This is a genomic window from Flavobacterium rakeshii, from assembly GCF_009741375.1.
In the GTDB taxonomy this organism is placed as follows: domain Bacteria; phylum Bacteroidota; class Bacteroidia; order Flavobacteriales; family Flavobacteriaceae; genus Flavobacterium; species Flavobacterium rakeshii.
The window spans coordinates 1-52,596 of record NZ_WOWP01000017.1 but is presented as its reverse complement, the minus strand read 5'-3'; the positions used below and the strand labels follow the sequence as shown (position 1 = coordinate 52,596).

At 36.0% G+C, this 52,596-nt stretch carries 40 protein-coding genes; 21 read left to right on the top strand and 19 right to left on the bottom strand.

What is annotated here, in order from left to right; genetic code table 11:
- The 6 genes from GN157_RS06435 to GN157_RS06410 form a co-directional block, all read right to left on the bottom strand.
- A partial coding sequence (locus GN157_RS06435) for a PKD domain-containing protein (RefSeq protein WP_157482275.1) occupies positions 1–4,779 on the bottom strand: 4,779 nt, incomplete at its 3' end.
- A 264-nt stretch (positions 4,780–5,043) separates the two neighbouring features.
- Positions 5,044–5,670: a response regulator gene (locus GN157_RS06430; protein WP_157482274.1), complete on the bottom strand. Its 627-nt coding sequence runs from the start codon at positions 5,668–5,670 to the stop codon at positions 5,044–5,046.
- Between the two features lie 4 nt (positions 5,671–5,674).
- A complete protein-coding gene (locus GN157_RS06425; protein ID WP_157482272.1) occupies positions 5,675–7,615 on the bottom strand; it encodes a sensor histidine kinase in 1,941 nt (646 codons plus the stop codon).
- Between the two features lie 153 nt (positions 7,616–7,768).
- Positions 7,769–8,236 carry a hypothetical protein gene (locus GN157_RS06420; protein WP_157482270.1) on the bottom strand — a complete coding sequence of 156 codons (468 nt, stop codon included), beginning with the start codon at positions 8,234–8,236 and terminating at the stop codon, positions 7,769–7,771.
- Between the two features lie 284 nt (positions 8,237–8,520).
- A complete protein-coding gene (locus GN157_RS06415) occupies positions 8,521–10,950 on the bottom strand; it encodes a DUF4114 domain-containing protein (protein ID WP_197429410.1) in 2,430 nt (809 codons plus the stop codon).
- 123 nt (positions 10,951–11,073) lie between these two features.
- On the bottom strand, positions 11,074–13,149 hold the full coding sequence (locus GN157_RS06410; RefSeq protein WP_231749066.1) for a tetratricopeptide repeat protein: 2,076 nt from the start codon (positions 13,147–13,149) through the stop codon (positions 11,074–11,076).
- A 368-nt stretch (positions 13,150–13,517) separates the two neighbouring features.
- Here GN157_RS06410 and GN157_RS06405 point away from each other — a divergent pair, with 368 nt between their 5' ends.
- A complete protein-coding gene (locus GN157_RS06405) occupies positions 13,518–14,720 on the top strand; it encodes a glycosyltransferase (protein ID WP_157482266.1) in 1,203 nt (400 codons plus the stop codon).
- Here GN157_RS06405 and GN157_RS06400 read toward each other — a convergent pair.
- Genes GN157_RS06400 through GN157_RS06390 form a run of 3 tightly spaced genes read right to left on the bottom strand, consistent with a single transcriptional unit; the run spans position 14,703 to position 20,558 of the window.
- Entirely contained in the window at positions 14,703–16,253 is a 1,551-nt protein-coding gene (locus GN157_RS06400; protein WP_157482265.1) for a glycoside hydrolase family 2 TIM barrel-domain containing protein, read from the bottom strand. The genes GN157_RS06405 and GN157_RS06400 overlap by 18 nt on opposite strands.
- A complete protein-coding gene (locus GN157_RS06395) occupies positions 16,240–17,472 on the bottom strand; it encodes an Ig-like domain-containing protein (RefSeq protein ID WP_157482264.1) in 1,233 nt (410 codons plus the stop codon). The genes GN157_RS06400 and GN157_RS06395 overlap by 14 nt, the downstream gene beginning before the upstream one ends.
- Positions 17,469–20,558 (bottom strand): hypothetical protein, encoded by a 3,090-nt coding sequence (locus GN157_RS06390; RefSeq protein ID WP_317163509.1) that lies wholly within the window; start codon positions 20,556–20,558, stop codon positions 17,469–17,471. Before GN157_RS06390 ends, GN157_RS06395 begins: the two co-directional genes overlap by 4 nt.
- A 185-nt stretch (positions 20,559–20,743) precedes the next feature.
- Between GN157_RS06390 and GN157_RS06385 the strand changes: the two genes are divergently transcribed.
- From GN157_RS06385 to GN157_RS06360, 6 genes are all read left to right on the top strand, one after another.
- Positions 20,744–21,931, top strand: a complete 1,188-nt coding sequence (locus tag GN157_RS06385; RefSeq protein WP_157482263.1) for a glycosyltransferase — start codon at positions 20,744–20,746, stop codon at positions 21,929–21,931.
- 194 nt (positions 21,932–22,125) lie between these two features.
- Positions 22,126–22,800 (top strand): response regulator transcription factor, encoded by a 675-nt coding sequence (locus GN157_RS06380; RefSeq protein WP_157482262.1) that lies wholly within the window; start codon positions 22,126–22,128, stop codon positions 22,798–22,800.
- The gene (locus GN157_RS06375) at positions 22,801–24,159 is read left to right on the top strand and encodes a sensor histidine kinase (RefSeq protein ID WP_157482261.1); all 1,359 of its coding nucleotides are present in this window, start codon (positions 22,801–22,803) and stop codon (positions 24,157–24,159) included. It begins immediately after the preceding gene.
- Positions 24,160–24,254: 95 nt separating this feature from the next.
- Positions 24,255–25,538, top strand: coding sequence for a TolC family protein (locus GN157_RS06370; RefSeq protein WP_157482260.1), 1,284 nt, complete (start codon positions 24,255–24,257; stop codon positions 25,536–25,538).
- A 5-nt stretch (positions 25,539–25,543) separates the two neighbouring features.
- The gene (locus GN157_RS06365; protein ID WP_157482259.1) at positions 25,544–26,638 is read left to right on the top strand and encodes an efflux RND transporter periplasmic adaptor subunit; all 1,095 of its coding nucleotides are present in this window, start codon (positions 25,544–25,546) and stop codon (positions 26,636–26,638) included.
- Between the two features lie 24 nt (positions 26,639–26,662).
- Positions 26,663–29,752 carry an efflux RND transporter permease subunit gene (locus GN157_RS06360; RefSeq protein ID WP_157482258.1) on the top strand — a complete coding sequence of 1,030 codons (3,090 nt, stop codon included), beginning with the start codon at positions 26,663–26,665 and terminating at the stop codon, positions 29,750–29,752.
- Between the two features lie 77 nt (positions 29,753–29,829).
- On the opposite strand, the gene GN157_RS06355 is transcribed toward GN157_RS06360, so the two are convergent.
- Positions 29,830–30,096 carry a hypothetical protein gene (locus GN157_RS06355; RefSeq protein WP_157482257.1) on the bottom strand — a complete coding sequence of 89 codons (267 nt, stop codon included), beginning with the start codon at positions 30,094–30,096 and terminating at the stop codon, positions 29,830–29,832.
- Positions 30,097–30,273: 177 nt separating this feature from the next.
- On the opposite strand from GN157_RS06355, the gene GN157_RS06350 reads away from it, so the two are divergent.
- The 7 genes from GN157_RS06350 to GN157_RS06320 all read left to right on the top strand — a co-directional run bounded on the left by GN157_RS06350 (position 30,274) and on the right by GN157_RS06320 (position 41,195).
- Entirely contained in the window at positions 30,274–30,951 is a 678-nt protein-coding gene (locus tag GN157_RS06350) for a response regulator transcription factor (RefSeq protein WP_157482256.1), read from the top strand.
- Positions 30,944–32,215 (top strand): sensor histidine kinase, encoded by a 1,272-nt coding sequence (locus tag GN157_RS06345; RefSeq protein ID WP_157482255.1) that lies wholly within the window; start codon positions 30,944–30,946, stop codon positions 32,213–32,215. Before GN157_RS06350 ends, GN157_RS06345 begins: the two co-directional genes overlap by 8 nt.
- Positions 32,216–32,274: 59 nt before the next feature.
- Positions 32,275–34,698, top strand: a complete 2,424-nt coding sequence (locus tag GN157_RS06340; protein ID WP_317163508.1) for a TonB-dependent receptor domain-containing protein — start codon at positions 32,275–32,277, stop codon at positions 34,696–34,698.
- Between the two features lie 68 nt (positions 34,699–34,766).
- Positions 34,767–36,725 (top strand): LTA synthase family protein, encoded by a 1,959-nt coding sequence (locus GN157_RS06335; protein ID WP_157482254.1) that lies wholly within the window; start codon positions 34,767–34,769, stop codon positions 36,723–36,725.
- A 3-nt stretch (positions 36,726–36,728) separates the two neighbouring features.
- Entirely contained in the window at positions 36,729–37,607 is an 879-nt protein-coding gene (locus GN157_RS06330) for a diacylglycerol/lipid kinase family protein (RefSeq protein WP_157482253.1), read from the top strand.
- A gap of 11 nt (positions 37,608–37,618) precedes the next feature.
- A complete protein-coding gene (locus tag GN157_RS06325) occupies positions 37,619–38,059 on the top strand; it encodes a hypothetical protein (RefSeq protein WP_157482252.1) in 441 nt (146 codons plus the stop codon).
- 442 nt (positions 38,060–38,501) lie between these two features.
- Positions 38,502–41,195 carry an Ig-like domain-containing protein gene (locus GN157_RS06320; RefSeq protein WP_157482251.1) on the top strand — a complete coding sequence of 898 codons (2,694 nt, stop codon included), beginning with the start codon at positions 38,502–38,504 and terminating at the stop codon, positions 41,193–41,195.
- 183 nt (positions 41,196–41,378) lie between these two features.
- Here the strand turns inward: GN157_RS06320 and GN157_RS06315 are convergent, their stop codons facing one another.
- The 7 genes from GN157_RS06315 to GN157_RS06285 all read right to left on the bottom strand — a co-directional run bounded on the left by GN157_RS06315 (position 41,379) and on the right by GN157_RS06285 (position 45,314).
- Positions 41,379–41,975: a hypothetical protein gene (locus GN157_RS06315; RefSeq protein WP_157482250.1), complete on the bottom strand. Its 597-nt coding sequence runs from the start codon at positions 41,973–41,975 to the stop codon at positions 41,379–41,381.
- 32 nt (positions 41,976–42,007) lie between these two features.
- The gene (locus GN157_RS06310) at positions 42,008–42,373 is read right to left on the bottom strand and encodes a hypothetical protein (protein ID WP_157482249.1); all 366 of its coding nucleotides are present in this window, start codon (positions 42,371–42,373) and stop codon (positions 42,008–42,010) included.
- Between the two features lie 49 nt (positions 42,374–42,422).
- A complete protein-coding gene (locus GN157_RS06305; RefSeq protein WP_157482248.1) occupies positions 42,423–42,692 on the bottom strand; it encodes a hypothetical protein in 270 nt (89 codons plus the stop codon).
- 152 nt (positions 42,693–42,844) lie between these two features.
- Positions 42,845–43,114 (bottom strand): hypothetical protein, encoded by a 270-nt coding sequence (locus tag GN157_RS06300; RefSeq protein WP_157482247.1) that lies wholly within the window; start codon positions 43,112–43,114, stop codon positions 42,845–42,847.
- Between the two features lie 349 nt (positions 43,115–43,463).
- Entirely contained in the window at positions 43,464–43,742 is a 279-nt protein-coding gene (locus GN157_RS06295) for a hypothetical protein (RefSeq protein ID WP_157482246.1), read from the bottom strand.
- A gap of 352 nt (positions 43,743–44,094) precedes the next feature.
- Entirely contained in the window at positions 44,095–44,340 is a 246-nt protein-coding gene (locus GN157_RS06290) for a hypothetical protein (protein WP_157482245.1), read from the bottom strand.
- Complete coding sequence (locus tag GN157_RS06285; RefSeq protein WP_157482244.1) at positions 44,337–45,314, bottom strand: IS1595 family transposase; 978 nt, start codon at positions 45,312–45,314, stop codon at positions 44,337–44,339. The genes GN157_RS06290 and GN157_RS06285 overlap by 4 nt, the downstream gene beginning before the upstream one ends.
- A 399-nt stretch (positions 45,315–45,713) precedes the next feature.
- Here GN157_RS06285 and GN157_RS06280 point away from each other — a divergent pair, with 399 nt between their 5' ends.
- From GN157_RS06280 to GN157_RS06270, 3 genes are read left to right on the top strand one after another with little or no spacing between them, the layout of a single operon-like run.
- Complete coding sequence (locus GN157_RS06280) at positions 45,714–46,454, top strand: hypothetical protein (RefSeq protein WP_157482243.1); 741 nt, start codon at positions 45,714–45,716, stop codon at positions 46,452–46,454.
- Complete coding sequence (locus GN157_RS17820; protein ID WP_197429409.1) at positions 46,451–46,768, top strand: HNH endonuclease signature motif containing protein; 318 nt, start codon at positions 46,451–46,453, stop codon at positions 46,766–46,768. Before GN157_RS06280 ends, GN157_RS17820 begins: the two co-directional genes overlap by 4 nt.
- Positions 46,769–46,772: 4 nt before the next feature.
- Positions 46,773–47,069, top strand: a complete 297-nt coding sequence (locus GN157_RS06270; RefSeq protein ID WP_157482242.1) for a hypothetical protein — start codon at positions 46,773–46,775, stop codon at positions 47,067–47,069.
- Here the strand turns inward: GN157_RS06270 and GN157_RS06265 are convergent.
- Positions 47,050–47,214, bottom strand: coding sequence for a hypothetical protein (locus tag GN157_RS06265; RefSeq protein WP_157482241.1), 165 nt, complete (start codon positions 47,212–47,214; stop codon positions 47,050–47,052). The two genes, GN157_RS06270 and GN157_RS06265, sit on opposite strands and share 20 nt — an antisense overlap.
- A gap of 166 nt (positions 47,215–47,380) precedes the next feature.
- Between GN157_RS06265 and GN157_RS06260 the strand changes: the two genes are divergently transcribed.
- Positions 47,381–47,551: a hypothetical protein gene (locus GN157_RS06260; RefSeq protein ID WP_157482240.1), complete on the top strand. Its 171-nt coding sequence runs from the start codon at positions 47,381–47,383 to the stop codon at positions 47,549–47,551.
- Here GN157_RS06260 and GN157_RS17990 read toward each other — a convergent pair.
- Positions 47,538–47,672: a hypothetical protein gene (locus GN157_RS17990; RefSeq protein ID WP_262884912.1), complete on the bottom strand. Its 135-nt coding sequence runs from the start codon at positions 47,670–47,672 to the stop codon at positions 47,538–47,540. The genes GN157_RS06260 and GN157_RS17990 overlap by 14 nt on opposite strands.
- Before the next feature lie 585 nt (positions 47,673–48,257).
- Between GN157_RS17990 and GN157_RS06255 the strand changes: the two genes are divergently transcribed.
- The 3 genes from GN157_RS06255 to GN157_RS06245 form a co-directional block, all read left to right on the top strand.
- The gene (locus GN157_RS06255; protein WP_157482239.1) at positions 48,258–49,448 is read left to right on the top strand and encodes a PAS domain-containing sensor histidine kinase; all 1,191 of its coding nucleotides are present in this window, start codon (positions 48,258–48,260) and stop codon (positions 49,446–49,448) included.
- Positions 49,445–50,494 carry a response regulator gene (locus GN157_RS06250; protein WP_157482238.1) on the top strand — a complete coding sequence of 350 codons (1,050 nt, stop codon included), beginning with the start codon at positions 49,445–49,447 and terminating at the stop codon, positions 50,492–50,494. The genes GN157_RS06255 and GN157_RS06250 overlap by 4 nt, the downstream gene beginning before the upstream one ends.
- 582 nt (positions 50,495–51,076) lie before the next feature.
- Positions 51,077–52,596: PKD domain-containing protein (locus GN157_RS06245; protein WP_197429408.1), on the top strand; the 1,520-nt coding region annotated here is incomplete at its 3' end.

Sequence of the window (52,596 nt, the reverse complement as noted above, 5' to 3'; positions counted from 1 at the left end):
TACATTTTGCGTTTGAGTGGACTCATTTCCATTTTCATCAGTATACGTCCATGTGATTACTGTTGTTCCCTGTGCTGTGATTGGGAAAACGGCATCATTGGTTACCATTACTACTCCGTCACAGTTATCGGTTGCTGTTGGCGCGGTTACATCACTTTCAAGTACCTCACATTGTGCTGTGATATCGGCTAAAGTCGCTACATCTACCACTGGTACTGTAGTATCTTCAATTACTACATTTTGTATTTGTGTGCTGTAGTTGCCGTTTTCATCGGTATACGTCCATGTGATTATTGTTGTTCCCTGTGTTGTGATTGGGAAAACAGCATCATTGGTTACTGTTACCTCTCCGCCACAGTTATCGGTTGCTGTTGGTGCAGTTACTTCACTTTCAAGCACTTCACATTGTGCCGTGATATCAGCTAAAGTAGCTACATCTGCTACTGGTACTGTAGTATCTTCAATCACTACATTTTGTGTTTGTGTGCTGTAGTTGCCATTTTCATCGGTATACGTCCATGTGATTACTGTTGTACCCTGTGTAGTGATTGGGAAAACAGCATCATTGGTTACTGTTACCTCTCCGCCACAGTTGTCGGTTGCTGTTGGTACCGTTATATCGGTAGTAAGTACTTCACACTGCGCTGTAATATCGGCTAAAGTTGTTACATCTGCTACTGGTGCGATGGTATCTTCAATTACTACATTTTGTGTTTGTGTGCTGTAGTTGCCGTTTTCATCGGTATACGTCCAAGTGATTACCGTTGTACCCTGTGTTGTGATTGGGAAGGTTGCATCGTTTGTCACGGTTACCAATCCACCGCAATTGTCTGTCGCTGTTGGTTGGGTTACGTCACTTTCAAGCACCTCACATTGTGCTGTAATATCGGCTAAAGTCGCTACACCTGCCACTGGTGCTGTGGTATCTTCAATTACTACATTTTGCGTTTGTGTGCTGTAGTTACCATTTTCATCGGTATAAGTCCATGTGATTACTGTTGTGCCCTGTGTTGTGATTGGGAAAACAGCATCATTGGTTACTGTTACCAATCCACCGCAATTGTCTGTCGCTGTTGGTGCAGTTACATCACTTTCTAAAACCTCACATTGTGCTGTGATGTCGGCTAAAGTCGCTACATCTGCTACTGGTGCTGTGGTATCTCCATTAATAATTTCAGCAGAAGTAGTTGTAGTACAACCATTATCATCTGTAATTGTTACTGAATAAGTTCCTACCGAAAGGTTACTTATATCTTCGGTAGTTGCAGAATTACTCCATTCAAATGTGTAAGGCGCTGCACCTCCGGTAACAGTTAAATTTATTACACCATCGCTACTGCCACTACAAGATGTATTAGTAACTGTAGTACTCCCTGAAAGAGGATTGTTTACCGTAACCGAGCTTGTTTTTGTAAATGTACAACCAGTATTTGTAGTTACTTTTAGTGTAACCGTATACGTTCCTGATGTACTGTAAGTATGCTCAGGATTTTGTACTACAGATGTAGTACCATCACCAAAGTTCCACTCCCAAGCTGTAATACTGCCATCTCCACTAAAAGCAGTAGCATCTGTAAAAGCTAGGGTATAATCAGTACAGTTTGAAGGTACACCTGTTGTAAAATCAACTGTTGGCAGTTGTATTGTAACTACATCTGTATGGATATCAAAAGTATTAAAAATTGTATCGGTTACTTTTAATGTTACTGTATATTCTCCTTGTGATGCATAGGTATGAATAGGGTTTTGTGCTATTGAAGTACTTCCGTCGCCAAAATCCCATTCCCAAGTATCCGGTTGTTCAGACTGATCTGTAAAAAATACTGTGTGTGGCAAACTACATCCTGCAGAAGGGCTAATGCTAAAATCAGCTTCATAAACAGGCAGGTCGCTACTATACTCATAGGCTCCCATATCTATTATATCCAATTCAAAGAAGCTGTCATCATATACCCTTGCATTTCCGGCTACGTCAGTATCATTCAATAAACTTCCCCCGGCATTAGTATAGGTTGTATTGCTACCTGTATTAATAGCAGGGCTACCCAGTTTTAAACTATAATCTCCGTTAGCTGGGTCGGTAAAAATGTCTTCAGTTGCAAGCCCTGTAGCATCGATGTTGCCGTTAGAAGAGTTGCTACTTCCTTGTATAAGACTATGGGTATACGTTGCGTAAGAAGAAAAATCATTAATAATTTCTCCCCAAACAATACTGTTATTTATCGTTGGCGAAGAACCCCCAAAATTACACATCCCGCTGCCAAAATCCGCTGTATTTTCACTAATCGTCACATTGGTTAAGCTCGGAGTGCAATTATTATTATAGATCCCGCCGCCATTACCCGCTGTATTTTTACTGAACATCACATTGGTTAAGCTAGGAGAGGAATGATCACTATTACTCATCCCGCCTCCTAAAATTGCTGTATTTTCGCTGATCTTTACATTGGTTAAGCTTAGAGAGGAAGCCCTAAGGAAAATTCCGCCGCCATTCCTATGAGTTATAAGTTGGCCATTAATGGTCAAGTTAGCATTGCTATCGGCGTTGCCCCCGTTGATTTGAAAACCGTTTAATAGGGCCGTCCCCACATTACCGGCACTCACTACCACGTGATATACATTATCACTAAGATCATTAAGAGCCCCTATATCGCCGCTTAAAACTGTAGCATTGCCGGCAAGACTAAGGTCACGATCGCTAAGATTGGCTTCACTCCCGGCAAAACCTCCATACAATTGTACATTATTCACCAGCAAAAAACTGTTTGCCCTACCTTGATCGCTACCAAAGTTTAAACCGTCCTGTGGGCTGTATAAAGGTGTGTATGTACCTCCCGCTACCCAAATTTGTAAGGGTGGTGTTACCCAAGCCGAATCTTCATTATATTTTGCCCATTTCAAAGCATCAGCAAGTTGTGGTATTGCATTTTCCCAACTAGAGCCATCTCCATTACCGCCACTTACATTACTGTTTACATATAAAACATTATTAGCATCGGGGTATAAATCAATTCCTTGATTTTCATAAGCACCTATGTCAATTATACCATCTAAAACTCTTTGGTTACCAGCCAAATCTGTATCATTTGTTAAGCTACCTCCGGCATCTGTATATAATGTATTGCTACCTGCATCAATAGCAGGGCTACCCAGTTTTAAACTATAATCTCCGTTAGCAGGATCAGTAAAAATGTCTTCGGCTGTAAGTCCTGTAGCATCAATATTACCGTTAGCCGTGTTACTTGCATTTTGTATAAGGGAATTACTATTTATTGTAAATGAAACAGTAACACTATTATTTGTTACCTGCCCCCATATAATACTGTTAGTTATATTATAAGAAGAAGAATATGTATTATATATTTCATTACCACTATCATAACCACCGGCACTATTACCAATCATAGTTACGTTAGTTAAATTAGGTGAAGAAGCAGAACAGCACATACCACCTCCGTAATTAGCCTCATTTCCGGTAATTATTATATTTTTTAAAATTGGAGAGGAAGAGTCAATAATTGGGGAGGAAGAGTCAAGAATGTAGAGTCCTCCACCTTTATAATTACAATTGTTTTCTACAATAGTTAAATGCATCAAACCTGGGGAAGAATTATTAATATATATACCCCCTCCTGAATTATTAATAATAGATTGTCCGTTAACAATTATTTGGTTATTTATACTGGCATATCCACCTGTAACAGTAAAACCATTAAGCACTGCCGAACCCACATCTTCTGTACTTACTACTACGTGACAAGTATTATCACTACTATTATTAGGTATACCTATATCACCACTTAAAACAGAAGCGTTTGTAGTTATACTTAAATCTCTTTGTGATAAAGTGGTTTCTGTACCTGCAAAACCTCCATACAGCTGTACATCTTTTACAAGTAAAAAACTATTATATCTATCTTGATTAGTGCCAAAGTTTCCTCCATCCTGTGGGCTGTATAAGGGGTTATAAGTCCCTCCCGCTACCCAAATTTGTAAAGGTGTTGTTGCCCAAGCCGGGTCTTGATTACCATTTGCCCATCGCAAAGCGTCGGCAACTTCGGGCAGGGCATTTTCCCATGAGTCACCGCTTTTGTTTCCGCCAACAACATTTTTATTCACATACAAAACGTTTTCTGTACTTGGCGTTATAGGCAGTTCTTCTACTATTACATCATCTATAAATAATAAAAACATATCTATACTATTGTTCCTAAAGCCTATATATACGGTTTGCCCGGTATAGCTGTTTAAGCTGACTGTTCTTGTTGTCCAATCGGAGTTTTCGGCTTCTGTTGAAAATAACACATCCGAATTTGTAAGCATATTACCCATAACGCCTAAACTACCTGTTGGGGGAGTTGTCATAATACGTACTTCATACCCGTCAGGAAATTCAGGATCCGGAGCTTGAGCTCCCCACGATAACTGAAGGTTATAGTAGCTTGCTGATGCTAAATTTATAGCAGGTGTCCACATCCAGTCATCTGAAGCATTAACCGGTTCATACCATGATGTAGATACTGCTACTGAATCTTGTACGTTAAAAAAGTCTTCTCTACGAATCCAGGAAGCATTATTAAAGTAACTTACGCTAGGGTCTGGAGTGAAACCATCAACATTAGCGAGCGTCCACCCCGAAGGAAAACTGTATGTTCCCAGTCCACCTGCAGTACTTCCCGGTATGTTATCGAAATCTTCCTGGAAAATTACCTGAGATACTGCATTTGTACCACTTACTAAAAACAGGCTTATAAATATAAAATGTAATAGTGCTCTCATAAATATTATTTTTTATTAGTATTACAATATTTATGAATTAGCTGTATGTGTTTAGTACACGCCAATGTATTAACGGCTTGTAATAAACTTCCCCTTGTATCGGGTTGTAATTGGGCATTGCTATGCCTTAATATTCCAAAAATTAACGGAATAAATAGGTGTAGTTGGTATTTCATAATTAGGACGATAATATTATCCTACAAAACTACCGTGGGTACTTAACTTAAACCATACGTACACCTACGTATAAAATTTAATAATTAATTATGATAAAAAGTCGGGGTTTTGTTTTAACCAAAGTATTAAAGCATTTGACCCCGAAGGCAAGTCCAGCTTCTCTATAATATTACTACGGTGCTTCTCTACCGTTCGTTTTGAGATAAATAGCTCTTCGGCTATTTGAGCACTGGTGTATCCCTGCTCCAAATACCTTAAAATTTTCACTTCGGTAACGGTTAGTTTATCTACAGCACGTTCTTTATAATCAAAGTGTATAGACTGTGTTAGGTTAGTACTTATGTATTCTTTATCATCCATAACCTTAAGCAAGCACTCTTCAAGTTCATTAAGAGCAGTATCTTTAGTTAAATATCCTGCAATACTCTCCCCTACTTCCTGAAGTATAGCTTCTTGCTTGTGCAGGGTTAGTATAATAACTTTAGTAGGTATTTTATTCTGCTTTATCTGCTTTGCTATTTCCAGTCCGTTTAGTTTAGGCATATCAAAATCTAATATGGCTACATCGGGCTGGTGTTTTAAAATTTTATTGTACGCATCATTACCGTCTTCGGCAGTAGCAACAACATCATATAGCTTTTCTTTTAAAAAGCTTTTTGTGCCATTTAATAATAATGGGTGATCATCTGCCAAAAAAACACGTACGGGTATCATTATCTTAATTTTTGCGTATTTTAATAGTTATAGTAGTGCCTTTGCCTTTTACTGAGTTAATATCGACTAAAGAGCCTAAAAAGGCAGCACGCTCTTTAAGGTTTTTAAGTCCTAAACTATTAATGGTTTCCATTTTCTCACTTACATCAAAACCAATTCCGTTATCTTTTATTTCAAATTTAATATAAGTATCTGTTTCGGTAACCTCAACTCTGCATGCTTTTGCCTGCGAATGTTTCTCTACATTAGCCAAACACTCCTGAACCATTCTGTAAATAAAAATCTCTTTCTCTTTTTCTATTTTCAGATTGTCAACCTGTATATCTTCTGAATAAAAGATAGTTGAGTTTCTTTGAAAATTTTGAATAGTATGCTCAATAGAAGTAAGCAGTCCTAATTTTTCAAACTGAAAAGGATGCAAGCTCTGAGACATATTCCTTACCTCATTTATAGTTTGTTCAACAAGCCCGGTATCTTTTTCCTTATGAAGCATAAGGTTATTTTTAATTAACAGGAGATTTTGGCCAATACTATCGTGCAGTTCTCCCGCTATACGCTTTCGTTCTTGTTCTAAATGCTTAATGAGGTTTCGGGCAAATTCTTTTTGAAGCTTCGCCTTTTTTATTGCATATAACCGTAAACGCCATATGTAAATTAGAATAAATAGACTCACAATGAGGATTCCTCCAAATATATAACGTTGATTAACAATGCGGTTTTTTGCCTGAAGCAGTTTTATATCCTGATTGTTTCTTATAATCTCAAGGTCTTTTTTTTCTGTTTCAAACTGCGTTTGTACATAGGCAAACTTTTTACGCGATGCTGCCTTATTTACTGAGTCTTTAAGGCTTACATACTCTTTAAAGTAATGAAGGGCTTTGAGATTGTTTTTTTGCTGTTCATTAATTTCTGCCAACAGCAAATACGCTCTTGCCAGCGCCTGCCAGTCGTTAACCTTATTTAAATTGACCAATAGTTGTTGGGCATATTTCTCTGCATCTTTAAAACGTGTGTTTAACAATGCATTTTGACTTTGTGCTAACTTGTAATAGCTATTTATAAACGGAATTTGGTTATCCTTGTGTTCTAGCTTTTGGTTTAACTGTTTAAAATAATAGTTAGATTTTTCTTCATCATTATGTCTTGCGTATGTAGTAGAGGCGTAAGCCAGCGTTATTATATTTACTATTTCACTTATATCCGAATGTTTACTGTTTGCTTTTAATGCCTGATTTATATGATACAACTCTTCATCAGATTGGTTTTGAAAAAAGGCATCTGAAGCTGCTCCCAGATGAGCTATTGCCAAAACCTGTGCGTACTTGTCTTTATTACCCAGTTTAAATATCAGCTCTCTTTCTTCTGCTGCTTTATCATAAATGGCATAGTTACTAAACAAAGTACTTAAACCACTTTTTGTCCACAACAGCATTAAGGTATCTTTTTGATGCGTAAACAATGTCTCTGCCTTTTGAAAATAAAGAGAGCTTTCTGAAAACATATTAAGTTTATTAGTGTTTTCGGCAGCTTTTAAATAAACATATCCGTATTCATAAAGGCTGGAGTCCTTAACTTGCTCCATAAACAAAGTACCTTCTTTTAAAATTTTTAAAGAGCCTTTATAGTCCTGCGCATAAGTTGCAGCTTCGGCATAATTTATATAAAACCTAGCCCGTTCTTCAATATCTGTACATTTAGCTAAATAAGGTTTAAAACCACTAAATAAAATGTAACTATCCTTATGTTTAATTTCATTAAATATAAGATGATTGCCAAGTTTATTTAAAGCTTTTAAAGCTTTGTTATATGATTGATTTGCCAGAGCCTCCTGATATGTTAATCTTAATTTTTGGGGAGAAACAGTATCCTGAGTTTGATTTGCCTGAGCAGAGAAAGAAACCAAAAACATTAACAACAAATAAACTCTTAGATAAAGCAACTTCATAAAATTAGGGTGGTTAGCCTACAAAATTAAGATTTATATTTTTTATTAAGAGTAAGGTAGCATTTCATATTAAATATTTTTACAAAACTGTTTTTCAAATGATTATACTGTATTTATATCAAAACACTTAATCTGATAAATCACCCTTTATTGTTATTTCAATATAGCTATCATATTTGTCTTTAACTTCTCAATATCTGTATCAAGCTTTTCTTTAATGATTACTTTTTCTAAAACATCAAGTTTTTGTATAAAACATTTTTCTAAAAACTCATTTCTTTCATTTTCGCTTTTATTGAAAAAATTTAATCTATTAATAATCACTGGGATTCCGATTGACTTTTCTCTTTTCCTATATTTTTCAATATTTGGCAAACTTTGCATTTCAATCACATCAGGATTAACATAAAATTGAAAAAGAATAAGTTTTAAATCATTACCATAGTCTTCAAAATTTAATTGTTCAATTTTATTACTAATCCCTTTTTCTCCCCAAATATAGCTCCTAAATTCTCTACCTTGTTCAGTTGCTAAATCTATCTGTTCTTGAGTATCATTATAATTACCTACAGTAACAGAAACAAAACATTTTAAAATACTATTTTCTTTTTTATTTTCCATTAATGATTATTTTTATTTAAAGGACCTTTTTGTTTGAGAAATTGAAAAAACCCTTAATACTTTGCCTCCTGAGTCGTTATAAGTATACTTAATATTAATTATCGAACCATTGACTTTATATTGGAATATTGCTTCAGCAAAGTTAGGATTTTGTCTATTCACGTTTAGACCATTTTCCGAAATTCTCTCGCTTCCATTTACTCTGTCCTCAAAACGGGATGCTTAAATAAAAAACTCCGTTCCCTTATAAGAAAACGGAGTTCAATTACAGTTTAAAGGGACTCTTACCTTATCATACAACGTGTTTGGTAAACCTTACCATCCACAGTTGCCACATTCATCATGTAAATCCCTTCGGGAAGATTAATGTTAGCTAAAAGCAGTTCTTTTCCGGAAGTTTGTTTTTTATACCCGCTGCTTACTATAGTTCTTCCTAACATGTCTGTAAATGTTACGTGTTTCACCTCAGTATCTTCCGGCAATACTACAGTGGTGGATCCTTTAAAAGGATTGGGATAATTAAATATATTTGTGTGTAGTGTTTCAAATTCGGGAACCGATAGAGTTTGAGCTCCAAAACTCATGTCGCTCACGGTTATGTCAAAATCTTCAGTAGCCATGTACCCGCTTATTACAGAGAATACAATGCTCCTTACCCTCGCCCCGTTAAACGACTCTCCCTGTAAATTTTGAAAAGCCGATAAAGGTATACTAACTCCTGTCCCCTCACTGTGAGCTGGCAACTGATAGGTTAATCTGTTTTCCCAATCAGTTAGGTTTTCTGTAACCAAAACCACCTCAACAGTATGAGAGTTTTGCAGGGTAAAATTAAGGGCTTCATAATCACTTACATCAAGTGTAAGCTCTCCCGCCAATATATTCCTGAAAAGATTTACAGTACCGCTGGTCTGTCCGGTTAAGGAAGCATTTCTTTCTATATTATAACCTTCCTGCCCATCTTGCTCATAAGGTTGTACAGTGAAGGAAGTAATACCGGTAACCTGAGCATCATAATCAATTCCCCACGGGCCATCTGCCAGATACAACGCATCTGTTCTAACCGATTCGGGTGTGTTAACCGAAAAACCAATATCAAATAAGCTTTCTGTTTGTACCACAAGACTTTGATTATAATCTCCAGTAAGTATACTTCCTTCGGTAATATTCTCTACATCTGCCTGTTCTGTTATTCTTTTATTACCTTCAAAATTCAGATTTAACGATGCTGTTTTGTTTACTATTTCAAGATTAAGGCTACCATTCTTATAAATACCGTTTTTTACAAACACCTGTGGTATCCTGTTTTCAACCTCAACATCGGTTACTGTATTATCTTCGGCTAACTGAGTTAAAATATAGTTGGTTATACTGCTTACCTGCCCCATATTACTACCCCATACCTGAAAGTTAAGATAATCTCCTACCGGATACTGACCTATATTCCAGTAACTGTGTAAATAGCTTATCGTTTCGGTTTGCTGTATTGAAAAAGTAAGGGCATATTCGGTTATTCCGTTAGATCGTTTTATTTTAGACATAATCAGTTCATGCCCCTGAAGTTTAATAGTGCGGACATCCTCCAGAGACGAACCGTTAAGCCTGTCGCATATTGCTTTAGAGTGGTCGTAAACACCTCCTGTAGTTTGTGTTGCCAGTGCTGCAGCTACCCTTTCTGAACCCGAATAATAATCTACCGAAAACACCTGCTCTGCATTAGTGATTTGGGTTAAATCTTCAGGGCTTGATACATAAGGTGTTTCTGTACCAAACATCCCTGTTGTTGGCAACAGTGCCGAAAAGTTTACTGTTTGACCGTTTTTTAAAATACTGTTAGATGACACATAGGGGTTTTGTAATTGTTTCCTGTTAAGGAAACTATTGTTTTTAGCCCTTGTAAAGTTCCTGTTAGCAATAAGCCCTGCCAGGCTACCGTTGCTTTCCAGTCCGCCATCATTGGCAGAAGAAACGTCGTTAGCGCTATCCACATCGGCTACATTAACCAGTTTCATAGCCGTGTAAGGATTGCTGGTTACATAAAAAACCACATCATTAAAATCGTTATCACAGCTTTGGTAATCCCTTCTTATATCTTCAAAGCTTAAAAGTACCCTTTCATTTTCAGGGTCAGAAAGCAATACATTGTGATGACGTAATTCGGGATCTGCTTCAGGGTTAAAATCAGGGTTAGAAAACAACTGCCATGCACCTCCGGTTACGGCGCTTCCGTTCCATCCGTTAGCAAGCAGTACCCAGCCTATACCTGTACCCGCAGGGAAGGTTCCTATTTTAACCTTATTCCCGGCAGATAATCCGCCACCATATCCTCCTTCGGAGGCATTAGGGAAAATAATGGTAATGTCTTCCGGTTGCGGAGCCGATGTATATGGATTGTTTATATCATAAGTATAAAACCCCAATACGTTTTTATAACCGGCGCCTTCCTTTACAAAGGTTACCCACACATCGGCAGCTTCCAGCAGCTCAATATCAGTATCATATCCTGCCGATATATATTGCGGGTTGTATATTGGTACCGGATAGCTTTCCGGCAATGAATTGTTTACTAAATCGTGAGTTGCCTGTGTTACCACATCACCCGGTGACTCCAGGTATAAGGGAACTCCTAACGAGTCATACTCTCCTAAAAACTGGTAGTTTTGCCCAAAAGCAAAAGAACAGCACATCATTATAGATAATAGTAGTAATCTTTTCATAATCATATACTTTTGAGTTTGTTTGTTATAACAAATTTATATAGCTAAAGTACTGACAGTATGATTATTCGATTATACAAAAGCTGTTAAAGACGAAAGGCTTTTATCTTTCGTTTAACGGACTTATTCAGCTTCCCCCCTGATAAACAATGGCTTGGAAGTAAGATACCATTTTAAACGGAAACCAAGCTCTGTATATGTAAAACCGGCTGCCGTGGTAGAAGCAATGTTACTGTGTAGTCCGTACAGGTTTATAAGCAAACGATGAGTGAATTTATAGCCTATTTTTCCCTGCAGCCTGTAAGTAGCCTGTTTTTGGTCGCTTTCTATAAACTGATACCCTACAGCCCCATTAAGGTTATAAAACAGGCTTTTAGGTTCGGCTACCTGTTCATCCTTTAGGAAATCTACAAAAACCTCCCCTACGTTAAATCGTTTTGGACTAAAGTATACCTCCGGTCTGCGTTCCTGAAAACTAATATACTGGTAATTTATACCTGCCTTTAAAACAGGAGCATACATAAAGTTATAGTACAGCGAAGTAAATAACAAGTTACGGTCGTTACCGTCACTTTGGGAAGTGTAATAGTATTGTGTAAACCACCCCAGGTTAAAGTTTGTACCTACGTTGTAGTTTAAATACATATTATCGGCAGTAATTTCACTATCAATCAGGTTGGCATTAAAGTTTTGTATATCGCGTTTATATCCTATTTCGGCATCGTGCATTTTAAAAGGCTTTACTTTAAAAAACACATCGGCAAGAAACTGACTGTAGCTGTTATTAAACGAACTCGCATTACTGCTACCCAAAGCAAGATTAAAGCTAAGTTTTGGCAGTGCCTGAAACTGCATTCCTATTTTAAAATCGTTAGTTTCGGCCTCAACATTCGTATTATCGTTTTTTGTTTTCCTGTACTGATAAAAACCGTTAAATGTAATTTTTGTACTCACAGGGACTGACAATGAAGTATTAGTATAATAAGCCCTGTTCTTACCATTATCAAAAGAATACCCCAACTTCTCTTCCACAAAAGGAGAGTAAGTTGTATTGAGCTTTTGAAGAAAAGCTTCGGCATCTTTTTGATTCTTAAATATACTCAGGGTTTTATTAGCAGCCGAATAAGCCTCTACAGGTTTACCATCGGCAAAATAAGCATTAGCTATACCGAGGTTACCATCAAACGAAAGTGAATCCTGAACCAGTATGTTCTCATAATCAGTAATACTTTGCCTGTAATCGCTTTTATACATACCTAAAGTGGCCGAAGCAGCCAGTACATAACCTTCATTTGGGTTTATAGCCCTTTCCTCATCAATGGCTGCTTCTGCCTCTTTAAATTTACGGTTCCAGATAAGCGCCTGTATGTGCCTTTCTTTAGCTAGTTTTATGACCATCTCATCATTAACATTTTCAGCTTTCTCTAAAGCCTTGTTTGCCCATATCAGCGCTTTTTTATCTTTACCGTTTATATGATCTGCCAGAGAATATCCTGCCATAGCCACAATACTGTCGTTAGCATTTACGGCTATTTTAGAATAGGCATCTTTGGCCTCATCTGTTTGTTTGGTAATCAAATATATGTTTGCTTTATTTAGCAGTGTATCCTTATCATTTGGAAAATCTTTAAGGTTATCATCCAGTATAAGCTGTGCTTCCTCATATTGTTTTTCCTGAACCAGCATAGCCGAATATCCCAAACGGATGTACTTCCTGGAAACCATAGCATTTGCATTGCCCGGTGAGACCTCAAGAGCCTTATTTACATAGCTTAATGCTTCGGGATATTCTTTCAGGTTGGAAAGTGTATTAGCATAGCCTAAAAGTGCCGGAAAGCTTTGTAGTTGTTTTTCTATAAGCCCCGCGTAAAAAACTTTGGCTTCACTGTATTTTTTATTCCATAGCAGTGATTCGGCATAATTAAGTTCTATTTCAAAATCACCCGGATACTGCTCCAGCATTGTAGTAAAAATAACATTGGCTTTAGCAGGATTACCATTTAAGCCCACTGCCCTGCCGTAACAAAGGTTGGCAGTTTTATTATCGGGGTAATTCTTCAAAACATTTTCAAAGAAACTTTCGGCCTGTGCAAACCTGCCCGTTTCAAGATGAGTAAAGCCTTCCTGCATATTTTGTGACCATGCAGTTAAACAAAACAGGTATGACAATACATAAGTAAGGTGTTTAAAATACTTCATAATACTGTTTTTATTTTGGTTTGATAACTGCAAGTTACTCACTAAGACTAAAAAAATAATCCATAGTAACTTACCACTCATCGGGTCTAAAAAGCATTTTACAGAAAGGTAAGCAATTATAACTGCTTATAATACAGCTTCCCTCTTTAATTTTCGATAAAAATTCATATAAATAACTGATATACAAACTAAATATCACCTTATTTATAGAGCCTTAATGATTATTACTTAGCTCTTTAGCCAAACTTATTCTTTTATCATTACTCAGGTTACATTCATCTAAAGTAAACTTCCGCTAAACGAAAACCCTTTACAAAACCTTTTTTGCAACAGTAATTTTATGCTACTAACCTTAAAAACATTTACTTATGAGAATTGCAGTTGTAACTTCGTTCCCTCCCAGTAAGGTAACTTTAAATGAATACGGATATCATTTAGTAAAAAATTTTGTGAATAAAAGTGATATCAGTGAGTTACTATTATTAACTGATAAAACCAAAGCTCCCAAACAGCTTGACTTTGATAACAACGACAAGGTTAAGGTAAGGGAATGCTGGGAGTTTGACAGCTATTTAAGTTTTTTTAATATACTTAAAACCGTACTTAGTGAAAAACCCGATGCCGTGCTGTTTAACCTACAGTTTTTAAAATTTGGAAGTAAAAAAGTACCCGCAGCTATGGGACTAATGTTACCTATGGTGCTAAAAGCAATGGGAATCCCCACTATAGTATTACTCCACAATATTATGGAGGAAGTAGATTTGTCTCAGGCTGGTTTTTCTAAAAGTAACCTTCTCAAAAAAGTATACTCTTTTATAGGTACTAATCTTACCAAATGTTTACTTAGAGCCAATACCGTAGCTGTTACCATACAAAAATATGTAGACGTACTTAATGCTAAATACAAAACCGATAATGTAACTCTTATACCTCACGGTTCGTTTGAAACGGTTAAATACCCCGACTTTGAACCAAAAGTAGGCCCGAAAAAAATTATGGCTTTCGGTAAGTTTGGCACATACAAGAAAGTTGAAATAATGATAGAAGCCGCACAACAACTTCGTGAAAGGATAAATGAAGAAATTGAAGTTGTTATTGCAGGAACCGATAGCCCTAACACACCGGGATATCTTGACGCGGTACAAAAGAAATACAGCCATGTAAGAGGTATCACTTTCACCGGGTATGTGGAAGAGCATGATGTAGAGCGTATTTTTACAGAAAGTACTGTAGTTGTATTCCCTTATACTGCCACAACAGGCAGTAGTGGTGTACTGCACCAGGCTGGTAGTTATGGTAAAGCAGTTGTTATGCCTGATTTAGGTGATCTTGCTCTTCTTATTGAAGATGAAGGCTATCGCGGTGAATTCTTTAATCCTGCATGTGCTTCATCATTATCTATAGCCATAGAGAACATACTGGTTAACGACGCTTACCGCAGGGAGCTCGCTGTTGCTAATTATAAGGCTGCCAAAGCACTTTCTATGGAAAGAATAACCAATATGTACCTTGAAGAATTCAGACGTATTGATGAAACCAAATTTGGTAAATCATTAATTGGAGATATGTAGGAACGATGGTTTGGGTTTACCGTGTTCATCTAAAAACCCAAACTTTTTCTGTTTGTTTTTAATCCAAGGCCATTTACCGGCTACATTATTTGGAACAGCAGGAAAATCATAAAGTGTCCATGATAAGAATGCAAGTTGTTTTTCCTTAAAAACGGCTTGCATTTTTTTATGATACTCAGCCTGACCGTTCTCTCCTTTTCCAAACCAACTCCAAAAACCCCTGTAAGACGAAACGCCAAACTCCTGCAGTACTACGGGTTTATCTGTTTGTGCTTTTAAGACATCATACTTATCCAAAAAATGATTTGGATTAAGGTAATAGTGATAAGATACAAAATCGACCTTATCCTGTAATAAAAACGCATCATGAAGGTTGGACCAGCCTATGGTAACCAAATGGTTAGGATCCCAGCTTTTAATTAAAGGCAATAGTGTTTGTAGCCATCCTGTAACATTATCCTTATCTCTGTTTTTAAAATCCAGGTCGGGTTCATTTTTAAGATCCCAGGCCAATATAGCATTATGGTTTTTAAAGGTTTGCACAATCTTTTCGGCATGCCTGTGGGTTAAAGTCCAGTTTTGTGGAGTATAATCACTATAAAAGTCAAACAGGGTTACTATAACGGCTAAGTTCTTTTCTTCAGCTAAATCTAACACCTGCCCCAGTTTATCCAAACGATCTTCCTGAACATCGGCCTTGCCAAAGTCCTCATATGGTACAAAAATCCTTACCGTGTTTAGTTTTGCATTAGCTATTATATCAAAGTCGGCCCTTATGGTATCTGTAGAGAATTTATCGCCATACATATCCCACGCCGAGTTTTTAGGATAATAATTGATTCCTTTTATAAGATAGGCTTTACCATCCTTCATTATACTGTCTCCCTTTACCTCAAAAAGTTTATGAGGTTTAATACTATCATGCACTACAGTTTCTGGTGGCATTCTTTTAATATGGCGTATTCTCCAAAAACCATCTTCTAAAAGCATCATTACCTTATAACTGGCAGTATCGGTAACCGTATTGATAAGCTTTTTATCCTGATATATTTTTTGGTATTCTACAATATTCCTGTCGGTAAACACCACAAGCTGACCATCGGCACTGTAAAAATCAATAGCCGGGTTATGTTCTATGGTTGTACCTTCTATACTTATTTTATTTGCTTTGTTATAGTCGACCAACTTAAACAGGTTCACCCTTGCACTATCAGTATAAAAATCGGCAATACCTTCTGTAGTATTAGCTTTGAGGGCGTTATTTTTTACATACCACGAAAACAGATAATCTTTCTCAATCTCCTTTAACGCCTGTTGTTCCATTTTACGCCCCGGATTATCAAGGCTACTCCAGTTTACCTTAGGCAGATAGGTAGTAATAGTTTCCTTTTCCAAATGCAGCATATCACTACGCTCAGCTCCCGAATTAAGGTATCCCAATACCTTACTTAGCCCAAATAACAAAAGCGCATTAAGTGCTATGAAACTGATAATTATTGCTGTTCTGTATATGTTTTTATTATTTACTCTCATACTGAATCAAACCTGTTTTTTGCGTGTGCCCCATTACACTTATTTCAAAACTGTATGCCTTTGCATTATACTCTCCTTTTGGCAAGCTAAATACGGCTTCTCCGTTTATGGTGTATTCCTGTATAGTGCTTACCTCCTGCCCTGATTTATTATATAGCTTAAGGGAAACCGTGGTACCGTTAGGCACAAGCTGTTTCATAAAGCTTTGTAAAGGTCCTATTGTTATTGTCCTCTTGTCTTTAGAGAAAGTATAGTTTATTTCGCCTTTTAATGCCGATTTGTAACTAACTGTAACCTCATTACTTTCGGCTATACCCGTAATGTAGGCTTTTATGGTATAGCTATCTTCTTTTTCCGGACTCGGTATTTTACTTTGAGCTATTCCGTTAATGGTATTTCCGTAGGTTTTCAATAGGTTTCCATTACTGGTTTTTATCATAAACGTGACCGATGTTCCGTCGTTTACGGTATTGCCATACTTATCTTTCAGTTCAGATGTATACACCGTAGTTAACTGGTTACCATCAGCATATTCATGATTTCGGGCAAAGTTTATGGTAAAATTTACCGGTAAAGCAGCATATACATCTGCTTCAAACTCTTTTGTCGCTACAGTTCCGCAATTTGAAGACAAGAGCATCTTCCCTGTTTTTTGGGGTGCAGTTATTCTTTCAAAAGCGATAAAATTTTGAGTGTAAAGTGCTTCTTCATTTATACTTTCTCTAAACTGATGTTTAAGCGTAACTGCTGTACTATCAGCTACAGGATTATCAAACGCATCAAGAGGTATGGTTACCATCATGGTATAATTTTCATTGCCCGCATTAATAGTACGTGGTCCAAGGTAGGTTTCTATGCCCGTTGTAACAGCATTAGGAACAATAGTAAAGTTTCCCTGTAAATTCAATTCGTTATCAAAAAAAAGATACCAGTGTACCAGTCCGGTTTTGGCTGCCATAAAATCAGGAAGTACAAATTCATTCCCTTTTGCTTGTAGTACAGTACTCCCGTAAGATGATTTGACCATCATCACAGTTTTATTTAAGCCTCCGGTATCTGTAAAAGACAAGGCAATAGTACTCCCCGCAACATACTCCTGTTGAGGATTTGACAATGCAATTTTTGTATCACGACTATCTGACTGTTGCAGCCCGAAAGACAGCAATACAAAAACTATTGCGATAGCTAATACTATGTAACCTGATTTAGTTTTTATCACCTTGGGTTAGCTATATAGTTGTTAATCTCTATTTTTATATATGAGTATCCTTTTCCGTTTACAGGTATAAGTTCCTTATCATTATGTCCGTCTATTCTTAAAGGTATAGTTTTTCTTGCCATTTCCCGGTTAGGCAGTCCGTTTACATAACAGTTTTCAGTACCCGATTTCAACAGTTCCAGTTTGCTCAAATCGGCTAGTTTATACCTGAACCTCTGCTTACGCTGTACTCTTATTCCTTCTCGGATAAAAAAATGATCTGTATAAATAATTTCCTTTTCATCATTGTAATAGCTTACCAACAACTCGGGTATGGTAACCTCCTGAATACCATAATTAAATAAAGTACCCTGTATAGTGGTATTATCAATATTCAAATCGTTTAAGGCAACCTCTTTGTATAGGTCGGTCGTAGCTACATTACCCGCGCTTTGTATATCAAAATTAACGGGTACACTTTTCAGTTTGGCAGGTGTAAACTCATCGGGGTTAAACGTCTCCGGTTTTACCTCTCCGTTACTTTTCCAGGCAATATCTTCAAAATTAACCTTAAACGTAGTAGTTTCCTTAGGCATTAGTTTATGCTTTATAACATACTTGGCATTATGTGTTGCCAGCCTTTTATCATTTTCGTCATACAGGGTCGCCTTTACAGTTACATCTGCTGGGATGTTATCTATGTTTTGCAGTTCGCCCACTATCATATACTTATTATCCTGAAAAATCATCCGGGCCGAAAGTATTTCTAGTTCGGGCTGTTTCAGTACATCCTCATGATAGGTTTGTTGGGTAGTTATACGCCTGCGTCCGTGTTTATAAAATTGTGTGGTATTATCGGCAAACATCTGGTCTGGCGGAATATCGGGATCTTTCTTATCGGGCACTATATACCACTTCCCTTTTTTCTTTACCAGCCTGTGTACATATTCCCTATCTATAATTTCAAGCGGAGTTACCCATTTGGTTTTCACTTTTACTCCTGCACTGTTTTTGGTTTTATCTGTAATGTTTACGGTTATGGCATCTAGCTTGGCATATGAGTTCACAATACCATCTGTTACCGAAATTTCCAACAGATACTGTGATAACGGATAGTCATCATCAGGAGTAATATAAGAATAAGCTCTTTCAAACTCCTTAAAATCGAGCGCATCATAATAGGACTTTACCACATTATCAGGACTTATTTGTGGCGATATGCCATAGTAGAGTTTATACAATCCGTAAGACGAAATCACAACCATAAACAGTACCCAAAACCTGTTCACCCTAAGCATACTCTTAGAGAAACCGGTATAGATTTTTGCGTGTAAAAAGAAGTCGGGTTTTGGGATTTTACGGGTTTTTAAAGCATGTATCCATAACATTTGTATATTAATTACAAATGCCAATACCACCGTTAATAACGGAATAATACCCCACATTAAACGAAGAGGTAATGGTGCCTCCTCTTTAGGTATTACTTTTGGCATGGGTGGTACATTGAGCTTTTCCCAAACCATAATACCATTCTCTAACTGATTGAGTCGCTGCCATCCGCTAAAATACAGTATGGGATCATAAAACTTATCGTTAGAAAAAACATATTTAAGGTTATACTTTTCGGGTACGGTAAGAAACTGCTGTAATGAACCAATCCCCTCCATGCCTCTAAACTTTGAGTTTTCCAGTCTTTCTACCGCTCTTGATGTAAGCTCAGGCAGCCTTCTGGCAGAATGGTAATTGCCATCTACAGTCATAGCTCCTGTTTGTGTAGACAGGTAAGCCATTTGATCGCCAAAACCAAGCGGTAAAAATCGCCAGCGGTCATGCTGATCCTGATTGAGGAAGTTGACTATTGGCAGCATGTTTATTTTTTGTGGCTGAAACGGACGGAAATAGCCTAACGAAATAGTGAATAAAGCAAAACCAAGGAAAGCGCCCGCAAAAACTCCGCTTATAATACGATGGTACACTGTACCATACCTTTGTTGTAAACTCTGTTTCAAATCTCCTTCTACCAGTCTATACACAAATTCACCAAACATGGGTAAACTAACTATAGATGCCCATAGCGTAAACCTGTCTAACGTTAATATATTAAAAGCATTGGTACCTAATAGTTTTAAAGGAATTGGAGTTGTGCCTCCTGTTCCTAAAATTGCCAACATGCTTAACGATAGCCCAAAGAATATATATCTTTTACTAAAATACCTGTAAAACACATACGGCAGTATAAACAGTATTATTCCCCACGGAATAAGAAAAAACATAAGTCCTGAAGAGGTAACTTCTAAAAAATTATCTCTGCTGCCATGTGGTATAGGCACCTGGGTTATAGGATTATTTCTTGAGTTTATCCAGTAAGGCAGTATACACACTACTACAAGGGTCAATAGCCCTATGCCAAATACAACAATACGTTTAAGGGAACTTATTAGCGTAGCTATAAAAAGCCTGAAGGTAATACTGCTGTAACTGTTTGTCCTTTCACGGGCCATATCCATAACGGCTACTCCTATTAAGGGGAGTATAAAAAATACCATCCCAAAAATAGGTGTAACATGATGTGAAGTTACCGTTACCGCAATTAGGGATAATGACGTAAGCAAGTAACGTTTTCTTCCTGTTTTTACCCATAAGTAAATTTCAGGTAGGGAATGCATCAATATTGATATTCCCATAATACTTGGTAACTGCCCGAAAATATGCAGCGTTTCCAAAAAGGAAGAGGAAAATACGGCTATAAGTGAAGCATAGCCGGCTACAGTTCGGTTACCGGTTAACAACAGGGTAAATCTATATACCCCTGTTATGAAGAGTATAACGCATATAATGGTAACGGCAAACAACCCGAATTTGAGTCCGCCAATAAGTGAAAACAACCCTATTGCCTGATGTACCAAGGGCGGATATCCCATAACGGTAAACCCTGTATACCAACTGGTATTCCATGATTCAAACCAGTTGTGGGCATAGTGATTGGAAAAAAACAAATGAATTAAGGCATCATAAGTATTTTCCAGCGTAAAGAACATAAGGGATGCATGGAAAACTACCCCTATAAGTAAGGCCGAAATAAGGTATTTGTTTGTGGTTTCCCTCACGTTATGATGTGGTTATTTGTTGTAAAGTAAAGATAATAAATAAAGTAGGTAATGTTAAAATGAAGTACCTATACATCCCTACCATTCACCGACAGAAATCTTCTGTTCAACTAAAACACTTCATAACACCCTCATTATCAATATAAATTTGAGATAATAAATCACAACAACTAATACGCTGAATTATGAATAAAGTTTTAATTGTAGACGATCAGCAACTGGTGTTGCTGTCTCTGGAGAGATGCCTTACAGAATTGGGCTACGAGGTTAAATGTTCAAACAACATTTATGATGCCATAGAGCAGTATGAAGTTTTTAAACCCGACCTTGTAATTACAGATATTAACATGTCTGCCCAATCCAACCATGTTCCCCTACAGGATACTTATAATGAAATTATCAGTAACGTATCGGGGCTTGAAGTATTAAAGTATATACGCTTTGTAAAAAAGCAGCATACACCGGTAATTATACTTTCGGGCAATGTTGATGAAGATATAATAGTTTCTGGCTTTGAGCTTGGCGCTAACGATTACATGAAAAAACCCCTAAGCCTTCGCGAAATAGGAATAAGAGTAGGTAGATTACTGGGACATACTAACATACAAAGAAAAGAGAATATAAAAGAACAATACATTCAAAACACCTGCATTGGGGTTGTTATCCCTTGTTATAATGAGGAAAAAAGACTTTTAAGCGAAGAGTTTAGAAACTTTGTACACAAAAACCTTGGTTATCATTTGTGTTTTGTAAACGATGGCAGTAAAGACAATACCCTTGCTGTACTTAAAGAGCTTCAAAAAGGAAATGAAAGCCATATAAGCGTTTACGACTGTCCTAAAAACGGCGGAAAAGCCGAAGCGGTACGACTTGGAATGCTACACCTGGCAGAACAGAAACAATTTGATTACATAGGGTTTCTGGATGCCGACCTTTCTACCAATTTTGATGATTTCTCTGATTTGGTAAAAACCATAACCAATTCAAAATACAAAGTGGTAAGCGGTTCCCGAATAAGCAGAATGGGTGCCGATATTACTAAAGAATCGGCCAGAAAAATAATAAGCATGACCATTAATTTCATTATCAGGAAAACACTGGGAATGGAGTTTAGAGATACTCAATGTGGTGCTAAAGTAATGACTACCGATGTGGTGGAGAAAACATTTGCCAAAAAGTTCTTAACCAAATGGTTATTTGATGTAGAAATTTTTATGCGAATGAAAAAGATATATGGAAACAAAGAAGCACAGGAAATGCTTTGTGAAAAACCTTTAAACAGATGGATCCATGCCGATGGTTCTAAACTTTCATTTAAAGATTCCTTTAAAATTGTTGGACAAATAGGGCAAATAGCCCTTCATTACAGATAAAATAGCAGTAAATTTTTTCATAATGTTGATTTGGTTTTTATAATTACACCCATAACGCGCAATTATGGGTGTTTTTTTATTTTAAATATTAAGAAAAATCTCTTAAGTGCATATAAAGTTAAATTATACAGATGCCGGCTTAACTTTACCTGATTTTATTTATAATTAATAAGTTTGTAAAAACTTACAGTCTTATGAATATCCTCCTGATAGAAGATGATAAAAGAATTAGTGATTTTGTATTAAAGGGTCTTACTGAAAATGGCTTTAATGTACATTTAAGCGATAATGGCGTAAATGCCCGTGAACATATTTTATCTTCAGAATGGGATATTATACTAATGGATATAATGTTACCTGATATTGATGGTGTCGAACTGGTAAAACTAATCCGCTATAAAAAGAAAAGCACCCCTATCATAATGCTCAGCGCCTTAGGCGATCCTGAAGATAAAGTCAATGCGCTAGACTCGGGAGCCGATGATTATCTTGTTAAGCCCTTCCATTTTAAAGAACTTATTTCAAGAATCAATGCACTGGTAAGGCGCACCAAACTCAATTATGATAAGGAACAAAACATACACCAATGCGGAGATATTACCATAAATACAGATGAGCATAAAGTACTGGTAAACAATAAAACCATTGATCTTTCTCCCCGTGAATACAAACTACTATTGTTTTTGGTAGAAAACAAAAACAAGGTAATGCCACGCACACAAATACTAAATAACGTATGGGGAATTAACTATGATAATAATACTAACGTGGTTGATGTATATATATCCTACCTTAGAAATAAAATGAACCTTACCTCTGCAACACTCCAAACAATAGTTGGAACAGGTTATATGCTTAAAGACAGTTAAATGAAAATAAGAAACAGGCTTACCTTAATCTCTTCGCTAACATTTGGAGTAGTATTTGTTACCGCCGCCTTTATTATATATATCGCTTTTTATCAAAGTTCAGAAAAAAGGATATTTAATGATTTACAGCGTATATGTCTGCTTTCTGCCATTTACTACCTGGAAAAGGATGAGCTTCCTATTGACCAGCACAAACAGATAAAAGAACAGTATAACGAGAATATACAAGATGTAGAGGTTGGTGTTTACAATAAGGAAAACAACGTTGCCTATGGTGATAATTTAAGTACTAACAGCATAACACCACAAATACTTAATAAAGCCCGGGAAAACCGAAAGGTAATGTTCAAATCAAAAGATCATTTCTATTTCGGGATTTTTTATCAGGATAATCAGGGAGACTTTGTCGTTTTCGTAAAAGCAACAGACAGGGACTTTAAAGCCCAGACCCATGAGCTTATGATTATCATGATGATAGTTCTTCTGGCAGGTTTATTAGTTATTTACATATTAAGCCGATTCTTATCTAAAGTTGCCTATAAACCCATTAATACGGTTATAAAACAGGTTAATGAAATAGAGGCTTCTTCTCTGGATGAAACCATAGTAAATGTTAATACCCACGATGAAGTACAAAAACTGATAGAAACCTATAATAACCTGTTACAGCGACTGTCTAATACTTTTAAAACCCAAAAAAACTTTATCAATTACATATCACACGAGTTTAAAACTCCGCTTGCATCCATATCAGGTCATTTGGAAGTATTTGCCCAAAAAGAAAGATCTCCCGAAGAGTATCAGGAAATGACGGGTAAGGTACTTAATAATGTTTATGAGATAGAACAGATATTAAACACCCTTATGATTCTTTCCGGTCTTAAAGCTGAAGCTGTAGGTAAAGAAACCTTTAGGGCAGATGAAATGCTGTGGGATATTAGTGATAAAATCTCCAACGTAAAAGAATTTGCTAATGCCAAATTACGTATTACCTTAAAAATAGAAGACGAAAAACTGCTAACGGTAAAAGGAAACGAATCGGAAATAGGTATGGCGGCATATAACATTATCGAAAATGCAGTTAAGTACTCAGAAAATGAACCTGTAGAGATTACATTACTAAACAGTGACAACCAACTGCAACTAACAATAAAGGACTCAGGAAGAGGTATTAATGCAAATGACCTTAACCATATTAGGGAAACTTTTTACAGGGGCAGTAATGTAGGCAACGTACAGGGAAGCGGTATAGGCCTGTCACTTGCTTCCATACTATTTGCAAAAAACAATGTTTCCTTTAAAATCAACTCTAAAGAAAATGAGGGTACAGAAGCTGTAATTACCTTCCCTAAACTCTAATCGTTTTCTAATACGGTTCTCATAGCTTTCTAACAAAGTACAAATATGGCTTTAATACGGGCACAATAGTTTTGTCCCATATTAAAACATGAGCCTTGAAACGATTTATTTTATCCTTTGTTTTGTTTAGTACTGTAATAGCATCGGCACAAAATAGTGTGAACGATACCATAGTGCTTACACGCGTTGATGCCGAAACTATTTTTTTACAGAGCAACCTTAGCCTCCTGGCAGAAAAACTTAATATTGATATAGCCGAAGCACAGGTTATACAGGCTAAAGTGTGGCCTAACCCTACCCTGTCTGTAAGTGAAGTTAACCTTTGGAGCAATTCAACTTCAGAAGAGCTTCCTGTATTATGGGGCAACTACGGTCGTAATCAGGAAATAGGACTTAGCCTTGAACAACTGGTGTACACTGCAGGTAAAAGAAAAAAACTAATAGCTATTGAAAAGGTTGGTGTACAAATGGCAGCCCAATACTACAAAGACATACTGCGAAGCCTAAAAACCGAATTCAGAAACAATCTTACCGCGTTACAGTTTAACCAGCAGCAAAAAAGTGTTTATGAAAAACAGTTACTATCGGTAAGGAAGCTTATTAGTGCTTATTCATCTCAGGTAAAACAGGGTAATATCAGTCAGGCAGAATATGTGAGGCTAAAAGCATCTGAACTGGAATTTCTAAACGAATTAAACGAACTGAACATTGAGGGTAATGCACTGCAAAAGGAAATGAAAATCCTTATGAACTTACCTGCCAGAAGCTATATAAAACTGGAAAATGAAGGGTTTGTACCTAATCTAAATTCAGTCAATGAATTAAACCTGGCAGACATCATCAACGAAGCTGAAAACAACCGTCCTGATTTACAGTTTGCCAAACTGGCACAACAATACAGTGATAACAAATATACCTACGAAAAGGCCTTACGAACCCCTGATATTACATTACAGGCATCTTATGACAGGGGTGGTAATATCATGAATAACTTTTTTGGTGTTGGTTTCGCTATAGACCTTCCTTTTTTTAACCGAAACCAAGGGAATATTAAAGCTGCAAAACACGCTATAGAGCAAAGTAACTTAATTAAAGAACAAACTTTTAACAGCGCCCAGGCAGAAATAGTACAGGCTTACAGCAACTTTACTAATGCGCGACAACTTTATGAAAGTATTGACAACGGTTATGATAAAGATCTTGATATGATACTGGAAAGCCACCTTAAAAATTTTAGTGACCGTAATATCAGTCTGCTTGTATACCTTGATTATGTAGAGGCTTACATTAAAAATAAAGAAATAATACTTACTTCAAAAAAACAGCTTAACGAACGTTTGGAAGAGCTACGCTATACCAGCGGACAGGAATTAAACTAATCATTATGAAACATACATTTTTAATCGCTGCAACAACCTTAGTACTGGCTTGCGGTTGTTCTGAAAAGCAAGAAACTGCACAACGTAATACCGAAAACTTTTGCCTTAATACCCAGCTTAAAGAAAAAATAGAAATAGAGACAGTAAAAAATCAAACTGTAGCCGAAAACCTTTCCCTAACAGGTAATATAACTTATAATACTGATGATGTCGTTCAGTTTTCCAGCCTTGTGGGCGGACTTATTACCAATACTTACTTCTCGCTTGGCGACTATGTAAAAAAAGGAGATGTACTGGCCGAAATTAAAAGTACCGAACTTAACAGCCTACAGGCAGAACGCAAATCGTTAGAGGCACAACTACAGGTAGCTAACAGGCAACTACAATCTGTACAATCTATGTTTGACGATGGAATAGCTTCACAAAGCGAATTGGTACAGGCTAACAGCGAAGTGAATGTTTTGAAATCTTCTTTAGAAAATGTAGAACAAAACCTTTCGTTATACAGTGCTAGTAACGAAAAATCAGTATTCCAGATAAAGGCTCCGGTAACAGGATATATCGTTTCTAAAAATGTGAGTCCGGGTATGCAGATTGCTGCAAACGATGCTCCACTTTTTACTATATCAAACCTGTCTAAAGTATGGGTTATGGTTAATGTATATCCTGCCAATCTTAAAGATATACATGAAGGGATGGATGTAACCATCACTACGCCTGCCTACCCTAACCAAACCTTTACCGGAAAAATAACCGTGATTTCACAGGTTTTTGATGCCGAGGAACATGTACTAAAGGCGAGAATTGTAATGGATAATAAAGATTTAAAACTTAAACCGGGACTTACTGCCGATATACTTATAAATAAAAAAGACAGCGATACCAAAATGGCTGCTGTTAATGCCAAAGCCCTGATTTTTGACAACAATCAAAACTACATTATGGTATATAAAGATGATTGCCATATAGAAAGAAGGCAAATAAGCCCTACGGTAAAAAACAGGGACTTTCTATACTTTGAAAGCGGACTTAATGAGGGAGAAAAAGTTATTGTTAAAAACCACCTTCTTATTTATGAACAGCTAAAAGCAACTAACTAATACAAGGCTAATACCAAATTACACATGCAAAAATTAGTTCAGAAAATAGTGGCTTTTTCCCTTAAAAACTCTGTTATCGTATTTTTTATGACAGCAGTGCTTTTAGGTGCCGGGATTATAAGCTATATACATACCCCTATCGAAGCATTCCCCGATGTAACCAATACAAGGGCCCGTATCATTACACAATGGCCGGGACGTAGTGCTGAGGAAGTTGAAAAATTTATTACACTGCCTATTACAAAGGCAATGAATACCGTACCTAAAAAAGCCGAAGTACGCTCCATATCTCTTTTTGGGCTTTCGGTAGTAACCGTATTATTTAATGAAGATGTTGATGATTTTTATGCACAGCAATATGCTTCAAACAGATTGAATAATATCGATTTACCCCAAGGCAGTGAGGCAGAGATTGATCCGCCTTCCGGGGCAACCGGAGAAATTTTTAGGTATGTAATTAAAAGTGATCTGCCTATTAAAGAGGTAACTGCGTTACAGGATTGGGTTATTGAACGCGAACTGGTTTCGGTGCCCGGTGTGGCAAACGTAGTAAGCTTTGGTGGTGAGGAAAAAACCTTCGAAATCAAAATAAACCCTACCGAACTTAATAATTATGACCTTTCGGCACTAGATGTGTTTGAAGCTGTTTCAAACAGTAATATCAATGTAGGCGGAGATGTTATACAGCGTGGAGACCAAGCCTATGTGGTGCGTGGTGTAGGACTTATAGATAAGGTTGAAGATATTGGAAACATCCTTATTAAAACCGTTGGTAATACACCAGTACTGGTAAAACACGTGGCCGATGTTTCTATTTCGGCAAAACCAAGATTAGGACAGGCAGGACTTGATGAAAACCCCGATGTGGTTGAAGGCATAGTTATTATGCTTAGAGGCGAAAACCCTGCCGATGTAATTGAAAGTTTAAGAGATCGTATAGACGAACTTAATACCAGGGTACTACCCTCTAACGTACAAATAGTACCATTTATAGACCGTACAGAACTGGTTAGCCATACCGTACATACAGTTAGCAAGAATCTTATAGAGGGCGTATTATTAGTTTCACTTATAGTTTTTATTTTCCTGTATAACTGGCGTACAACAGTAATTGTAGCTTCGGTAATACCGTTATCATTTCTCTTCGCTATTATAATGTTGCGTATACAGGGGCTACCGGCTAACCTTATTTCCATGGGCGCCTTAGACTTTGGTCTTTTGCTCGAAGGTACTTTGGTTATTGTGGAACAGGTGTTTGTTACCCTAGAGAAAAAAGCTCATAAAGTTGGCATGGATCGTTTTAATAAAATGTCTAAAATGGGACTTATTAAAAAGAGCGTTGGTAGCGTTGCCACATACATATTTTTTGCACTTATTATTCTTATTGTTGCCCTTATGCCTATTTTCTCTTTCCAGAAGGTGGAAGGGAAAATGTTCTCCCCGCTGGCATTTACACTGGGTTATGCACTCGTAGGTTCGCTTATATTAAGCCTTACCTATGTACCCGCCATGTGTAAAGTGCTACTCACAAAAAACATAGTGGAAAAGGAGAACAAAATATCGCGCTTTTTTAGGGAAAAACTGTTTGGTTTATTTCAGTTGAGCAGCAGGTACCGTAAAGTGACCATTTACAGTTTCATTGCACTTTCTGCTGTTTGCTTTGTACGCTTTATGTTTTACGGTTCTGAGTTTATCCCTAAACTTAACGAAGGTGCGATTTACATAAGGGCAACTTTACCTAATAGCATTAACCTGGAAGAATCGGTTAGGTTAACGGGAGAAATGAAAAAAAGACTGGCAAAATTTGAGGAAGTAAAGTTTATACTCTCCCAAACGGGAAGACCTAATGATGGTACCGACCCTACCGGTTTCTTTAATATTGAATTCCACATGGAGCTTAAACCCGAAGGCGAATGGAACAGAAAAGTAACTAAAAACGAACTTATTGCCGAAATTAAGGAAGAGCTCGAAGTGTACCCCGGTATCAATTTTGGTTTTAGTCAGCCTATTCAGGATAATGTAGAAGAGTATGTGGCGGGGGTTAAAAGTCCGCTTGTAATAAAAATATTTGGGGACGACCTTTTTGAACTGGAAAAAATGGCCGAAGAGGTAGCCGGCTCCATTAAAGATGTAAGAGGTATAGAAGATATTAATGTTTACAAAAATATTGGGCTGCCGGAACTCCGCATCCAACTCCATGATGAGAAGATGGCACGTTATGCCATCACGACCGCCGATGCACAGGCAGTAATAGCTATGGCTATTGGCGGTCAGGCAGCCTCTACTTTTTATGATGATGAAAAGATGTTTGATATCAGAATCCGTTTTCAAAAGGAATACAGGGATACCAAAGAAAAAATAGAAAACATACTTATTCCTGCCACCGATGGTAAGCGCGTACCCTTAAAAGAAATTGCTACCATTGATTACAAAACCGGACCTACCTTTATTTATCGCGAAGGTAACAGCAGGTACATAGCAATAGGTTTTAATATTGAAGGCAGGGATTTAGGCAGTACAATTACCGAAGCACAAAAGAAAGTTGCAGAAGAGGTAAAACTGCCTAAGGAAAATACAATTAAGTGGGCCGGTGAATTTGAAAGTAAGGAAAGAGCCTCTAAGCAATTAGCGGTAATTGTACCAATAGTGTTACTGTTTATTTTGTTTTTACTGTATTTCAACTTTGGCAATCTTAAGGATACTCTTATTGCCACAAGTACAATACCGTTTGCATTTATTGGAGGCTTCCTTTCCTTATGGATTACCGGTACTGTGTTTGGAATTTCGGCAGGTATTGGCTTTATAATACTCTTTGGTGTAAATACCATAAACAGTATTATACTTATAGCTGTGATGAAAGAAAACATGAGGAAAAAAATGCATCTTAATGATGCGGTTAGTGAAGGGGTTTACGACAGGATTAGACCTATTGTAATGATTGCACTAATGGGATCGCTGGGGCTACTGCCCGCAGCCATGTCTACAGGAATGGGATCAGAAATACAAAAGCCGTTAGCTATTATGATTGTAGGCGGACTACTGTTTTGTATGATACTTTCCCTTACCGTACTCCCACAGGTATTTTATTTAAGTTATAAGAAAAAGCCATTGTAGTTAGGTTAATTTGTTTTTTTAAGAACCGGGGCTGTCTCAAAAGGACAGTCCCTTTTATTTTTAATTAATACAACTAATCAGGTAAGACCCAGAAATCCGGACGATGATGCTCCAAAAAGTAAAGCACCGTCTTCTGCATTTAATGTTATAAATATAGGAGTGTCTCCATAATAACCTTCATAATAATACGCTACTGTATGGATTGCTATTTCCTTCCCTTTCATAGTTCCATAAGGTATCCTTGTTTTTTCTGTATTCACTTTTTCTGATATCCGAATATAGTCTATTTTATTTCTATCAAGATAATCTTTTACTATTTCTATTGCTTTTTCTGGTGATATCATTATTTCAAATCTGTTATTTAGTGTGGTTTATTATTGTATTATTTAAATTAAGTACAACAAAGTTATACAACTTTGTAGAGTATCGTTAGAAAACTACATGCTCTCATAGCGGGTTTCTAAAAAAGTAATAAATAGACATTCAAAATTAATTCAAAATCTATTTGTTTAAATTGCAGTATGAAAATCCTGATTATAGAAGACGAGCCTGCAATTGCTAACAGTATTATTGAATACATGACTCCTAATGCTATTATATGCGAGTCGGCAGCAACAGCAAAAGAAGCAATGGAAAAGATTGAGTTATACAACTACGACTGTATACTACTGGATCTAATGTTGCCCGATGGCGATGGCTTTGAGATACTTCGTGAATTAAGGATGCTTCAAAAAACAGATGGTGTGATAATTATTTCTGCCAAAGAAACACTTGATACCCGTATTGAAGGTTTACAACTTGGCGCTGATGATTACTTAACCAAACCTTTTCACTTATCAGAATTACTGGTAAGAATACAGGCTCTTATACGCCGCAAGAACTTTAGTGGTAACAACATTATCTCTTTCCACGAAATATCAGTAGATATTTTATCTAAGTCGGTATCTGTAAATAATACTAAATTAGACGTGACCAAAAAAGAAATAGACTTATTGCTGTTTCTAATAGGAAATCAGGGGAAAGTACTCTCTAAAGGTGCAATTGCCGAACACCTTTCGGGTGATATGGCAGATATGCTGGATAATCACGATTTTGTTTATGCTCATATCAAAAATCTTAAAAAGAAACTGGCAAAAGCAGGCAGTGCAGATTATATAAAAACCGTATACGGACTAGGCTATAAATGGAGCGATGAATAAAAAACTACTCAACATAACAACCCGCAGTTTTCTGCGCTATTCGGTAATCATATTAATAATATGTGCTCCGTTATTCTACTTTATGAGCCATTGGCTGTATGTATATGAAACCGACGAAATACTTTCCTTTCATAAAAAAGCCTTTGTAGAAAATGAACTTCATAATGGGAACTTCTCTGAAAAGGATATTGAAGTATGGAACAAATACAATCGTGATGTTGAAATTGTCCCTGATACCGGAGTACAAAAAGATTCTATTTTCGGCACCATATACTTCGACCCTTTTGCTAATGAGTCAGAACCTTTCAGGGAACTTTGGGCTCCTATAGAAATAAATGGCAAACGTTATACCTATATTGAGAAAAACAACCTTGTTGAAATGGAAGACATGGTATATACCGTAGCTTTTATGTTCCTGCTAATTATTTTAATTTTAATGCTTGGAATTATATTCCTTTCAAACAGGCTGGCTAAAAACCTATGGGGTCCGTTTTATGATACCCTTTCACAAATACGCAGTTTTGAAATTGATAAGGACACAAAGCCTCATTTCCAAAATACGGGTATTGAAGAATTCAACCAGTTAAATACAAGCCTTGACCGCCTTATAGAAAAGAATACTGCCATTTATAAAAACCAAAGGGAATTTGTGGAAAATGCTGCCCACGAACTACAAACACCTTTAGCGCTTTTCCAAACCAAACTGGACAACTTATCTCAGGCTGAAAACCTTACCAAAGATCAGTTTGAAATATTGGAGTCACTAAATAACGATGTGTCCAGACTGAACCGACTTAACAAAAACCTGTTACTGTTATCAAAAATTGATAATGAAGCTTACTTTGAAAAAGAATCGGTTTCTGTAAATAATTATATCAATAAACACCTTGACTTTTTCATTGAGCAGGCAAACTCAAAACATATTACCGTAAATACTCAGCTCTCTCATGAGCTTACCTTAACAGCAAACCCAATACTTACTGAGGTATTGATTAATAATCTTTTCCTTAACGCCATAAGGCATAATGTAAAAAATGGCAGTATTACCATAACTACAGGCACAAACAGCCTTACTTTTAGTAATACAGGAAATGGTTCATCTCTGGATGAGGAAAAACTATTTAACCGATTCTCTAAATCAGACCCTTCCTCTCCCGGAAACGGACTGGGATTAGCTATTATTAAAAGGATTACCGAGGTAAATAACTGGCAAATTGAATACCAGTTTAATAATAACAGCCACAGTTTTGCCATAAAATTTTAAAATTCAGATTTCCTTCTAAATCACTGTATAGTTTTACCCAAAAATCAAACTATAATACCGTGAAAAAAGAAAACACATATCAGCCTTTAAAACATATTTTACTACTGGTAATTTCCTTAATAAGCATTACTGGTTTAGCACAGGATAAAAAAGTAACCCTATCAGGTACGGTTAGGGATACACAAGGTGCTGTTCCTTTTGTAAATGTTATAATCACTACACAAAAGGATAATAAGGTTATTGCTGGTACTCTTACTACAGAAACAGGAGCATATACCTTAAAAGATATTCCTTCGGGCAAATACAATATTGAGATAAGTGGTTTGGGCTATGCAAAATCTATTATCCCGGTATTTGTAGGTTCGTTAAGCGATTATCAGGATTTAGGAGAAACTACATTACAGGAAGAAAGTACTGCCCTTAATGAAGTTGTGATAAACAAACAACAGGATGCCGTATCAGACAAAATGGATAAAAAGGTATTCTCTGTTTCCGATAATATTACCCAAAGCGGTGGCTCTGTATTGCAGGCTATGCAAAACTTACCGGGAGTTACGGTTAATGACGGAAAGCTGGAACTTAGGGGTAACAACAAGGTAATGGTATTGATTGACGGAAAACAAACAGCCCTTACCGGATTTAATACTCAGTATGGTCTTGATAATATTCCGGCTTCGGCTATTGATAAGATAGAGATTATTGAGAATCCGTCGGCTAAATATGACGCTAACGGAAATGCGGGAATAATTAATATCGTTTACAAAAAGGAAAAAAGTAATGGATTAACAGGTAAGGCTGGTCTTGCAGGTGGCTATGGTGCATTATGGGAACGAAAGGCTAATCTGTCTGATATGAGTCCGCAATACAACTTCACTCCAAAAATAAATCCTTCCCTGTCACTAAATTACAGAAAGAATAAAGTTAACTTCTATGTACAGGGAGATTACCTGTATACCGAGGCTCTAAATAAAAATGAGTTTGTTACCCGTACCTACGACGATGGTACTATTATTAACCAACAGACAAAACGCAACAGGGATACCCGATTCACAACTTTTAAAAGCGGACTTGACTGGGAATACAATCCTAATAACACCCTGTCACTATCTGTAATGTATGGACGTGAAAAAATACTCGATCATGGTGAAGAACCCTTTTTTAACGGAGACTACAGTGAACGTTTACGTTTTTGGAAATTTCTTGAAGATGAGGTAAAAACCACGGTGATGGGTTCAGCCAGTTACCAGCATAGGTTCAGCCAGCCTGGACATGTATTAAATGCCGGACTGAATTATACCTTCCATAGGGAAGACGAAAAGTACAATTTTAATAACATTATGCCTGATTATACAGGAACCGATGCCTTCAAACTACTGTCAGACGAAAATGTGGTTGACCTGAATATCGATTATATAAAACCCTTAAAACAGGGACGCCTTGAAACCGGATTCAAATTCAGGAACAGGGTAATCCCTACAGACATGCAGTTTTATCCGGACACTAATTCTGTTATAGATGCTGATGCCGGTGGTAAAGCCGACTATGAGGAAACTATTCCTGCCGTATACGGTAACTATGTATATGAAAGTGATAAGATTGAGGCTGAAGCAGGTGTAAGAATGGAATATCTGGATTTGGAATATGAGGTAAACCCTAACCATCCTGTTTATAAAAGTGACGGTTACCATTATTTCCAGCCCTTCCCTTCCTTAAGGTTTGGTTATAAAATAAATGACAACCACAAGCTATCCCTTTTCTACAACCGAAGAGTTGACAGGCCTAATGAGGTTGATATTAGGATATTCCCTAAATATGATGATGCTGAAATTATTAAAGTAGGTAACCCGGGCTTACGTCCGCAGTACACCAATTCGGTAGAATTAGGCTATAAGGCCTATATTAATGGCGGATACTTTTTTGCATCATTATACAACAAGTTTATAGAAGGTACTATAACACGTATAGCTACTACAGTACCCGATAATACAATTATTTATAATGTGTTTGAAAACGCAGGTAAAAGCCGTGCTATGGGTACACAACTTATATTTTCTAAAAAAGTATCATCTTGGTATACCTTCAACATTAATGGTAACCTCTATCAAAATACTATAGATCCTTTTAGTGTAAATATAGTTTATCCTGTACCTACAACATACACAGGTACAAAACAACAAATTACATCGGGTAATGTAAAATGGAACAGTAACCTTAAGTTTAGTAATAACCTTAGTGCACAGGTAAATATGGTTTATCTGGCGCCTGATATTGTACCTCAGGGACGTACAGGTTCACGATTTTCGGTAGATGCAGGAGTTAAAAAAACAATCCAAAAAGGTAAAGGTGAAATTTACGCCAACGCAACAGATCTTTTCGGTACGCTTGTAATCAGGCAAAAAGTACAGGCAAACGGATTTAACTATACCAGCAATAACTATTATGAAACACAGGTAATACGTGTGGGGTACAACTACAAATTCTAACCACCTGAGTAAAAATTCTAATTTTCTTCAAAATTGGTCCCGAACATTGTATCAAAAAACACACAAACATGTTCAAGATATTTCGTAATACCGGACGATTTACGCTACTTGCTAATTTTGTACTTTGGTTTCTAACTGTTTCATTATTGCTTCGTTTTACCTTTTTTATATGGGAAAACAGCGAAGTATCGTGGAATACTGTTAACCTGTTACGTACTCTTATTACCGGATTATTTTTTGATATAGGTGCAGCGGCATTTATATGCCTGCTACCAGCCCTGTACTTTGTTTTAATTCCTAACAGATGGGTTGGCAGCTTTGTGGATAAGGTTATTATTTGGGTTTTTACCGCCCTTAATGTATTTATATTTACATTTTCCTTTTTTGCGGAAATTACCTTTTGGGAAGAATTCTCAAGGCGCTTTAACTTCATCGCGGTAGATTATCTTATCTATACACACGAAGTGGTGGCTAATATAAATGAGTCATATCCCCTTCCTTTTCTCATTAGCGGGATTGTTTTAATCACAGCCCTTATATTATTAATATTTTACAAAAGGAAAGCCTTTAATCTTACTTTTAAAAGTACAGCGACTACTAAACAGCGCATTGCTGTAATATCAACCGTAACAGCCACAGCACTTTTATTCGGCTTTTTTATAAACAATGCTTCGGCAGAATGGTCTGTAAACCGATATAATTCTGAAATTTCCAAAAACGGAGTGTATTCGTTTTTCGCTGCCTTTAGAAACAACCAAATGAAGTATAATGATTTTTACACTTCAATCGACCAGAAGAAAGCATTACAAATAGTAGAAAACAAACTTAAAAGCAGTAATTCAACATTTACAGATAAAAGCAATTCTATTCACCGTACTATTACAGATACACTTGATTCATCTGTCAAAAAAAATCTGGTATTTATAATGGTGGAAAGCCTTAGTGGCAGTTTTATGAAAGAGTTTGGTAACGACGAGAACCTTACGCCGTTTCTTGACAGCCTGGCACAAAAAAGTATATTTTTTGAAAACCTGTATGCTACAGGAACAAGAACCGTGAGGGGTATGGAAGCAGTAACGCTATGTATCCCACCAACACCTGGAAGAAGCATTGTTAAACGCCCTGAAAACTCAAACCTGTATACCATAAGAAACGTTTTTGGTGATAAGGGATATGACTGTAATTTCTTTTATGGCGGTGACGGATATTTTGATAACATGAACGCTTACTTTGGCGGAAACGGCTTCTCTATTTACGATCGTGGCAGAGGAAGCGTATTGAGTGACAAGATACAAACCGTTCGCCATAACATAACAGATGAGGAGGTTACTTTTGAAAATGCATGGGGAATTTGTGATGAGGATATTTTTAATAAAATGCTATCGGTTGCAGATGAGCAATACAAAAACAACAAACCGTTTTTCAATTACATAATGACAACCTCAAACCACAGGCCATATAGCTATCCTGAAGGAAAAGTTGATATCCCGTCGGGTACGGGAAGAGCGGGCGCGGTTAAATATACCGACTATGCTTTACGTGAGTTATTTAAAAAAGCTTCAACAAAGCCGTGGTTTAAAAATACTGTGTTTGTAATTGTGGCTGACCATTGTGCCAGTAGTGCAGGTAAAGATGCTATTGATGTGGCCAACTACCATATCCCTGCATTTATTGTAAATTTTGACGGACAGCCTAACAGAAAAATAGAACAACAATGTTCTCAAATAGACCTATTCCCTACCCTGTTCTCTCTTTTCCACTGGAGCTATGAGTCAGACTTCTTTGGTAAGGATGTGCTGTGTAATGATTTTGAGGAACGTTCGTTATTGGGTACCTACAGGAAGCTTGTACTTATGAAACAGGATAAGGTAATGATATTATCAGACCAAAAAGGGCAGGATTTCTATCAATGGCAAAAAGATAAGAATGAGTTAACACTAAAATCTATGGATAAGAGTTTTCTTGACGAAACGATTTCCTGGTATGAAACCGCTGATTATCTTTATAATAACAAATTATTACAGTAACCCATGAAATACCTGCATTTTATTGTTAACCCTATTTCGGGCAAAGGAAACCATGTAATAGACAAAGAGCTACTGGCTTCTATATTTCCGGAAAACGAATACAGGATTGAAATAAGCCATACCGAAGGTAAAGACCATGCTAAAACATTAGCGGTAAAGGCGGTAAAAAACGGTGCCGACTGTGTGATTGCCTGCGGAGGTGACGGAACGGTTAACGAAGTGGCTTCTGCCCTTATCGGTAGTCAGGTGCCTTTGGGTATAGTCCCGGTAGGTTCGGGTAACGGACTGGCCTCTAATTTAGGAATTAAGGGAAGTCTGCAGGAAGTAATTACTACCATCAAAAAACAAAACATTACCGTTATAGACAGTGGTTGTGTTAATGATAATTATTTCTTTAGTAATACAGGACTGGGTATTGATGCCGAAGTCATAAAAAAATACGAGCAAAAAGGAAAAAGAAAACTATGGGCATACATAGTCGCTTCACTGGAAGCAAGTTTATCCTTTAAACATTACAATACAACTATTAAGTTTGGAGATAAGGAACTGGATATTAATCCGTTTTTACTGTTTATATCAAACAGTAACCAAATGGGGTATGATATGAGCCTAACACCACAGGCAAAGCTTAATGACGGATACCTTAACCTGGTAACGGCTCCTAAAATGTCTTTCCTTCAAAAAATGAAAATGGGTTTCCTTGTTCTTAACCGTAACTTTTTAAAGTTTAAAGCGGCTCAGCATAATCTGGCACAATCAGTAACCATATATCAGCCGGAAAGGATTTATACTGATATACAAATTGACGGAGAGTACCATAGTCTAAAAACCAATTATATACATATTGAAATAATTCCTGCATCCCTAAAAGTAATTTGCTAAACTATTTTATCATGAAAAATATAATTCGTTTACTTTGTATATTATTTCTTTTCAATGTTTCATGTACCAAGAAAACACAATGCCATTCGTTCATTACATACCCTAAACTCACCAAAAACTTTACTATGGGAGTATGGCATTTTGAAATAATAGACAGCAAACTTCATGACGACTATACCAATTATACCTTTCATTTCAATAAAGACTTATCGTTCACAGTAGATGATAATGAAAAAAGCTATAAAGGGAAATGGAATGTAATTAGTGATAACGGTACAGACGACTCCCCGGCTACTGATATAGATCTTGATTTACTGTTTACAGCCTATGCTCCGCATAAACTGGAACAACTGGGACATAATTACCATATTTTAAACCGTACCAAAGAAAAGATTGAACTTATAAATGAAGACACAGACCACCCGGAAAGGCTCATACTTTTCAGGGTTTAGATTAGGCTTTATTTTTTTAATCAGTAAATGAAGTATTACTTTACAAATCCCCGCTATATGCCATTATTTACAGAGTTTGAATAACTGTAAAATAATTTTGTATGTAGTACTGTAATGCATAATAAACATTAAAATTAAAAGAAAATAGACCTTTACTGCTTCTCATTTTATTACTCTAGTAAAATCTGTATCTGTATAATTAAGATTTTAAGTACTTAAAATAATTTTAGGAGGTATGATTTCATCTTGAATAATAAGTTTTCACCTATATTTTTTCTTGATTACAGCATTTCACCACAAATATTAAAAATCTAAATACCAAACAGTTACCAAAACGAAACCGTTATAGTATTCTTGATTTTCAATTTACCTTTTTTAAATTTTTAGGCAAACGCATAGTTTAGTTAAACACTTAATTAGCAGAAACTTAAAAATTTAAAATATGAATAACCAACTACCTATTACTTCTTTGAAAAGAAAAAGAAATTACTTTATGATTATTATCTTTTTCTTACTCTTACACTCCGGTTTATATGCACAACGCGGATATTATGATGCTCCTTATAAAAGATATGAAGCCAACCTGGGGCAATTATCTAACGGTGCTTCAGTAACCTCAAAATCATATGCCCAATCTGACCTGCAATCGGAGGCATCAAATCAGCAATGTGTAAATATGTCGGCTTCAAATGCTACCGTACAATGGAATTTAACCGAGGCCGCCGACGGACTTGTAATAAGATATAGTGTGCCCGATGGACAATCGGCTACACTGGGTGTTTATAACGGAAACACAAAGGTTACAACGCTAACCCTTACCTCTACATGGTCGTGGGAATACCTGTGGAGTAACGGGAATCCTAATAATAACGGAATAACAAACCAAAATCCGCGAATGCGTTTTGATGAAGTGCGCTATAAGTTCCCAAACAAAATACCTGTAGGAGGTACTTTAAAACTGGTAAGGGAGTCAGGAAATATCCATTTGGATTTTGCTGAGATGGAACCTGTTCCGGCTATCGTTGCTGCTCCTGCCGGTGCTGTTACTTATACCGGAAACGGAAGTAACCTTCAGTCATTTATTGACCAAAACGGAGGGAGTAAAATATATATTCCAAGCGGCGTTTATAACGTAAGTACTGAATTGTATTTTGGAGTATCAAACACTTCTTTAATTGGTGCCGGTATGTGGTATACCCAAATTAATTTTACCACTACCAGCAGTGGTAATGGCGGATTAAGAGCTAATGCAACGAATATTTCATTTGCGGATCTTTACCTTACTACAAATTCAACTTCCAGAAGTAATTCTTACAAAGCTATTAATGGTGTGTTTACCTCTGGTTCAACCGTAAAAAATATATGGGCAGAACATTTTGAATGTGGTGCCTGGATTGCACAGTACAATGTAGGAGGCCCTGCAATTGCCGATGGCTTTACACTATCACACTGTCGCTTTAGAAATAATTATGCCGATGGAATTAACCTATGTAAAGGGACTGCAAATTCAGTAGTAGAACATTGTAGTTTTAGAAATAATGGAGATGATGACCAGGCAATGTGGTCTGCTAACGGACAGGAATGTATCAATAATACGTTTAGATACAATACTTCCGAAAACTGTTGGCGTGCAAGCGGTGTTGCTATTTATGGCGGTAAAGACAACAAGGCTTATAACTTGATTATTAAAGACAACCTTGAAGCAGGTATTCGTGTAAGCAATAATTTTGACGGAGCTCCTTTTAATAATAACGGAACTCATGAAATACATGATATTACTATAACAACATGCGGCACATTTAACGATACCTATAATAACCCGGTAGCTGCAATAGATATTTTTAGTGCCAGTAATGCAGGGACTCAGGTTAAAAATGTTAGCATGTATAATATTGATATTTTAGATTCCAGAAACGATGCTATTTCAATTAGTAAACGATCTGGCGACGGTATTTACAATCTTAACTTTAATAATATAACGGTTAACGGTACAGGTAAAGAGTTCCCAAACAACAATGCTCTTAACAGAGATTGGGGAAGAGGTTATTGTGTGCTTATTGCCAGCGCTCCAAACGGTAATGCTACCTATTGTAACATGGATTACTCTAACAGGGGTGGTAATGCTACTACTGATGAAAACACCAGTGGAGGCGGTTCATTCTCATGGACACAAAGCACGAACTGTTCGGGCGGACAAAATGTTGCCGTTACGGGTGTAACCCTATCTCCTGCTACAGCTACTTTAAGCGTTGGAGGGACTTTACAGTTAACTGCTACTGTTGCTCCTTCAAACGCTACCAATAAATCTGTCACATATGCTTCGAATAATACCGCAGTAGCAACAGTTAATACGAGCGGACTAGTAACAGCAGTTTCGGGCGGAACAGCAACTATTACGGTAACCACTACAGACGGTAACAAAACGGCAACATCAAATATTACGGTTAATACAACATCTGGTGGTGGTAACTACTACACTATTAAAAATAAATGGACCAATAATTACCTGTATGATGCCGGAGCAAATGTAGGATATGGCCCTAGTATTGCCAATAATAACTACAAATGGGAAAAAATAGCTGTTGACGGTACTTATTATATACTGCAAAATGTTGGCACCGGAGATATAATACATATTGAAAATTTAACCGGAACGGTACAATGCTCAGCAGGTTTAGACTCATGGTGGAGTGCACAATGGTCTAGCGAATATGTTGACGGAACATGGGTAAGAATTAAAAACAGATGGCAAACCAGTAGTATGATACATATTGAAAACCTAACCGGTTATGCGCAATACTTAGGAGGACAAAACAACTGGGAAAGTGCACAATGGTTATTTGAAGCAGCTCCCCAGTCCAGAAACAGCACTGTTGAAGAGTTAACAGCAGAAAACAATGCACTGATTACTATTTATCCAAACCCGTCAACTAATAATGAGTTTAATGTTACCATGCCAAAATTACAACCGGGCGATGTTGCAACCATAACAGTGACCGATATAAATGGCAGGCAGGTATTAGTAAGTAAACAAAAAGAGTCGGGTAGAATAACTCATAACTTAGCAACCGGGGTTTATGTTGTTAGTATAAATTCGGGAGCTTTCAATGTTTCCAAAAAACTGATTGTTAAATAAACTGGTAAAAAAGAAATTATCTATTAACTCCAATTGTGCTGTTAACAGCACAATTGGAGCTTTATATTTTAAGGTATATCAATGTACCTTTCTTTTTACTTTGCACTTAAATCATCAAATTTAAAGATAAGTGTTTATTCCCGTTTAAGCTTTTTATCAAATTCATAACTATAAATATTGGTATTATTCTGCCATAGAACCAATAATAATACCTGTAACTTTTGATTCTTTCAGCATAAAGAAAACCCCTTCATATATATTCCCTATTACAACAATCTCTTTGTTAGAATCTTCTTTACTGATATTACCTTTATATTGATTATAAACTTCCTCTTCTGAAGAACCAATCCTTATTCCGTGTGATGTAGTCATATTACAGGGATATGTAAGTTTTATCTCGGCTACAATTTTTGCACTTTCCTGAGCATCAACCCTCATTACCAAACTTATTCCCTTCTCTTCATAATCCCAACTTTGATAATACTCCCCGTCTACCTGCGAATATTCCTGTTTACCCATTATAAATCCATCCCCTAATTCATTAAGTATCTTTTTTTCACTTAACCCTAGTTTTAACCAGCCGGATAATGTTTCTCCTTCTAACTGATTTAGATTATTTACAGGTCTATCATTATTTATAACTACATCACTACCCTTTGATATTTTGTTATCATTATCAGTAACAAACTCTTTATTTATAATCAACTCCTCATTTTCTTTTTGCACCTCTTTACAGGAAAAAAAAGAAAAGATCAAAAAAAGAATAACTCTGATTTTCATAAGTGGAAATTTATATCTCTAATAATTGGTAATCAAAACAACAATAGCCATTCAGTACGTGACTGTATATAAGTTTTAAAATTGTCAATCTCATTAGCTGTCCAGTGGTGTTTTATGTGTTTAATAATTTCCTGTTTAAAGTGTGTATCATCACTATAATCCAAAACACACAGAACCGGAATCCATGACATCCTGATAAAATTAAAAAACGGAATAACCCTATTTTGAGCATCAATAGCCTCTTCAAGTAATATGTTTTTAAAAAACGGTAATCTTGAAGCAAATATGGGATAATAATTCACTTTACCGTAAACAGGATTTTTTTCTCTGAATTTTTCCTCTAAAACAATATCTGTAAAATCGTTAAGGTCTTGGTTTATCAAGAAAATTTTATTCATTAATACCTAATTCTTTTATAAAGCTAATATAGAAACACACATAAAATTGCTATTGTTCAAGATCATAAAACCTTGTTGAGTTTATTCCAAAAAGTAAAGCACCGTCTTCAGCATTTACTGTTATAAACCCATGATCATCTCCATAATAACCTTCATAATCATAGCATACCGTATGCACGGTGAGTACCTTGCCTTCCATAACACCATAAGGTATTTCTGTTTTTTGGGTTAATACTCTTACTGACATACGTAGGTAATCTATTTTATTTTTATCCAGATAGTTTTTCACTATTAATATTGCATCTTTAGACTTTATCATTACGTCTTTATAATTAAGTTAGTAAACGTTATTTTTTATAAAATATTTACTATTTGCGTCTTTATCTATTTCATAATAATATCACTCATTACTTTTGATGTTATGTCTCTGATTTGTTCTTCGGTGTGGTTCATTTTTTTATTTTAAAATTGCTATTCATCAAATTCAAAAAACCTTGTTGAGTTTATTCCATAAAGTAAAGTACCGTCTTCGGCATTTACTGTTATAAATACAGCAGAAGTTACATAAAGATAGTTATCCTCATAACATACCGTATGGACTGTTAATTCCTTACCTTTCATAGCTCCATGAGGTATTATTTCTGTTGCGGTTTGTACTCTCTCTAACACTGTAACGTCTGTAATTTTATTCCTGTCAAGATATTCCTTTACAATTTCTACTGCTTTTTCCGGCTCTATCATTATTTTTTTATTTGGTGTGGTTAATGTTATTTTTTATAAATACTATCTTTTTTCTATTATAACAAAATCTTTAACTGTACCGTTAATAAACTCACTAAACAGACAGTTTAGTAGCTTAAACTCTATTTTATGAGCTATTTCGGCTCTGTAAACACCCAAAAAGGACGCTCCAAATCAATATTATTATCATTGAGTATTCTAAACAGAGAATTCCTGTAATCACCAGCCAATTCCTCTAATAGGTACCCCTCCTATCTCCTTGTTTTCTTTAAGTTTTCTTAAAAATTTTATTTCCATAGCATTTCGAATTTAAAACTAAAATTACAGATTCATGTTATTATAAACAATGTTATAATTTCCCTTTTCTTTTTAGCTTCATTTTTTTTAAAGCACTGTCTTCCTCCGCTTTTTTTTCAGGACTAAGTGACTCATAACTCAGTTTTTCCACCTGCTCCCTCAATAAATTTAATCGCTTTAAAGCTGCTCTGTTAGCATTAATATATGCCTCAAGCACATCTTCACTTGGAAAACCGCCGGTTAAATCCCTTCCATAATTTTTCTCTGCAATCGCATCAAGCTCTTTTTTGAGATTATTATACTCAATTGTCTTTTTTTGTAAAGCAGTCATCTTATTTCCTCATATTATTTTTGGTAACTATATACAATATTGCACTAAGTTTTTAAATTAAAAATCCCTCCTGTTAAAGAGGGATTACTTTTTTACTTATCTTTAATTTGCTTTCTGTTGCCCAACACTTGATAAATGAAGAAGGTCAAGTGGTGAACCTGAATCACCTTTTATTATTAACGCCTTAATGTAATAGAAAATGGCAGCAACAGGAAACAAACAAAAGAAGTTCACAAGAGTTTACCGCAGAGGTTTATCCAATGACAGGGAATACTACTTGAGAAGTATGCCTACAAAACGAAAGTGTAAGTAGGAGAGTTATTAAGGGGATATAGGACGTGTGTCCCCTTTCTTATTTATCGGGTTTAGCTTTCATAAACTGAACCATTGTTTTATCAAAATCTGTCATGTCTTCTATATCTTCTGCCCGAATTGTATTTACAAATACTCCACCTATCGGAAGACTTTTTATTTTATCGGGCGGAAATTTCTTTTCGGGGAATAAGTCTTTTATTTCAAGTACATCAAAATAAAGCTCGTTCTCATGTACTGCATATCTCACGTTGAGTTTTATTAATTGTGATGATTTTAATTTCATGCTATTAAGTCTTTGTACTTTAATCTTACTGTTGAATGTAAAAATAAGTAATTAAAGCGTTCGTTGTTTGTCATACCTCTTAAATTGAAGCGGTAAACATGCTCGTCACAGTATCTGAATAAATGTTTTCTGCTCCACCAATTGTAAATCCCGTTATAACTGCGCTTCATAATTCCCCAAAAACTTTCCATTGAATTTGAATGTATTTCTGGGTTGTCATAGTCTACGTATTGCTTTTTGCCGTGGTCTACTACATGGTGGTCAAAATAGTTATCTAATCCTTTATACCCGTGCCATTCATCAGAAATCAGAGTGGCGTGTTTTTCTACAGCTTCTTTTAAGAATGGCTGTATAACTTCTCTTTTAGTATTTACAGTTACTCTAAGTTTTACTTTGCTGTTTGTTATCTGTACTTTCTTGCCGTTTATTATTTCTGTTTCACCTCTTTGTAATACTCCTGTCACTGCTGTTTTATCTTTCCAGCTTCTACCTTGTGATGCCTGTACTTTTTTGTCCTTATGTCGGTTTTTATTTTTACCGCCGAAAAACGTTTCGTCCGTTTCACATATAGAATTGTCAGAAAACTTTTCATCGGTGGTATTCTCTATATTAAAAGCTGCTCTTATTCGATGTGCTAAAAACCAAGCTGACTTTTGTGTTATACCTAACTGCTGTGCTAAGTTTACAGAGGACAGCCCTTTCTTTGAAGTAGTCAATAACCAAACGGCTATAAACCACTTTTGTAAAGGTATTTTTGTACCCTCCATGAAAGTACCAGTCAAAATATTAAACCTCTTGTTAAGCACACTGTCTTTATAATAGTTATTAGCACATTTATAAACCTTATGTTCTGCATTATAAGGACTAACAGGAGTGCCCGACCACATAAGATTTTCTAAGTAATCTATACAATGCTGTTCTGTTGGGAAAGCCTGTAATAAGTCGAGAATTGATTTAATGTTGGTGTTAAACATGACATTTAAACGGTTATGAATTACACTTTAAATATAAGAATAATATTTCATATTAGTGCAACTATCTTCTAATTATTTAGCTGTAAAAAACTCAAATTTAGTTTGTTATCCTGATTTTTACAAAACCGTAAATTTATATGTTATAATTCCTTAAATTGCATGCATAAAATATCGAAAAAATAAGCGTTAGCTTTCATTCTGTCAATTAGGAAATCTGGTAAATTTCAAAAACACGACTCGGAATGAATAGGTTAAACGCTCACGCTATGGCGTGGGTGTGCCTGTTCTATGTCGTAGGGTTTACCAGAGCCTCTAATGGTAGAATATGGTTACAACCCACGCTTTATATTTTGTATAATTTTCACTTTTGGGTTTGAGTGAACTAAATCACCTTACCATATGGAAGTTTTAGGTTATATCTTTCTGATAATTATTATTGTTGTTGTCATTAACAATCTAAGTTCAAATAGGCAACCTATCATAAGCAATACTTCTTATGATAATACTCCAATTTCATTTAAGAAAACTTTTCCTGAAGGAAAATATAGACTATTGCTAAAATATTTTATGAGTATTGATGTTAACCCTTTATTTTCAAAAGATTTAAAAGAGGTTTCAGTTTCTTATATAAAACCTAATTGGTCTGTAAAATACACATTAGAAGAGATAGAATCTTACTTATACATTGACTGGGAGTTGTCGGCAAATTCAAGTGTTATTGAAAACAAGACATGGCAATTTAATAGTTATGATGATCAAACATATATTTATAAGACTGTAATGAAAGAAGCTGGTGACATCTCTTTGAAAAGATTAACTCAGGTTGGTATGTTAAATAACTACAGTAATACTGATATTTATGAAACACATTCTAAAATTGAGTTTGAGTATCTATTAAAAAAAGTACTAACCGAAATTTTAAATGAAGCTACTGTTATGATTTCTCAAAAGAAAAATATAAATGAACTAAATGAACTGACAATTTATTTGAATAAGAAATTAGTCACTAACGTAGCAAAAGTGTTTGACTTAACCACTATTACACCTTCTCTTTCCATTAGTGGTATTATAGCAGATATGGACAAGGAGATACAAGGTAAAATTAGCTTAAGGGTGGATAAAATATTAAGGGGTGTATGAAACTCCTAATTCTTTTCATATTGCTTTCTCTTTCATGCTTCGCTCAAGCTAACACTTTCACAGTTGACTGCACTACTTATTATATCAACCGTTGTTATTCTCATGGCGGAAATATGGTAAAAAGAAGCTATAAGAATAAAAAGGAATTTCTTAAATTACACAATCTAACCCACACCCCAAAAGGGTATGAGATAGACCATATAATCCCCTTATCACAAGGCGGCACAGACTGTCCTGATAATATGCAATTATTGACTATAGAACAGCACCGCCGTAAAACATCAAAAGAACGTAAATCAACTAAAACCAATTAATATTATGTCAATTTATTCCACAGACCCAGAAAAAAGATTATTTCTTTACCAAAATCATTTTCGTAACGATGGTAAAGAATATAAAGAACAATTTTATTACCAAATTAAAAACGTAGAATATAACGATAGACAGGGGATTGAAAAAGTAGAAGCTGTCGGTTTTATAAACTTAGAAAATTACCTAAAAGGTAATAAAGAGTATAGCGAAATACAAATTGTTTTTACAAAACCCTTAGACAATCAAGTAGAGTTAGCGGTAGCTACTTATGAGCAAACAAAATCTATGGGTGGTGGGAAGTAATAATAGCTACTTTGCACACAAAATATTTAGGTTTGATAACCTCGTCTTGAAACTTTTCTTTGTGTAATTCTTTTACTTTCTCATAAAACAAATCCCATTCGATATGAGAAGCTGTATTCAGGTAAGAATATAAATCTGTTTCCATAATTTCTATAAATTAAAAAAGTCCCCGATTAGAGGGACTTTGTTGTTATTAAATTGTTTATATTTACGAGACTGGTATGCCTCGACTTCGATATTTAGCCTCTTAATTGGGGCTTTTTTATTTATTGTAAAAAGTGTAATTTGCAATTATCTAATAATTATACCTTATGGACTTTATACAACAACATTCTGACGATGGTAAAATCAAAATAAGAGTTAGTACTATAACAGCTTATAGATTAAGTAATGATGGTGTAAATGCTGAAGTGTTACTATCAGACGGTAATTGGATTAGAACTGCAACTTCTTTATCTAAGTTAGAAGCTATGTTAATGTAGCTTTTGATTTTAATCTGTTGGTGGCTTCTTTTAAAACAGCCTCGGCGAATTCTAATTTATCGCCTTTAAATAATTCTACAATAGAATTTATTTTTTTATCATATTCTGTCTGCTTTTCCATAATATTTACTTTTAGTGCAATATTGTATATAGTTACCTTATTTTTTTATAACTTCATGAATCGTCTGGTCTTCATCAGGAAAATTATACATCACTCTAATTTCCCCGTCATCGGTTTTATTAAAGTCAATTATACAGTAAATATCCATGATATCAATATCACTGCAACCGCCTTTTTTATAATTCTGTTTTACCCGGCTTATCACTGCATATTTGTTCAATATCTTCAAAACTATCTATATAAACTACAGCAGTTAGGACTAGTATAACAAATAAGGCTATGTATTTAGTATATTTTCTTTTTTTCATTATCAACTTAAAAGATTTTATATCAGGCTTTATTACTCGGTTTGTATCATAAGGAAAGCTGATTTTCAGTTTTCTAAAAATGCCAAAAGAAAACAAACTTTATTTAGAAGCAATTTAATCTATTTGTAAAAATATTCTTCAAAAATTACCGTTCATCCGAAAAATTAAACCGTTCATCGACAGAAAACCATCCTTCAAATAAAATCGTAAGTAAAATATCTATATAATAAATAACTTTAATTAAATATTGAATATACACCCCAAAATATTGATCAATATGAAAGATCAGGTGCTATTAAACGCTATTATAGAAAATGCTATTGACGGCATTATTACCATAAATCAACATGGGGTAATAGAATTGATAAATCCATCCGCCTGCAAACTCTTTTTATATACCCCCGAAGAAATTATAGGTCAAAACATATCAGTATTAATCCCTTCAACACTAAAAGAGAAATACAGTTCCTGGATACGTTCTTTCAGCCGATCATCACGCACCAACAGGGTAAGAAGTGCCAATAAAGAATTAATAGGTTATAAAAAAGACGGTAGTGTGTTTCCTTTTAGACTGGGGATAAGCGAAATTAAACTTGGTGATAAAAGAATATTTACCGGTTTTGTACACGACCTGAGTTACCAAAAAGAAGCCGAAAACAAACTCCTGTTATATACCCAACATCTTGAAGAACTGGTTAAAGCAAGAACCATTTCGTTAGATGAAACAATAGATGCCCTTATTGATGCAAAAGAAGAAATAAGTACCGCACTGGAAAAGGAAAAAAAAGCAGGACAGCTTAAAAGCAGGTTACTCTCAATGGCTTCACACGAGTTTCGTACCCCTTTAAGCACCATACAGTTATCAACATCGCTAATACAACGCTATGCCGAAAACCTGGAGGAAAGTAAAATTGAAAATCACGTCTATAAAATAAAAAGTGCCATATCTAACCTTAAAACTATTCTTGACGATTTCCTACAGTTGGAAAAAGCCGAATCTAATAAAGTTACGGTATCTCCATCACGATTTGAAATTGATGTTTTTGTTAAAGAAATTATAGACGAACTACAGGTACTGGCAAAAAAAGAACAAAAAATAATAGGTTCACATACTGGTAAAGCCAAGCTTGTAAAACTCGATGTAAACCTGCTTAAAAACTGTATCATCAACTTGGTTGCTAACTCCATTAAATATTCGGGTGAAGAAACCAGTATTGAAATCAATACATCGGTTACCCAAAACAATATCATCATAACTGTTAAGGACAACGGTATTGGTATACCCGATGAAGATCAGGAACATTTATTTGAAGCCTTTTTTAGGGCCCATAATACCGGTAGTATACCGGGTACAGGATTAGGACTGCATATTGTAGCCCGTTATGTAAAGCTTATGGGAGGTACCATAAGTTGCAAAAGTGAGGTTAATGAAGGAACATTATTTACCATCCAATTTCCGCGCAAATGATTAAAATACTCATCATAGAAGATAATGATAATATCAGGGAAAACATTTCCGAGATATTGGATTTGTCCGGCTATAAAGTATTTGCTGCCGCTAACGGAAAAACCGGGGTGGAACTCGCTCTTAAAAATGAACCCGATGTAATACTGTGCGACATTATGATGCCTGAAATGGATGGCTATGGTGTATTGTACATACTTAGCAAAACTCCGCAAACTCAAAACATACCCTTTATATTTTTGACTGCAAAAGCCGAAAGGACAGATATTCGTAAAGGTATGGAGCTTGGTGCCGACGATTATCTTACAAAGCCTTTTGACGATGCCGAACTGCTTAGGGCTATTGAGTGCCGAATAAAAAAAAAGGAGGCACAACAACTATACTACGGTCACACGGCAGAAAACCTTGATACCCTGATTACGCATAAGGACGGACTTCATAAACTAAAAGAAGCCATGCTGGAGCGTAACAGTCGTCAATTTAAAGCACATCAAAACATACATTACGAGGGAGACCATGTAATAGGTATTTACTACATTATAAGTGGTAAAGTAAAAACAGTTAAGCATACCGAAGAAGGCCGTGAGCTTATTACCGGTATGTATAAAGAAGGTGATTATCTGGATATAAACATCATACACTCAGCAAACCCATATAATGATACTGCTGTTGCCCTTGAAGATACTACCCTGAGCTTTTTACCTATTGAACAACTGGACAAGCTTTTGTATTTACATCCTGATATAGGTACACGGTTTATTAAAATACTTGCTAAAGATATTAGGGAGAAAGAAGAACGCCTTTTACAAATTGCCTATATGTCGGTAAGAAAAAGAATCGCTGAGGCTATTATAAAGTTAACCGAGCGTTATGGAATCGATAGTACTACGGTTAAAACTTCACGCGATGATCTTGCTGCACTTTCGGGAACCTCTCCCGAAACGGTTAGTCGTACATTAAGCGATTTTAAAGAAGAAGGTCTTATCTCAAAAAATGCAGGAACCATACATATCCTTAATTTTAACAGACTTACCTCACTCAAAAACTGATTTAATAAGTATACTTTATTATCTCTCCTATTATACAATAAAAGTATAATCTCCAATATGTGCCTTTTACGGGGCACTTTTTTATTGTAATAATTTCATCCCCCAACTACAAAACACTAACAACTATTTACCTCACACTGAATATCTATCCCAAATATAAAATTTTGTGATGTATATCATTTTTCTCCGTGACGGGTGTCATTATTTAAGCAGTATTTAAAATATAAATTTGATATGTTCTTTTTATCCAATATTTAAATAATTAGATAACAAATGATTTAAAACATAAAATTTAATTCTAATAACCTTTTAACACCTAAACAAAACGCCCCAAAAACAAAAATACCATCAACACCCTTCATTTGTAATTCTTTACAAATAACCTAGCAACCGTAATAAGCAAATTTTTTGAAATGTAATGAACATTAATTAACCAATTAATGGGACAAACTCTATAATCATTTTTTGATTAAAGCAGTATGAAAATCTTAGGAAACAATAGTCTGGAAAATTAAATAATTGAAGATTATGAAGAACACTACCCCCCTAATTAAAAATATTAAATATGTCTGTATAACCTTAATGCTACTATTTAATATTCATTTTACGTACTCGCAAGTAGATTTAAGGACCTGTGGTTTTGATTGTACATCAAACAACTACACCCTTACTGATGTATACCTAAGCCTTTCTGATGTAGACGGGACTCCTATCGGGAATACTCCCTGTACCATTGGAGATGTACAACAGGTATACATTTATTTGAATTATACTTCAAACGCTAATTCAAGTGTCTACTATGCACGGCTAAATGCCGATTTAAATATAGGTGGAGTTTCCACCTTTCTTAATGTTTACTTGGGACAAATTGTTCCGGGTAGCAATATCAAGCTGTTATACGGTCCGTTTGACTGGGTTTGTGGTGACGAATTAGATTTATCTGACACTATAATCGCATGGAAAACCAGCAGCAGTAACAATCCCGGAGAAAACTATCAGTGTAACAGTTTCTCAAATGCTCAGTGTGATTACACAAATGAAATTACAATTTCAAAACCACTGGCAGTACAGTTTACTTACACTGCCTGTACTGTAGGGAGCGAAACTACTGTAAATTTCACATCGACTACAAACGGTGGTAAGGAACCTTATACCTATGCATGGGACTTTGATAATGATGGCGGCCCTGCCGACTCTACCCTGCCAAACCCTACACATGTATATACCACCCAAAACAACACTGCCAAATTAACGGTGACTGATTTTGAAAACATGTCAAACTCCTACACCGTGCTTATTGTTGAGCCAACAGAATTAATGCTGAGCGAAAGTCATACCAGTGTAGGCTGTAGTGGCGGTACGTCATCCATAACATTAACCGTATCCGGAGGTACTCCGGGTTATACTTATTTATGGAACACGGGTGCCACCACTAAAGATTTGGCCGATGTACCCCCGGGCGACTATAATGTTACCGTTACCGATAGTTATAACTGTTCAAAACAACTGTTTGTAACCATAGAGGACGGAGATACCGTTATACCGGTAATTGATCCACTACCCGACCCTTCAACAATTAACTGTCCGGAATCACCTTCATTTGAACAGGCTACAGCTACAGATAATAGTGGTTCAATCAGCTCATTAACATATACCGATGAAACTACTCCTGGCTCATGTCCCGGTACTTATTCGGTAACCAGAACCTGGATAGCTAAAGATGCCTGTGATAACGAATCGCTTCCAGTAAGTCAAACCATTACAGTTGAGGATACAACTCCTCCTAGCTGGATAACCGGACCACAGGACCTTGATGTAACACTGGAATGTAGTGACAGCGACGGACTCGCAGCTGCACAATTACAGGAACCGGTTGCAGAAGATAGTTGTAATGATGTTTCATACACTAAAACCTCAGGCTCTTTCGTGTCATCCGGTTGTGCTAACGCAGGTACTTATACCAATACCTGGATTGCTACTGATGAATGTGGCAATGTATCGGAAGTGTTTACCCAAATAATCACTATTGAAGATACTACTGCTCCGGTGTGGAGTTCAGAACCAATGGAGCTTGACATCACTTTAGAGTGTAGCGACCTTGA

Coding starts and splice junctions, on each gene's coding strand:
- GN157_RS06430 (WP_157482274.1), bottom strand. CDS start 5,670: ATGATACCCGTACGTGTTTTTTTGGCAGATGATCACCCATTATTATTA.
- GN157_RS06425 (WP_157482272.1), bottom strand. CDS start 7,615: ATGAAGTTGCTTTATCTAAGAGTTTATTTGTTGTTAATGTTTTTGGTT.
- GN157_RS06420 (WP_157482270.1), bottom strand. CDS start 8,236: ATGGAAAATAAAAAAGAAAATAGTATTTTAAAATGTTTTGTTTCTGTT.
- GN157_RS06415 (WP_197429410.1), bottom strand. CDS start 10,950: ATGAAAAGATTACTACTATTATCTATAATGATGTGCTGTTCTTTTGCT.
- GN157_RS06410 (WP_231749066.1), bottom strand. CDS start 13,149: ATGAAGTATTTTAAACACCTTACTTATGTATTGTCATACCTGTTTTGT.
- GN157_RS06405 (WP_157482266.1), top strand. CDS start 13,518: ATGAGAATTGCAGTTGTAACTTCGTTCCCTCCCAGTAAGGTAACTTTA.
- GN157_RS06400 (WP_157482265.1), bottom strand. CDS start 16,253: ATGAGAGTAAATAATAAAAACATATACAGAACAGCAATAATTATCAGT.
- GN157_RS06385 (WP_157482263.1), top strand. CDS start 20,744: ATGAATAAAGTTTTAATTGTAGACGATCAGCAACTGGTGTTGCTGTCT.
- GN157_RS06380 (WP_157482262.1), top strand. CDS start 22,126: ATGAATATCCTCCTGATAGAAGATGATAAAAGAATTAGTGATTTTGTA.
- GN157_RS06375 (WP_157482261.1), top strand. CDS start 22,801: ATGAAAATAAGAAACAGGCTTACCTTAATCTCTTCGCTAACATTTGGA.
- GN157_RS06365 (WP_157482259.1), top strand. CDS start 25,544: ATGAAACATACATTTTTAATCGCTGCAACAACCTTAGTACTGGCTTGC.
- GN157_RS06360 (WP_157482258.1), top strand. CDS start 26,663: ATGCAAAAATTAGTTCAGAAAATAGTGGCTTTTTCCCTTAAAAACTCT.
- GN157_RS06355 (WP_157482257.1), bottom strand. CDS start 30,096: ATGATATCACCAGAAAAAGCAATAGAAATAGTAAAAGATTATCTTGAT.
- GN157_RS06350 (WP_157482256.1), top strand. CDS start 30,274: ATGAAAATCCTGATTATAGAAGACGAGCCTGCAATTGCTAACAGTATT.
- GN157_RS06345 (WP_157482255.1), top strand. CDS start 30,944: ATGAATAAAAAACTACTCAACATAACAACCCGCAGTTTTCTGCGCTAT.
- GN157_RS06335 (WP_157482254.1), top strand. CDS start 34,767: ATGTTCAAGATATTTCGTAATACCGGACGATTTACGCTACTTGCTAAT.
- GN157_RS06330 (WP_157482253.1), top strand. CDS start 36,729: ATGAAATACCTGCATTTTATTGTTAACCCTATTTCGGGCAAAGGAAAC.
- GN157_RS06325 (WP_157482252.1), top strand. CDS start 37,619: ATGAAAAATATAATTCGTTTACTTTGTATATTATTTCTTTTCAATGTT.
- GN157_RS06320 (WP_157482251.1), top strand. CDS start 38,502: ATGAATAACCAACTACCTATTACTTCTTTGAAAAGAAAAAGAAATTAC.
- GN157_RS06315 (WP_157482250.1), bottom strand. CDS start 41,975: ATGAAAATCAGAGTTATTCTTTTTTTGATCTTTTCTTTTTTTTCCTGT.
- GN157_RS06310 (WP_157482249.1), bottom strand. CDS start 42,373: ATGAATAAAATTTTCTTGATAAACCAAGACCTTAACGATTTTACAGAT.
- GN157_RS06305 (WP_157482248.1), bottom strand. CDS start 42,692: ATGATAAAGTCTAAAGATGCAATATTAATAGTGAAAAACTATCTGGAT.
- GN157_RS06300 (WP_157482247.1), bottom strand. CDS start 43,114: ATGATAGAGCCGGAAAAAGCAGTAGAAATTGTAAAGGAATATCTTGAC.
- GN157_RS06295 (WP_157482246.1), bottom strand. CDS start 43,742: ATGACTGCTTTACAAAAAAAGACAATTGAGTATAATAATCTCAAAAAA.
- GN157_RS06290 (WP_157482245.1), bottom strand. CDS start 44,340: ATGAAATTAAAATCATCACAATTAATAAAACTCAACGTGAGATATGCA.
- GN157_RS06285 (WP_157482244.1), bottom strand. CDS start 45,314: ATGTTTAACACCAACATTAAATCAATTCTCGACTTATTACAGGCTTTC.
- GN157_RS06280 (WP_157482243.1), top strand. CDS start 45,714: ATGGAAGTTTTAGGTTATATCTTTCTGATAATTATTATTGTTGTTGTC.
- GN157_RS17820 (WP_197429409.1), top strand. CDS start 46,451: ATGAAACTCCTAATTCTTTTCATATTGCTTTCTCTTTCATGCTTCGCT.
- GN157_RS06270 (WP_157482242.1), top strand. CDS start 46,773: ATGTCAATTTATTCCACAGACCCAGAAAAAAGATTATTTCTTTACCAA.
- GN157_RS06265 (WP_157482241.1), bottom strand. CDS start 47,214: ATGGAAACAGATTTATATTCTTACCTGAATACAGCTTCTCATATCGAA.
- GN157_RS06260 (WP_157482240.1), top strand. CDS start 47,381: ATGGACTTTATACAACAACATTCTGACGATGGTAAAATCAAAATAAGA.
- GN157_RS17990 (WP_262884912.1), bottom strand. CDS start 47,672: ATGGAAAAGCAGACAGAATATGATAAAAAAATAAATTCTATTGTAGAA.
- GN157_RS06255 (WP_157482239.1), top strand. CDS start 48,258: ATGAAAGATCAGGTGCTATTAAACGCTATTATAGAAAATGCTATTGAC.
- GN157_RS06250 (WP_157482238.1), top strand. CDS start 49,445: ATGATTAAAATACTCATCATAGAAGATAATGATAATATCAGGGAAAAC.